Below are 57,671 nucleotides of genomic sequence, written 5' to 3'. Positions count from 1 at the left end.
CGCGAGTGCGCTCGTCCCGCTCGCCGGTGGCGGGCTCGCTTCGCTGCTCATGGCGCAGCGCGGCCACCGACTCGGTCTCGGCCTCGCCGCCGGCGCCGGAGTGGTCTCCCTCGCGCTGATGAGCTGGGCGAGCGGCTCCGTCCTCTCCGCCCCGGTCAGCGGCGTCCTGCTCGGCTGGGTCCTGATCGCCGTCATCGCCGTCTGGATCAGCCGGAGCATCCCCCGGGTCGCCCGCCGCATCTACAGCATCGGCACCGCCCACCGCGCCGAACGACAGGCCAGCGAGACCGAGGCGCAGCGACGCCAGGGCGCCCGGTTGCTCCACGACACCGTGCTCGCGACCCTCACCCTGCTCGCCCACTCCGGCGTCGGCGTCTCCGAGCACGCGATGCGCGAGCAGGCCGCCGAGGACGCCCGACTCCTCCGCCACCTCCGTCTCGGCGCCACCCCGCAGCCGCAGCAGTCCGGCGACTACTCGCTCACCCGCACCGAGGAGTCCCCGCTCGGCCAGACCCTCGAGTCCGTCAAGCAGCGCTTCGGTCGGATGGGCCTCGAGGTCGCCTGGCACGGCACCGGGCAGGTCCTGCTGCCGAAGCACGTCCTCGACGCGTTCCTGCTGGCGCTCGGCGAGTGCCTGGAGAACGTCCGACGCCACGCCGGCGTCCCGGAGGCGCACGTCACGATCGTCCACGACGAGGCGATGGTCCGTGCGATGGTCACCGACTCCGGCGTCGGCTTCGAACTCGACACCGTCAGCGCCGAACGGCTCGGCTTCAAGGAGAGCGTCGTGAACCGTCTCCGCGAGGTCGGCGGCGACGCCCGCCTGTTCTCGGCACCCGGTGCCGGCACCACCGTCGTCCTGGAGGCACCCCGATGAGCGGCGTCCCGGAGGACACCATCAGCCGCGGCCTCCCCGGCGAGCAGGGCGCACCCCGCACCCGCCGGGAGGCCCGTGAGCGGTACCGGGGCACCGAACGTCGACAGGCGCGCGGCCTCCCCTCCACCTCGACCGGCGCGCGCTCGCTCCGGCAGGCGGCCCAGCCCGGCGCCTCGCTCGGTGCCGGCCACCTCGGCCTCGGTGCGGCCGTGCTCACCGGACTCGAGGCGCTCGGCGGCATCGTCTTCTTCCTCGTGCACTGGGACGACTACACGAACCCGTGGATGACGGCCACCGCCTGGGCGCTGTTCGTCGTCGCCGCGAGTTGTGTCCTGGCCACCGTCCTCACCTACGGCGAGCGACTGACCGGCGTCGCGTTCGGGCTGATCTGCGTCGTGCTCGCCTGCATCGTGACGCTCGACTTCATCGGCATCTGGCCGGAGCACGACGTCGGCCACTTCGCCACCGCCTCGATGGCCGCCGGCTTCGCACTCCTGCCGATCACGACCCTCCGGCCTGCCCGGGAGGTCATCGCCGCGATCGTCGCCCTCGGCCTGGCGTTCGTCGTGTACGCCGCGGTGTCGACCCCGCTGACGACCGAGACCCTGCCCGGCATCGTCACCATGCTCGCGGTCACCGTCGTCCCGCCGTCCGTGGCGCTGTTCGTCGTGCACCGCTTCCGGCAGCTCGTCCAGCGCGAACTCGACCGGGTCCTGGTGCAGAGCAACGTCGGCGCCCCGCAGTTCGCCGTCGGGATGCTCGCCTCGGACGAACTCGCCCGCCTGGACCTGGCCGCCGAGAAGCTGCTCGACGCCGTCGCGAACGGCTCCGACCCGCTGCCGCTCTCCGACGCTTCGGCCTCGGTCGCCGCGTCCCTCGCCACCGAACTCCGCCTGCACCTCATCGAGGGCCGGCGTGAGACCTGGCTCTACCACGCGATCACCGAGTCCGACAACCTCGGACGCTCCGTCGCCGTGACCGACCCGAGCGCCCTGGCCGGACACCTCACCCCCGCCCAGCGCGACGGCCTGCTCCAGGCGCTCTGGCAGATGGTCGGCGACGGCCGCACCCAGCAGCCCGGTGTCCCCGTCGTCTCGGTCACCCTCGGCCCCGTCGGCAGCGACGGCCACCCGGTCACCGACGACACCATGGACGTCCCCGTCGTCATCGAGTCGCGCGGCGTCCCCCGCCGTCGCCTGGGCCCCGCCGCGTGGACGGCCCTGCAGCGCATCGGCCCGTACACCGACAGTGTCCGGGACGGCGTGCTGCACGTCACCGCGCACTGCGTCGTGAACCGGCACCCGCAGATGTGACGCACCACGAGCCTCCCGGCAGCGACGCCGACACGCACGCCGGTGCCGCTCCCGGACATCCTGGCCAGCCTCCCCGAACCGGACCGACGATCCTCCTAGGATCAGCAGGCCCGGGACGGACCCACCAGAAAGGACCCTCGCGCATGGCGACTCCAGCAGAACCGATCAGACTCGCTCTCGTCGACGACCACCGGATGCTGCTCAGCGCCCTGACCGAGTGGATCCGGGGCGCCGCGGACGACATCGCGATGGTCACCGCGGTCACCACCTGGCCGGAGCTGCTCACCAGCCCCGCCTTCCCCGTCGACGTCGTCCTGCTCGACCTGGACCTCAAGGACTCGATCCCGGTGTCGCTGAAGATCTCGACGCTGAAGACCGCGGGTGTGAAGACCGTCGTGATGAGCACCTACTCGGAGCCGAACGTGGTCCGTGAGGCCCTCGGTGCCGGCGCGCTCGGCTACCTCGTCAAGAGCGAGGACGCGGCCATGATCGTCGAGGCGATCCGGGCAGCGCAGCGCGGTGAGCAGTACGTGTCCGCCGAACTCGACCTGGCCATCAACAGCGGGGACGTCGGCGGCGTGCCGAAGCTCAGCGCGCAGGAGCGTCGCGTGATGGCGCTGTACGGCGGTGGCGAGCCCGTGAAGAGCGTCGCGTACCAGCTCGGCATCTCCGAGGAGACGGCGAAGAGCTACCTCAAGCGCATCCGCGAGAAGTACCGCGTCGCCGGGTTCGACGTCGGCACGAAGGTGGCGCTGCGGAAGCGGGCGATCACCGACGGGATCATCGTCCAGGACGGCTCCCCGCACGGGTTGTAGGGGCGTTCTGCGGGCGGGCTCCGCCGCGAGGTGCCGCAATTCGGGCATCTCGGGCGTCGAGATGCCGCGATTCGCGCATCGCAGCGAGGCGCGCACGGCGAGTCACGGCATCTCGCGGGGCGGTGCGACGCGACCACGGCCGGGTTCCGTCGCGGCCGGGTTCCGTCGCGGCCGGGTTCCGTCGCGGCCGGGTTCCGTCCCGGTCGGCCGGGAGGCTCGGGCTGCGTCCGGCGGGCGGGCCTCAGTGCGTCGACACCGGCTCGCGGATCGGGCCCGTGCTGGCCCCCGCGGTCCGAGCCGCCGCTGCGCGTCGGTTCGTCCGGTGCTCGACCGCGTAGCTGATCACCGCGACGACGACACCGAGCAGCGCCAGGCCGATGCCGAGCCAGCCGGGGGCGAGGAACCCGAAGCCGGCGGCGATGACCGCGCCGCCGAGTGCCGCGCCGAGCGAGTTGCCGAGGTTGAACGCGGAGTGGTTGAGCGCTGCGGCGATCGTCCGGGCGTCACCGGCGACGTCCATCAGGCGGGACTGCACGGCCGGCGGGATCGCGGACGAGGTCGCCCCGAGCAGGAACGCCCCGACGAACAGCCCGACGACGTACTGCGCCGTGAGGACGGTGACCAGGAGCGCCCCGACCAGGGCGAAGAGCCCGACGAAGATCGTGGCCTTCACGCTGTGGTCGGCCAGGAACCCGCCGAGCAGCCCACCGACGACCATGCCGAGCCCGACGACGACGAGGACCAGCGGCACCGAGGACTCCGACAGCCCGGTGACGTTCTGCACGAGCGGCGAGATGTACGAGTAGACGGCGAAGAACCCACCGAAGCCCACCGCGCCGAGGCTCATCACGATCCAGACCTGCGGCACCGTGAAGGCGCGCAGTTCACGTCCGATGGTCGCGTGCACGTCACGGCCGCTGCGCGGGACGAAGAACGAGACGGCGACCAGCGTCAGCGCGAACAGCGCGGCCACGACCGCGTAGGCGATCCGCCAGCTGGCGACCTGCCCGATCCAGGTCACGGCCGGGACGCCCACGACGTTCGCGACGGACAGGCCGAGGAGCACGAGGGCGATGCCCTTGCCGCGCTTGCCCGGGCCCATGATGTCGCCGGCGACGATGGAGGCGATCCCGAAGTAGGCGCCGTGCGGCAGACCGGCGACGAAGCGGGCGACCAGGACCAGGCCGAACGAGGGCAGCACCGCGCTGGCGACCGTCGCGACGACGAACCCGACGAGCAGCACCATGAGCAGGCCCTTGCGCGGGAACTTGGCGGACATCGCGGCGATCGTCGGTGCCCCCACGACGACGCCGAGCGCGTACGCGCTGACGAGCCAGCCGGCGTGGGCGACTCCGCCGTCCGGGTCGGCGGCGTACTGGCCGGGCAGGAGGGCCTCGGCGATGTTCGGCAGGAGGCCCATCGCGACGAACTCGGTGGTGCCGATGGCGAAGCCACCCAGCGCGAGGGCGAGGATGGCGAGCGTGCGGCGTGCCGGCGTAAGCTGGGACATGGGACCTGTTCTCGTGCCGGAGCACGGTGTGGGTACGAGCACGGTGGGTACGAGCACGGGCAGTACGGGTGCCGGATCAGTGTAGACCGCTCCAACACAGCGGTGGAAGGGGTTGAGCCGAATCGATTCGACACCGTTGTGGACCGCACAGCCGACAGGACCACGAACGCGGCCGTGCCGACCGGGATTCCCGATCGGCACGGCCGCGTCCATGGGGAGCAGGCGCTGGGTCACCCCACGCTCACGCTGCCTGCTGCTCCGTCATCTGCTCCGGACGCTGCACCGTCGTTCCGGGCGTGGTCCGCGCCTCCGGCAGTTCGTCGCGGTGCACCCACCCGGTGCCGCACTCGTCGCAGCTCGCCCAGGCGTGCTGCCCGTCGTCGGAGACGTCGATCACGACCGAGGGGAGGTCGCAGTCCGGGCACCAACCGTCGTGCATCATGAGCGGGCTCCTTCCGTCACGGGTGCCGGTGCTCGTGCACCGGCTGATGGACCCAGCACACACCCGACCGCCGACATCGCAGGAACGTCGGCGGCGTGTCGTGCCCGGACCCAGCAGTCGACCGGGAAGGCCGACCGGACCGGGGTCGGCTCAGTCCTCGAGCGCCGCTTCGAGCCGCTCGAGCTTGCCGTCGAGCTCCCCCGTGTGCCCCGGTCGGATGTCGGCCTTGAGCACGAGCGACACCCGCGTCCCGAACGGCGCGACGGCTTCGGTCGCGGCCTTGACCACGGCGAAGACCTCGTCCCACTCCCCCTCGAGCTCGGTGAACATCGACGAGGTGCGGTTCGGCAGGCCGGACTCACGGACGACCCGCACGGCTGCGGCGACGGCGTCGTGGACGGAGCCGTCCTCGGCTGCGGCAGGGCCGCCGGACGGGGCGATGGAGAAGGCGACGATCATGCCTCCATCCTGCCCCGCTGCACGTCACCGCGTGACGGGGTCCGCGTGCGTCGGGTCGGGGGTCCGACGGGAGGCCCGTGGTTCGATCCCCTGCCGCCACATCCGGACCAGCACGACGACGGCCCAGACGAGCACCGCGACCTCGAGGGCGTTCCGCAGCGACAGGACGACGAGGATCCACGGCTGCACGGCGAGCACCTGGTCGTAGTAGTCCGGGTAGACGAGCTGCGTGAGGAAGGCCGTCGGCAGCATCGCGGCGGCGACCGGCAGGAACCGCCAGGCACTCCCCCGTCCGGCGACGAGCCCCCAGACGACGGGCACGGCGAACCATCCGACGTACTGCGGTGACCCGACCTTGTTCGTCGCGATGAGCGCTGCGACGAACAGCAGCGCCAGGACCGGGGCGACCTGGGTGCGGCGGGTGCCAGTCCGGACGGCGAGCAGGGCGAGGACGACGCCGACGACCACGACGGCCGCCATCAGCGGGGTGGAGAGCGCGGCGGCGACGGTGGTGCCGGCGCCGGAGACCTCGAAGGTCAGGATCTCGGTGTCGTAGAAGACCGCTGCGCCGGGCACGTGCGCGGCGGCGGCCCAGAGGAACGGCGTGGCGAGCGGTGACTCGATCTGCAGCCCTCGGCCGGTCTGCTCGCCGATGAACGAGAGCAGGTGCGCGGCGCCGCCGAACAGCACGTCGACCAGGACGACGAGCCCGGTGACGGTGAGGGCTCCGGCGACGACCTCGACGCGGCGCCCGCGACGGAGGACGAACAGCACACCGACCAGAGCCGCCGGCCAGACCTTGACCCAGGCGGCGACGGTGAACACGGCCGAGGCGATGCCCGGCCGTGCGGCGACGAAGGCCACCCCGACCAGGGCGACCGCGGTGGCGACGGTGTCGATCCGGCCGAGGCCGATCGGTCCGAGGGCCAGCAGGAACACCAGCCACCACCAGACGACCCGGACGCCGAACGCGCGGAAGCGCCAGAGCACCGTGGCCGCGACGGCGTTGAGCACCACCATGAGCAGCAGCCATCCGGTGCCGATCGACGCGGTGCCACCGAGGGCTGCGGCGGCCATCGGGACGATCGCGAGGATCGGGTACACCCACGGCGAGTCGATGCCGACCCAGAAGTGCGACGACTGCCCGGATTCGATCCACCGTCGGTAGGTGATGGTGACGTCGCCGATCGGCTGGTTCGGCACGACGAGCGACAGGTACCAGAGCACCAGGTGCACCGCGACGAACGCCACCCCGAAGACGACGATCTCGGGCCACGGGTTCCTGCGCACCGGACGAGCGTACCGACCGGTCGCCGATCCTCAGCCGATCCCGAGAGTGACGTGTCACCGTCCTCGGGTGACCTCCACGCCGAACCGCCCGTCCCCCCGCCCTCGACGTCGCCTCGTCATCGTGCTCGTCGTCCTCGTGGTCGTCGCGGTGGTCGCGGTGGTCGCCGTCGCGATCGGCACGCGCGCGTACACGTCGAACGAGAACGCGAAGGCCTCGGCGACCCCCACGGTCGCCGCCAGCCGCGCCCCGTCGACGCTCGACGACACGGACCTCTCCGGCACCTGGGCGGTCGGCGACGGGTCCGAGGTCGGATACCGCGTCCACGAGGTCCTCAACGGCTCCGACGTCACGGTCACCGGCCGCACCTCCGAGGTCACCGGCTCCGCCACCGTCGACGGCACCACGATCAGCGCCGCGACCATCACCGTGCAGGTCGGGGACATCGCGACCGACTCCGCGCAGCGCGACTCGTACTTCCGCGACTCGGCGCTCGACACGCAGGCGTTCCCCACGGCGACGTTCACGCTGACGGAGCCGGTCACGGACGCCGTGCCGTCGGGCAGCGGCACGACGACGGTGCGGGCTCCCGGCACCCTCCAGTTGCACGGCGTCACGAAGCCGGTGACCGCGACGCTGCAGGTCGGTCTGAGCGGGAACGGTGTCGACGTGTCCGGCACGGTCCCGATCACGTTCTCGGACTACTCGGTGCAGGCCCCGAACCTGGGGTTCGTCAAGGTCGACGACGCCGGGTCGGTCGAGTTCCTCGTGCACGCCACGCCGTCGTCCTGACCGGCGTCCGGGCGGGTCGCGGCGCGACCGGCTGACGGACGGGAGGCACGGCACGGGCCCGCCCCGCGCCTCCCGTCCGACAGACGCCCGCTCCGTCAGTCCGCCGCCGCGTCCCCCCGGACCGCGAGGTCCCGCACCACACCGGGCAGCTGCTCGATGAGCGCCGTCATCGGGAACGGCCCGCCCTGCGAGGCCCGACGCGCCGCGACCCCGTGCACGACCGCCGCGGCCGCTGCCAGGTGGGCCAGGTCCTCCGGTCCGACCGCCGAGGTGCCGGCCCGGGCCGCGACGAGCGCTCCGAGCACCCCACCGAGGACGTCCCCGGCACCCGCTGCGGCGAGCCAGGGCGTGGCCGACGACGCGACCAGCCGCACGCCGCCGTCGGGCGTGACGACGTGCGTGTCGGCGCCCTTGAGCAGCACGACGCTCCCGGTCCGCTCGGCGGCGCGCAGGGCCGAACCGCGCGGGTCGCCCTCGACCTCGTCGCGCGACACACCGAGGAGCGACGCGAGTTCCCCGGCGTGCGGGGTGAGCACCGCGAGCGGCCCGAGGTCGACGAGCGGGATCGCCCCCGCGTCGACGACGACCGGCACCCCGTCATCGGAGGCGTGCGTGAAGCCCGCGCGGGTGGTCTCGTCGAGGTCGTCGAGGGACCCCGCGGAGATCCCCGACCCGACGAGCCACGCCTGCACACGGCCGACCCCGGCGACGATCTCGGGGCGCCTGGCGAGCACGAAGTCGGTCGCGCGGTCCGGCCCGACGTATCGGACCATGCCGAGTCCGGTGTGGACGGCGGCGTCGACACCCATCACCGCGGCGCCCGGGTACTGCGCGGACCCGGTCGCGATGCCGAGGACCCCGCGTCGGTACTTCGAGGTGTCGCCGGTCGGGACGGTGATCCAGCGGGCGGCGTCGGCGGGTCGGACGGAGACGAAGTCGTTCATCGTGCCCACGGTACGGTGACGGGCATGAGCCTGTCCCTGCCTGGTCGTGTCGTCGTCTTCGACTACGGCGAGGTGATCAGCCGGACGCCGTACGCCGCCCGGGCCGCACTGCTCGAAGCGACCGGGCTCGACGCCGACACGCTGTTCCCGGTGTACCAGGAGCTCCGACACGACCTGGACCGTGGCGACCTGACGGTGCTCGAGTACTGGCGTGCGATCGCCGAGCGGACCGGCCGGTCCTGGTCGGTGACCGAGATCCACCGCCTGTGGGCGCTCGACTTCACCGGCTGGTTCGAGGTCGACCCCGAGGTCCTGGCCCTCGTCGAGGAGCTCCACGACGGCGGCACCCGGCTGGCGCTGCTCTCGAACGCGGGCTTCGACTTCGGCGACCCGTACCGCCGCTCCCCCATGGGCTCGCTGTTCGAGACGGTCGTCGTGAGCGCGGAGGAGCACGTGCTCAAGCCCGACGCGTCGATCTACCACGAGACCTGCGCGCGGCTCGGCATCGATCCGAGCGCGATGGTGTTCGTCGACAACCGGGCGGAGAACGCGGTCGGTGCGGACGCCGTCGGTGCGGTGGGCGTGCACTTCACGTCGGCGGCCGGTCTCCGCCGGTCGCTCGAGGAGCTCGCGACCGCCGTCTGACGGGAGGCACGGGGCGGCTCCTGATGTCCTCTCGCTTCCTCCGAGGGAGCGCCCGGTACGATCGACGCATTGTGGACGACCCTCCTAGTGCTGACCATCACATGCCCGCCGCTCACACAGTGAGCTGCCCGACTCCGAGGTGCGCCTCGTGAGCCCCGTCGACATCGTCATGCTGATCGGCGGCATCCTGCTGACGCTCGGCACCGGCGTCTTCGTGGCCTCCGAGTTCGCGCTCGTCAACCTCGACCGCGCCGACGTCGAGGCCCGCCGAGACCGCGGTGAGACCGGCCTCGGCCCCGTCATCGGCGCGCTCAAGGTCACCTCGACGCACCTGTCCAGCGCCCAGCTCGGCATCACGCTGACGACGCTGCTCACCGGTTACCTGCTCGAGCCGTCGATCGCGAAGCTCCTCGAGGCGCCGTTCCTCGCGATGAACCTGGCCGAGGGCGTCGTCGAGACCGTCGGCTCGATCGTGGCGCTCGTCATCGCGACCCTGCTGTCGATGATCCTCGGTGAACTCGTGCCGAAGAACTTCGCGCTCGCGCTGCCGCTGCAGACCGCGCGTCTGGTGGTGCCGCTGCAGGTCGGGTTCACCACCGTGTTCAAGCCCGCCGTCGCCCTGCTCAACGGCACCGCGAACGCCGTCCTCCGCGCGATCGGCATCGAGCCGCAGGAGGAGCTCTCCGGTGCGCGCAGTGCCGAGGAGCTCACCTCGCTGCTCCGTCGGTCCGCGTCCGAGGGCTCCCTCGAACAGGACACCGCAACGCTGCTCGAACGCACGCTGTCCTTCTCCGAGCTGAACGCCAGCGACGTGATGACCCCGCGCCCGCGCCTGTCGACGATCCGCGTGTCCGACAGCGCCGAGGCGGTCATCGCCCTCGCCCGCCGGACCGGCTTCAGCCGCTTCCCCGTCATCGAGGAGGACGCGGACGACGTCGTCGGGATCGTCCACGTCAAGCAGGCCGTCTCGGTGCCGCGCGAGAAGCGCCCCGAGGTGCCGGTCGGCGCCCTGATGACCGACGCCGAGCGCGTCCCGGAGACCATGCCCGGCGACACCCTGCTCACCGAGGTCCGCGGTCGCGGCTACCAGATGGTCATCGTCGTCGACGAGTACGGCGGGACCGCCGGCGTCGTCACGCTCGAGGACCTGGTCGAGGAGATCGTCGGCGAGGTGTCCGACGAGCACGACCGGGCACGCATCGACGTCGTCCGCAGCCGCGGGTGGCTGACCTTCCCGGGGCTGCTGCGCCCCGACGAGCTGGAGGACCGCGCGAGCGTCACCGTCCCCGAGGACGGTCCCTACGAGACCGTCGGCGGGTTCCTCATGCAGGAGCTCGGCCGCCTGCCCGCGGTGGGTGACGAGGTCGCGATCGACTCCGGCGTCTTCCGCATCGAGCGGCTGGACGGCCGCCGCATCGACCGGATCCGGTACACGCCGAACCCGGTCGGCGAGGACACCCTCGGCAGCAGCGCCCGGAGCGGCAGCGGCAAGCGCACCGCCACGAGCACCACCGCGACGGACCAGGAGACCACCCGATGAGTTCCGACTGGTGGGGCATCTTCTGGCTCTTCGTGCTGCTCGGCGGCAACGCGTTCTTCGTCGCCGCGGAGTTCGCCGTCATCTCTGCCCGACGCTCGCAGATCGAACCGCGTGCCGAGGAGGGCTCCCGTGCCGCGCAGATGACGCTGTGGGCGATGGAGCACGCCACCCGGATGCTCGCGACCACGCAGCTCGGCATCACGGTCTGCTCGCTGCTCATCCTCAACGTCTCCGAGCCGGCGATCCACCACCTGCTCGAGGTCCCGCTGCACCTCACCGGCTGGAGCGCCGAGGTGATCGGCATCGTGGCGTTCGTCTTCACGCTGCTGCTCGTGTCGTTCCTGCACGTGGTGTTCGGCGAGATGGTCCCGAAGAACATCTCGTTCTCGATGCCGGACCGGGCAGCGCTGCTGCTCGTGCCGACGCTCTGGTACATCGGCCACGGCCTGCACTGGGTCGTCGTCGGGCTCAACGAGGTCGCGAACGCGGTGCTGCGCCTGTTCAAGGTGGAGCCGAAGGACGAGGCAGTCAGCGCGTACACCGTCGAGGAGGTCCAGACGATCGTCGAGCAGTCCCGACGCGAGGGCACCCTGGCCGACGACTCGGGCACGCTCCGGATGGCGTTCGAGTTCACCGAGAAGAAGGTGAAGGACGTCGCCGTCCCGATGTCCGGGCTCGTCACCCTGCACGAGGACGCGACACCCGCCGAGGTCGAGCGGGCCGTCGCCCAGCGCGGGTTCTCGCGCTACGTCCTGGTCGACGACGCGGGTGACCCGACCGGCTACGTGCACGTCAAGGACGTCATCGACCTGCGGCCGGACGAGTTCGACGACCCGGTGCCGCCGAAGCGCATCCGCCAGCTCATCTCGCTCTACACGGAGATGGACCTGGAGGACGCACTCGCGACGATGCGTGGGGCCGGACGCCACGTGGCGCGGGCCTTCGACGCGGATGGTCGCACGACGGGCGTCCTGTTCCTCGAGGACATCCTCGAGGAGCTCATCGGCACCGTCGAGGACGCCACCCGACGCCGGTAGACGCACCGGTCAGACAGACGGGAGGCGCGGTGCCAGCTGGCACGGAGCCTCCCGTCTACAGCCCGCAAAACGCAACCCCGGCGCCTTGCCGCAACGCTATAGCGCTGCGCGGTGACGCCGACGTTGCGTTTTGCGGGGGGTTGGGGGCTACCAGCTGACGGGGAGGGGCTTGCCCTCCTCGTAACCCGCGGCGGACTGGATGCCGACCAGGGCACGGTCGGCGAACTCGGTCAGCGACTGCGCACCGGCGTACGTGGCGGAGCTGCGGAGGCCCGTCGTGATCATGTCGAGCAGGTCCTCGACGCTCGGACGCTCCGGGTCCAGGTAGATCGTCGAGGACGAGATCCCCTCGGCGAAGAGCGCCTTGCGGGCCCGCTCGTACGGGTCGAGCCGCTCGAAGCGCTCCCGCACCGCCTTGGCGGACGCCATCCCCCAGCTCTCCTTGTAGGCGCGGCCGGCGTCGTCGCGGCGGAGGACTCCGGGAGCCTCGAGCGTGCCGGCGAACCACGAGCCGATCATCACGGCCGACGCACCCGCGGCCAGGGCGAGCGCGACGTCGCGCGGGTAGCGGACGCCGCCGTCGGCCCAGACGTGCGCACCCAGCGACCGTGCGGCCGCGGCGGTCTCGAGGACGGCGGAGAACTGCGGACGCCCGACGGCGGTCATCATGCGGGTCGTGCACATCGCGCCCGGCCCGACGCCGACCTTGATGATCGACGCCCCCGCGGCGACCAGGTGGGCGACGGCGTCGGCGGTGACGACGTTGCCGGCGACGAGCGGGATGCCGAGGTCGAGCGCGGACACCGCACGGAGCGCGCGGATCATGCCCTCCTGGTGGCCGTGTGCGGTGTCGAGGACCAGGACGTCGACCCCGGCGTCGGCGAGTGCGGCGGCCTTCGCGGCGACGTCGCCGTTGATGCCGACGGCGGCGGCGACCCGCAGGCGGCCCGAGGCGTCGACGGCGGGTCGGTAGATGTCGGAGCGGATGGCGCTGGTCGGGCTGACGGTGCCGACGACCTTGCCGTGCCGCATCACCGGAGCGAAGTCCACACCCGCCGCGGTGAGCACGTCGTACACGTGACGGGAGGACCCGGCTTCCTCGGCGTCGATCGCGGTCGTCGCGCCGTGCAGCAGGTCCCCGAGGACCGCATCGGCCCCGGCGGTCGCGAGCCGGGTCGCGGGGACGCAGCCCAGGTACTCCCCCGCCTCGTCACGGACGACGATGCCGCGACCCTCGACGGGCAGCAGCTGACCGAGCGCCTCGGCGACGGTGGCGTCGGCGCCCATGTCGATCGCCGAGTCGAAGTCGACGGGCTGCGCCTTCACCCAGCGGATCGCCGCGTCGAGGTCCTGCAGGTGCATGTCCTGCGGCAGCACCCCGAGACCGCCCCGTCGTGCGAGGGTCGCAGCGAGCCGCGGACCCGTCACCGAGTTCATGTTGGCGCTGACGATCGGGATCGTCGCACCGGTGCCGTCGTTCGTGGCCAGGTCCACGTCGAAGCGGCTCGTCACGCTCGACCGGCTGGGGACGAGGAAGACGTCGGAGTAGGTCAGGTCGTGGGTCGGCCGCGTCTCGTAGAACCTCATGACGGCCACTGTACGGCGGCGTGCGGAGGGCCGCCGGGGAGCGGCACGCGGACCCGGCCGGGAGGCTCGACTCACCCGCCGTCTCCCACCTCACGGCCACGGATGAGCGGCTAGGGTTGACGGCGTGCGGGACAGGGTTGCCCTGCACGACACACACGAGCATCAATCGACGGAGAGTGGGCGATCGGCTGTGTCGAGCCATCTGACCGGAACTGACGAGACCGCGGGCGAATTCGGCGCGAACGAGTGGCTGGTGGACGAGCTCTACGAGCAGTACCTCGCCGACAAGAGCAGCGTCGACGAGTCCTGGTGGCCGGTCCTCGAGAGCTACCACCGGACCCAGCCGAGCAGCACGGACGCCGCGGCCGGCACGGATGCCCCCGCCGACTCCACGACCCCCTCCCCCGCCCAGGCCGCCGCCGCCGAGGACGCCCCCGCGGAGCAGCCCGCCGCCGTCGCCGGCCCGTCGTCCACGCAGCAGCCCGCCACCGGAGAGACGAAGGCGCCGCTCCAGGCCCGCACCACCTCCCGGCAGCCGTCGCCGCAGCCGATCCCGGCCGAGGCCAACGACGCCGCCGACGAGCACGAAGAGACCCACGAGGACGTCGCCACCCCGCTCCGGGGCATGGCGAAGACCCTGGCGTCGAACATGGACGCCTCGCTCACCGTCCCGACCGCCACGAGCGTCCGGACGATCCCGGCGAAGCTGATGATCGACAACCGGATCGTCATCAACAACCACCTGCGCCGGGCCCGCGGCGGGAAGATCTCCTTCACGCACCTCATCGGCTGGGCCATGGTCCAGACGCTCAAGGACTTCCCGAGCCAGAACGTCTCCTACGAGGAGCGCGACGGCAAGCCCTTCGTCATCACCCCGGCGCACGTCAACCTCGGCATCGCGATCGACGTCCCGAAGAAGGACGGCACGCGCTCCCTGCTCGTCCCGAGCATCAAGCGCGCCGAGACCCTGACGTTCGGGCAGTTCCTCTCCGTCTACGAGGACGTCGTCAAGCGTGCCCGCGACGGCAAGCTGACCCCGTCGGACTTCCAGGGCACGACGATCTCCCTGACGAACCCGGGCGGCATCGGCACCGTGCACTCGGTCCCGCGCCTCACCAAGGGCCAGGGCTGCATCATCGGCGCGGGTGCCCTCGAGTACCCGGCGCAGTTCCAGGGCTCGGCGCCGAAGACCCTCGTCGAGCTCGGCGTCGGCAAGACCATCACGCTGACGAGCACCTACGACCACCGGGTCATCCAGGGCGCCGGGTCGGGCGAGTTCCTCAAGCAGGTGCACGAGCGGCTGATCGGCCAGCACGGCTTCTACGACGACATCTTCGCCGCGCTCCGGATCCCGTACAAGCCGATCCAGTGGGCGAACGACATCAACGTCGACCTGGCACACCGGGTCAACAAGACCGCACGCGTGCAGGAGCTCATCAACAGCTACCGCGTCCGCGGGCACCTGATGGCCGACATCGACCCGCTCGAGTACCGGCAGCGCACGCACCCCGACCTCGAGATCGAGCGCCACGGGCTGACGTTCTGGGACCTCGACCGGGAGTTCGTGACCGGCGGCCTCGCCGGGACGACGACCGCGCCGCTCCGTGACGTGCTCGGCATCCTCCGTGACGCCTACTGCCGCACCGTCGGCATCGAGTACATGCACATCCAGGACCCGGAGCAGCGCCGCTGGGTGCAGGAGCACATCGAGGTCCCCTACTCGAAGCCGTCGAAGGACGAGCAGCTGCGGGTCCTCGGCAAGCTCAACGAGGCCGAGGCGTTCGAGACCTTCCTGCAGACCAAGTACGTCGGGCAGAAGCGCTTCTCGCTCGAGGGCGGCGAGTCGACCATCGCGTTCCTCGACACGCTCATCCAGCACGCCTCGGTCGCCGGACTCGACGAGGTCGCGATCGGCATGGCCCACCGCGGTCGTCTCAACGTCCTGACGAACATCGCCGGCAAGACGTACGGCCAGATCTTCCGGGAGTTCGAGGGCACCCAGCTCCCCGGCACCGTGTCCGGGCAGGGCTCCGGCGACGTCAAGTACCACGTGGGCACCGAGGGCGTGTTCCGCGCCTCCGACGGTTCGCGCATCCCGGTGACGATCGCGGCGAACCCGTCGCACCTCGAAGCCGTCGACGGCGTGCTCGAGGGCATCGTCCGCGCCAAGCAGGACCGGAAGCCCGCCGGCACGTTCGGCACGCTGCCGGTGCTCGTGCACGGCGACGCCGCGATGGCGGGCCAGGGCGTCGTCGTCGAGACCCTGCAGATGTCGCAGCTGCGCGGCTACCGCACCGGTGGCACCGTGCACCTGGTCATCAACAACCAGGTCGGCTTCACCACGCCGCCGGAGTCCGCTCGGACGTCGGTGTACTCCACGGACGTCGCGAAGACGATCCAGGCGCCGGTCTTCCACGTCAACGGCGACGACCCGGAGGCCGTGGCCCGCGTGGCCGACCTGGCGTTCGCGTACCGCGAGGAGTTCCACCGCGACGTCGTCATCGACCTCGTCTGCTACCGCCGACGTGGGCACAACGAGGGCGACGACCCCTCGATGACGCAGCCGCTGATGTACAACCTCATCGAGGCGAAGCGCTCCGTCCGCACCCTGTACACCGAGGCCCTCGTCGGCCGCGGCGACATCACCCAGCAGGAGTACGACGACGCGCACCGCGACTTCCAGGACCGCCTGGAGCGCGCGTTCGCCGAGACGCACGAGGCGCAGACCGGCACGATGCCGACCGTCCCGGTGGACGACTCGGGTGCCGTGAACGGCCTCGAGCGTCCCACCGCCCAGCGCGACGACTCCGAGATCGAGGTGCACGACACCGCGATCTCGCAGGAGCTCGTCGAGCTCATCGGCGACGCGCACGGCAACCCACCGTCGGGCTTCTCGATCCACCCGAAGCTGCAGCAGCTCCTCACCAAGCGTCGCGAGATGACCCGCGCCGGTGGGGTCGACTGGGCGATGGCCGAACTCATGGCGATCGGCTCGGTCCTGGTCGAGGGCAAGCCCGTCCGCCTCGCCGGTCAGGACGCCCGTCGCGGGACGTTCGTGCAGCGCCAGGCGGTGTTCCACGACCGGACCAACGGCCAGGAGTGGCTGCCGCTCGCGAACCTCACCGAGGACCAGGCACGCTTCTTCATCTACGACTCGCTGCTCAGCGAGTACGCGGCGATGGCGTTCGAGTACGGCTACTCGGTCGAGCGTCCGGAAGCCCTCGTGCTCTGGGAAGCGCAGTTCGGCGACTTCGCCAACGGTGCCCAGACCGTGATCGACGAGTTCATCTCGGCGGCCGAGCAGAAGTGGGGCCAGCGCTCCGGCCTGGTGCTCCTGCTCCCCCACGGCTACGAGGGTCAGGGACCGGACCACTCCTCGGGCCGCATCGAGCGGTACCTGCAGCTCTGCGCGCAGGACAACATGGTGGTCGCCCGGCCGTCGACCCCCGCGTCGTACTTCCACCTGCTCCGCCGTCAGGCGTGGGCGAAGCCGCAGAAGCCGCTCATCGTGTTCTCGCCGAAGGCGATGCTCCGCCTGCGCCAGGCGACGAGCGCGGTCGACGACTTCACGACCGGCACCTTCCAGGAGGTCCTGGACGACGACCGTCTGGCCGCGCAGGGCGTCGACAAGGGGTCGGTGCGCCGGGTCGTGCTGCACTCGGGCAAGATCCACCACGACCTGCGGACCGAGGCGGACAAGCGCGGCATCTCCGACGTGGCCCTCGTCCGGCTCGAGCAGCTCGCCCCGCTGCCGCTCGACCGGATCCTCGAGGTCCTGGCGAGCTACCCGGAGGCCGAGGTCGTCTTCGCGCAGGAGGAACCGGAGAACCAGGGCGCCTGGCCGTTCGTCTGCATGAACCTCTCGCCCCACCTGGACGGTCGACCGCTGTCCGTCTCGTCACGGTCGGCGAGTGCGGCACCGGCGACCGGTTCCTCGAAGCGCAGTGCGCAGGAGGCCGCCGACGTCATCGACCGGGCGTTGCGGTAGCAGCAAAACACCGGTGTTCGTCGGTCACACCGCACTCTGCGTGTGTGTTTCCGACGAACACCGGTGTTTTTCGTTGCGGGCGACTGCTCGCTAGACCAACCTGGTGTAGCGGACGCCGGCCTCGTGGTAGCCGCGTCGCTGGTAGAACCGGTGTGCGTTGTCGGTCGCCGCAGCGCTGACCGCGGACAGACGCCGGGCGCCCTGTTCAGCCGCCCATGTCTCGAAGGTGTCGAGCAGCGCGGATCCGGTGCCGTGCCTCCTGACCGTCGGGTCGACGACGAGCAGCAGCAGCTGCGCGGTCGGCTCGTCCCCGGCGTAGGTCCACGTGACCTGCGCGCCGGCGACGGCGATCGGTCGACCGTCGTCCCCGCGGACCACCCAGGTGCGGTGTCCGGCCTCGGCGGTGAGCCGGTCGAGTCGGGCCTGCATCGCGGCTGGTTCCACCTGGTGGCCGAGGAGGCGCACCAGGTCGGTCACCGCGGCGACGTCGGGTTCGGTCCAGGTGCTGATCGGCTCGGCGTCGGTCATGTCCGCACCCTACCCGCTCAGCGTCCCGTCACCGCTGGTGTGACGAGACGGGGTCGGGACCGGACGGCGTCGGGACCGGACGGCGTCAGTGGGTCGACTGCACCGCGCGGAGTCGGGCGAGGACCTCGTCGCGGAGCTGCTCCGGCGCGGACTCGCGGCAGGCGCGCTTGACCGTCTCCATGAGCACCACGCCGACACGGTGCTCGGTGAGGCAGTCCTCGCAGCCGTCCATGTGCTCGCGGATGTCCGCGGCGTCCTCGTGTCGCAGCTCGTCGTGGAGGAACTCCTCGAGTTCCGCCTTCGCCTTCGAGCAGTCGCACCCGCTCATCGTGCGTCCTTCCGGGTCGTGCGGGTGCCGGCCGTCGTGGCCGCCCGCGTGCTTGCACCTCGGCCTCGTCCGCGCATCGTCGCCGTCGACGCTGCGTCCGGGACGACGCCGGTCTCTCGTGCGTGGTCAGCCAGCAGTCCGCGGAGGAGCCGGCGTCCACGGTGGAGGCGGCTCATGACCGTCCCCACGGGGGTCTTCATGATGTCGGCGATCTCCTGGTAGGAGAACCCTTCGACATCGGCGAAGTAGACGGCCATCCGGAAGTCCTCCGGGATGGCCTGCAGCGCGTCCTTCACGGCGGAGGACGGCAGGTGGTCGATGGCGTCGGCCTCGGCGGATCGCGCCGAGATCGACTGCGTCACGCTCTCCGCGCCGCCCAGCTGCCAGTCCTCGAGCTCGTCGATCGTGCCCTGGTACGGGTTCCGCTGGTTCTTGCGGTACGTGTTGATGAACGTGTTCGTGAGGATCCGGTACAGCCACGCCTTGAGGTTCGTGCCCTGCCGGAACTGTCGGAAGGCGGCGAACGCCTTCACGAAGGTCTCCTGCACCAGGTCGGACGCGTCGGCCGGGTTCCGGGTCATCCGCATGGCGGCGCCGTACAGCTGGTCCATGAACGGCAGCGCCTGGTCCTCGAACAGGCGTCGCAGCTCGTGTTCGGACACGGTCTTCGCGTCGACGGGCTCGGGCTCTGCGTCGGAGTCGAGTCCGGCGAGGTCCTCGTCCTCGACGGCGTCGAGCTGCGCCTCGGTCTCGTCGACCAGGTCGTCCGGTGCGTGCTGCGGTTCGTCGGTCGTCATCGCCCGCCAGTCTAGGCGGACGGTGGTGTCCGGGCTCTGTGGCTCGACGAGCGTGGTGACGGCCCGAGGCAGCAGCGCTGTGTCGGCCGTTCGTGACGGTGCGAGTGCGATCACCGTGCTCCTCCCGATGGGTTCAGTAGTGTGGTGAACCGATGGCAGCCACGACGCATTCCCACCCCTGGACCGCTCCGGTCGCGCGCGGCCCGCTGCACGGCGACGTCGCCCTGCCGGGCTCGAAGTCGCTGACGAACCGGGAGCTCGTGCTCGCTGCCCTGGCCGACGGCCCGTCGACGATCCACCTGCCGCTGCACTCGCGCGACTCGGCGCTGATGACGACGGCGCTCCGGCAGCTCGGGGTCGGGATCGACGAGGTCGAGCCGGCCGCCGGTGCCCCCGGGAACCCGTACGGTCCGGACCTCCGCGTCACGCCCGGGCCGATGCACGGCGACGTCCGGGTCGACTGCGGTCTCGCCGGCACCGTGATGCGCTTCCTGCCCCCGCTCGCCGCACTGGCCGAGGGGCCGGTCACCATCGACGGCGACCCGTACGCCCGGAAGCGCCCGATGGCCGCGATCGTGCAGGCGCTCGTCGACCTGGGCGTGCAGGTCACCGACGACGGCGGCGGCGCGATGCCCTTCCGCTTCGTCGGCACGGGCTCGGTCCGCGGCGGCACGCTGGACATCGACGCGTCGGCATCGTCCCAGTTCGTCTCCGGCCTGCTGCTCTCCGCGCCGCGGTTCACCGAGGGGCTGCACCTCCGACACACCGGCGAGCGTCTGCCGAGCCTGCCGCACATCGCGATGACGGTCGAGGTCCTCCGCGCCCGCGGCGTGCAGGTCGACGAGCTGTCGGTCGGCGAGTGGGTCGTGCACCCCGGGCCGATCGGCGGGCGCGACGTCACGATCGAGCCGGACCTGTCGAACGCGGCACCCTTCGCGGTCGCCGCCCTCGTCGCCGGGGGCACGGTGCGGATCCGGACCTGGCCGACCGAGACGACACAGGTGGGCGCCGACCTCGAGACGCTCCTGCCGCTGTGGGGCGCGACCGTGACGCGGGACGGTGACGACCTGGTGTTCGACGGCGGCGTCGGGATCCGGGGTGGGGCCTCCGTCCCGGGGGTGGACCTGGACCTGACGCGCGGCGGCGAACTCGCCCCGGCGCTCGTCGCGCTCGCAGCCCTGGCGGACGGTCCGAGCGAGGTGTCCGGCATCGGCCACCTGCGGGGCCACGAGACGGACCGGCTGGCGGCGCTGGCGGCGGACGTCACCGGTCTCGGAGGCGCGGTGACCGAACGAGCCGAGGGGCTGCGGATCGAGCCGGCGCGGCTGCACGGCGGCGGATGGGCCGCGTACGAGGACCACCGGATGGCCACCGCCGGAGCCGTCATCGGCCTGGTGACGGCAGGCGTCGAGGTCGACGACATCGGTTCGACCGCGAAGACGTTGCCGCAGTTCCCGGAACTGTGGGCCGACCTGCTGGCGACCAGCACGGACGGGGCGACCGGCACGGCGGCCCGTGCGGAGAGCACCGACGCCGTGACGACCGAGGGGGACCCGGCATGAGCTGGTGGGACGACACCGACGGCGGGGCCGACGAGGACGAGCCGTACGGCCAGTACGACGAGTCCAGCGTCCGCGTCCGCCCGAACCCGAAGGGCAACCGGCCGCGCACCAAGACCCGTCCGTCGTACGACGACGCCCCGACCGGCTGGGTGACGAACGTCGACCGCGGTCGCTTCGGCGTCCTGGTGACCGACGAGGACGGTGAGCACGTCGTCACCGCCACGAAGGCCCGTGAGCTGGGCCGGAAGTCCGTCGTGACCGGGGACCACGTGTCGCTCGCAGGCGACGTCTCCGGTGACGAGGGCTCCCTGGCCCGCATCGTCCGGGTCGCCGAGCGTACCTCGCTGCTCCGCCGAAGCGCCGACGACTCGGACGAGGTCGAGCGCGTCATCGTCGCGAACGCCGACCAGATGCTGATCGTCGTCGCCGCGGCCGACCCGGAGCCGCGCACGCGCCTCATCGACCGCTACCTGGTGGCGGCGTTCGACGCGGGGCTCGACCCGATCCTCTGCATCACGAAGACGGACCTGGCCGACCCGGCCGCGTTCCTGGCGCACTTCGCCTGTCTGGACCTGCGCATCGTGACGAGCCGGGCGGACGACGTGCCGTTCGCGGCGCTGCACGAGCTGCTGGACGACAAGGTCACGGTCACCGTCGGGCACTCGGGTGTCGGCAAGTCGACGCTCGTGAACGCCCTGACCGGATCGACGCGGGCGATCGGCGTCGTGAACTCGGTGACGGGTCGCGGGCGGCACACCTCGTCGTCCTCGATCGCGCTGCGGGTGCGGGACGGCGGCTGGATCATCGACACCCCGGGTGTGCGGTCGTTCGGCCTGGGGCACGTGCAGCCGGAGAACGTGTTCCGGGCGTTCGCCTCGCACGCGGTCACCGTGCAGGACTCCCCCGACGGCATCCCGCTCGACCAGGCGCACGACTGGGAGATCGTCGACCGGGTGCAGAACGGCGAGCTCGGGGCGACCGGCGTGGAGCGGCTGGACTCGTTCCGCGCACTGCTCACCGGCATGGGCGCCGAGGACCCGGGTACGGCGTAGGCCCGGAAGGGTGCCCGCTCGACTTCGTGTGCGAGCGGGCGTACGCTGTCCCCTCGTGTCCGAAGTTGCAAAGTACAACTACACGCCGAGCGCGTCGTCCTCCTCCACCCCCGGCCCCACTGCCCACGGCCACGCCGCACCGCGCCCGCCACACCGCGCCCCCGGGGTGCTGCGTCCGCAGGGGCTCGGCCAGGTGCTCCGCTCGTTCGGCTCGCACATCCTGGTCCCGCTCTTCCTGGCCGTCGGCATGACGCTGGCGTACCTCGGCGCCTTCCACGCCCCGACCCCGCACGACCTGCCGGTGGGCATCGTCGGCACCACCCCGGCCACCCAGGTGTTCGCGCAGACCGTGACCGACCAGTCCGACGGCGCGCTCGTCGCGCACGTCGTCGACAGCACGCGAACGGCCGAGCGACAGGTCCGTGACCGCGAGCTCGCGGCCGTCTACGCCCCGGGCGACACCGCCGCCACGCTCTACGTCTCGACGGCCGCCAGCGAGACCACCGCCTCGGCCGCGCAGAAGGTCTTCGTGCCGATCGCGTTCGAGCAGCACCTGCCGTTCCACGTCGTCGACGTCGTCCCGACCGGCGACCAGGACACCACCGGTCAGGGCCTCTTCTTCCTGCTGGTCGGTCTGAGCGTCGGCGGGTACTCGTCCGCGATCGCCGTCGCGGCGTTCGCCACGCGCCTCCGTCCGGTGTGGACCGCGGTCGTCGGACTCGTCACCGCGGGCGTCGTCGCGGGCATCGGCATCGTCGTCGCCGGTCCGGTGTACGGCGTCCTGACCACGCACCAGTGGCAGGTGTTCCTGTTCGCCTGGCTGTACGACGCGGTCATCATCGCCCTCGGCGTCGGCCTGCACCCGCTCATCGGCCGGTGGACCACTCCGGTGCTGACGATGCTGTTCGTGATGCTCAACTTCACGTCCTCGGGCGGGATCTTCCAGCCGGCGTTCCAGCCCGGCTTCTTCGCGGGCCTCAACACGTTCTGGAGCGGTGCCGCCTGGCTGCAGGCCGCCCAGGACCTGCAGTACTTCCCCGGCGCCTCGCTCGGCCGGAGCGGTCTGGTGCTGGCGCTCTGGCTCGTCGCCGCCGTGCTGCTCTGTGTCGTCGTGCACGGGCTCGTCGCCCGACGCACCCGGATCGCCCGTGAGCGCGCCGTGACCCGGCTCGAAGAGGAAGAGGTCGTGGCGGCCTGACCGCCGCGCGACCCGGTCCGAGCCGAGTCACCCCCGCTACGCTGACGCTCGTGGACCTCAGCGCCGACCTGGACTTCGCCCGTTCCCTCGCCGACACCGCCGACGCGATCAGCCTCGACCGCTTCCGCGCCGCCGACCTGCACGTGTCGGAGAAGGCCGACCACACCGCGGTCACCGACGCCGACCAGGCCGTCGAGCGTGCGCTCCGGGACCGGCTCGCGGCCGGACGTCCGGACGACGCCTTCCTCGGTGAGGAGACCACGGCCGACAGCGGCGACGAGGCGGTCAGCGCGGGCCACCGTCAGTGGGTCGTCGACCCGATCGACGGCACCGCGAACTACCTGCGCGGCGTCCCGGTCTGGGCGACGCTCATCGCGCTGGCGGTCGACGGCCGTCCGGTGCTCGGCGTGGTGAGCGCACCGGCGCTCGGCAGACGCTGGTGGGCGGCGGAGGGTCTGGGCGCGCACTCCCTCGAGGGCCCCCTGCACGTCTCCGGCGTCAGCAGGCTCGAGGACGCCAGCCTCAGCTACAACTCCCTGCAGCAGTGGGACGACGACGACCGGCTCGACACCCTGGTCGCGCTGTCCCGGACGGTGTGGCGCACCCGCGCCTACGGCGACATGTGGTCGTACATGATGGTCGCCGAAGGGGTGCTCGACGTCGCCGGGGAGCCGGACCTCAAGCCGTGGGACATGGCCGCCCTCGTGCCGATCGTCGAGGAAGCGGGCGGCCGCTTCACCTCGCTCGACGGCGACCCGGGCCCGTGGCACGGCAGCGCGTTGGCGACGAACGGTCTGGTCCACGACGCGGTCGTGGAGGTCGTCCGCCGCGCCTGACGGACCGCTCGGCGGACCGCGGGAGGCACGCCCGCCACGCGCACGCCGGTCCGGCTCCGCCCCGCCTGCAGACGCTCCGGAGGCGCTTGTCCCCCTGTGCCGGACACCCCGGCCCGGCGATGACGCGTCACATCCCACTGGCCGGAGCGGGGTCGTCCGGGGCAGACCAACGGTTCTGTACCCCGTCGCCTACCACGGCGTCCTGGAGGGGGGGCCGCATGTCCCCCCGGACTGGGGGCACGCGGATCGAGACCTTTCCCTGACGGACGGCTCGGGACGACCGAAGAGGGGTTACCGTTCTCCTGACGGAAGTTCAGGTGAACAACGGGATCCCTAGTCCCGGTGTGCGCCGTGCCGCCGTCATTCGTCCGAAGACCCTAACCCGAGGGGTGATCAAGACGATGACATCATCGTTCCCGAGCGGAACCGAGCCCACCCAGGCTCGTCATCCGCGATCTGTCCACACGTCGACCCTGCCAGCGAACCGGGCCACCCACCCGTCGTCCGCCGACACCACCCTCCGCGGAGCCACCCACTCCGCTGCGGGCCCCCACGTCGTCGGCTCCCCCGCCGACGCGTCATGCTCCCCTGTCCCTGGCGCCGGAGGCCGGTGAGTCCTGATGGAACTCACCGGTCGACGCACTGAGGTCGACCGGATCACGACCCTCGCCGTACTCCCCCGGGAGTCCGCGCTGGTCGTCGTCGGCGATCCCGGCTCCGGACGCACGAGCGTCCTCGACGCGGCCAGCAGCCGCGTCTCCCTCCCCGTCGTCCGCATCGGCGTGAACGGCAGCGAATCCCGCTGGCCGCTCGGTGGTGTGACGACGCTCTTCAGCGCACTCGACGACCCCCGGGCCGCCGCACACGTCACCCGGATCCTCGGGACCGTGCGCGACGCGGACCCCGCACAGGTCATCGTGGTGGCACACGAACTCCTCGACACGCTGCGCACCCTCCAGATGGCGCCGACGCTGGTCCTCATCGACGACCTCGACCGGATGGACGAGGCGAGCCAGACGCTCATCGCGTTCCTCGCCGGACGGCTCGTCGGGACGTCCCTGCGGATCGTCGCCACGGTGACGAGCGTGCCGTCCGACGGGCCGCTCGCGGCACTGCCGTCGCTGCGCCTGGCACCCCTGCACCCGGACGAGGCACTGTTGCTCGCCCGGGAGACGGCCGCGGACGACGCGAACGACGGTGTCCTCGCGGTGATCGCGGAGCAGACCGCCGGCAACCCCGGCGTGCTCCGGGAACAGCTCGGCATGCTCCGCCGTGAGCAGCTCCTCGGCACGGAACCCCTCGTGCTCCCGCTGCGCCCCACCCCCACGACGGACCGTCTCGCGGCCCCCGTGGTCGCGGCGGTCGCAGGACGCGATCTGGACGTCCTCGCCCGCCTCGCCCTGGTGCCCGTCACGAAGGCCGCCGGCCCGGAGTGGGACCGCGACGTCGTCGAGGACCTCGCGTCCGTCGGCCTCGTCACGGTCCGCGGGCAGTCGATCTCGGTCCGCTCCCCGCTCGTGCGCTCGTACCTGCACTGGCGGATGACGGCCCGTGACCGGCGCGCGGCACACGCCGAGCTCGCCGCCTCCGCCGCGGCCCACGACCCGCGTGCGGCGTCGTGGCACCGCAGCTTCACCGACGACGTCCCGGACGCCGTCGGCCTGCTGCACGCCGCCCTGGCGTACGCGGCGGACGGCGACTCCGGTGCCGCCGTGACGCTCACCGAGCGCGCCCTGCACGTCGGCACCCGGTCCGAGAGCGAGCACCTCGCGCTCCTCGCGGTCGCCGAGGTCCTGCTCGCGCACCGCCTGCTCGGCTACGCGGCGCGCTACCTGGCCGCGATCGCGCCGTTCCGGTCCCGCCTCGACGACGTGCGCCGCCTGCGGCTGCACTACTCGGTGCAGTACCTGAGCGGCGAAGCGGTCGAGGCCGACGAACTGCTCGTCCCCGCCGACGCGACCGACGCCGAGGAGGCGGAGGCCGTCACGGGCCTCCTGGCCATGGTCGCCAGCTTCCGGGCCGAGGCCTGGGAACTGGAGCACGCCCGCGACCTGCTGCACCGCGCCGAACCGTTCGAGTCGGCGCTGCCGGCCGGCACGGCGCAGATCCTGCAGGCCGCACGCCAGATGGTCGCCGCGGTCGACGGGCACCTGCCGCCGGACCGGGACCTGCACGACGGACTCGCGACGACCAGCCTGCTGGCCCTCGCGGACCCGACGCTGCTGCTCCTCGCCCACGCGCTGAGCCTGTCCGAGCGCCACCGCAGCGCCCGCCGGGTGTTCGCGCTGGTCCTCGCCCGCTCCTCGCACACCGCACCGGTGTGGGTCGAGGCGGCGCGGTACCTGACCGCGGAGAACGAGGTGCGCTCGGGCAACTTCCGGCTCGCCCTCCGTGCGATCGACGCCTGGGAGACCGGCTCGAGCGTCGTCGAGCGACTGCGGGAGCCCTCGCGGGCGATCGCGATCGCCTGGCGGCACTTCCTCGAGGGGCGCCCGCAGGCCTCCCTGGAGGTCCTCGACCGCTGCCTCGCGCTCCGGTCGACGAGCGGACTCTGGGGAGCGACGGCGAAGCTGCACGCGTTCCGCGGCCGGGTCCTGCTGTTCGAGGGCCGTGCCGAGGAAGCCGCCGTGGCGCTCGAGACGGCCGACGCGATCGGTCGGACGGTCCGGAACCCGACGGTGCTCCGGCACCTCGGCGACCTCATCGAGACGTACGTCCGACTCGGACGGACCGACGATGCCCGGGCCATGACGGCCCGCCTCGCCGCCGACCACCGGGCCCACCCGTCACGCTGGGGCGCCCTCGTCCTGGCACGCGGTCTGGCGCTCGTCAGCGACGACACCACCCGGGACGCCGCGCGGCACCGTGCGCTCGAGCTGTTCGAGCCCACGGACTCGCAGTTCGAACGGGCGAGGACCCTCGCCGCACTCGCGACGACGGGCACCGGCCCGGACCGTGCCCGACTCGGGGCGGCTGCCGCAGCGGCCTACGAGGCTGCCGGTCTGCGTCGTCCGCTCGTCGCCCCGCAGGGCGTCGCCGCGATGCCGCCGGCGGCCGGTTCGTCCGCGCTCCGGCAGCCGCAGGTCGGCTCGATGCCGTCGCCGGCGACCCCGCGGAGCGCGCCGGACGGCACGCCGGTGCTGACCCTGCTCACCGCTGAGGAGCAGGCCGTGGTCCAGAAGGTCACGGAGGGTTACCGGAACCGCGAGATCGCGTCGTCGCTGTACATGTCGCAGCGGACCGTCGAGCTCCGGCTCACGCAGATCTACCGGAAGGTGGGAGCGCGCTCGCGCTCGCACCTGGTGGCGCTGCTGGGGTAGCCGCGACGGCACGCACGACGGGAGGCCCGGTACCAGCTGGTACCGGGCCTCCCGTCACGTCGTGGTGGCGCCTCGGGCGCTCGCTCAGACCGTCGCCGCGCGACGTGTGGGGCTGTGCCACACCCCGCTCGAGCCGCCGCGGAACGCGAGGAACAGCGCGCGGAGGCACAGGTACGAGTCGAGGACCCGGAGGAGCGGGAACGTCAGCCCGTACAGGACGTAGACGCCGCGGCGGGACACCACGGCGACGACGACGGTGAGCAGGTAGTCGGGCAGCAGGACGCCCACCACGATCCCGGTGACCGGGTCGACGGCGAGCACCGCCTCCGGGAAGCCCGCACCCATCCCGAGCGCGACGAGGACCGCAGCGGTCCCGGCGAGCGCCACCGCGGGCAGCAGCAGGAGCATCATCAGGCTCGAGGTGAGGAGCTCGAGGACGAACAGCCCCGTGGCGAGCCCGAAGCGGCGGAGACCGAAGCGGTGACGGCGGAGTGTCTGCCAGAAGCCGAGGTTCCAGCGACGGACCTGCTTGGCGTAGTCGCGGAGCGTGTCGGGGTCCTGCGTGTACGCGACCGCGGCGCCGGGGCGGAAGGCGACGCGGCCGAGCTCCTTGGCGTGCACCTCGAACGTCATGTTGAAGTCCTCGATGGCGAGGCCCTCGGCGGTGATGTCGATGTCGCGGAGGATCCGGGTGCGGTACATCGAGGCGAAGCCGGGGACGATGGCGACGACGTTGGCGGCGGGGGCGGCCTGGCCGAACTTCTGCAGGTACTGGACGGCGACGTAGACGCGTTCGCGGTAGGCCACCAGCAGGCGACCGAGGAAGGTGGGGGCGCGTGGGTCCAGGATCGTGGTGGCACGGCCGGCGACGGCGACGACGTCGGGTGCGGAGAACTCGGGCAGCCCGGTGGTGAAGTAGTCGGTGGACAGGTGCGTGTCCGCGTCGAGCAGCATCATCACCTCGAAGCGTTCCGGGATGGCGAAGTGTTCGATGGCGGCGGCGATGGCGCCCGCCTTGCCGCGGTTCGGCTGCAGGTCGTACACCTGGGCGCCGGCGGCCCGGGCGATCTCGACGGTCCGGTCCGAGGACCCGTCGGAGACGACGAGGATCTGCTCGGGCGGCAGGTGTTCGGCGGCGGAGCGGATCGTCCGTTCGATGACGAGTTCCTCGTCGTGTGCGGCGACGAGGACGGCGACGTCCGCGGTCGTCGGGGGGCGGTAGCCGCCCGGGACGGGGACCGGCACGCCGCGGCGGAGCGCCCGTCGACCGCGACCGTCGGCGCCGATCCGGTGGATGCGGGCGGTGACCACACGGGTCGCGCCGACCGTGGTCCAGAGGATCGTGTTGACGCCGAGGACGAGCACGAGGGCGACGACGAACGTGAGCATGGGGCGACGCTAAGCGGGGCCGTGTGGCCGCCGCACCGTAATCCCGCACCCGGCACCGCATCCGGTTGCGGGAGTCCGCATGCGGTCCGGCAGTCGCCGCCACGGTGCTGCGGGGCACCGCAAGACCGGTCGCCGGGCGTTGCCGGAGGGCTGCCCGAACCGTGATGGTGGCAACGCACCGACCGCCGGCCCCGTCATCGGGGCAGGACCGCGTACCCGAGATCGGTACCCGACCGGCCGCACCCGGACCGCCATCGTCCGTCCCCGCCTGATCCGGGGACGGACGGTGGCCCCGACACGGCCCACCCGATCCCGCGGTCCACCCGACGGCGGTCGGTGCCGACCGGGACCACGTCCCGGTCGTGTCCCGACCCGAGGGGAACCCGCATGTCCATCGCACCATCGCCGTCCGACGCCCTGTCGGTCCGCACGTCGCCGGTCGCTCCGACGACGTCGGCCGTCCCGACGTCCCCGGACGTCGCCGTGCCGCACACCCGCGGCACCACCGTCTCCGGCGGAACCCGTGGCTTCGAGTTCGACGTGGCGATCGTGGGCCTCGGGTACGTCGGGCTCCCGACGGCCCTGGCGTACCACCACTCGGGCACCTCGGTGATCGGCCTCGACGTGTCGCAGCGTCGTCTGGACACCATCCGGTCCCGCGGGGCCGACCTGCTCGACGACGACCGGGTGCGCCTGGAGTCGGCGTTCCTGGCGGACGACTTCGTGCTCACCGACGACCCGTCGATGCTCGCGCGTGCGGCCGCCGTGATCGTCTGCGTGCCGACCCCGGTCGACGAGTACCTGGTGCCGGACCTCGCGATCCTCCGCGGTGCCGCGGCGACGGTCGTCGAGCACGCCGTCCCCGGGCAGCTCCTCATGCTGACGAGCACCACCTACGTCGGGTGCACCGACGACCTGCTCGTGCAGCCCCTCACCGAGCGCGGGCTGCTGCCGGGCCGGGACGTGTTCGTCGCGTTCAGCCCGGAGCGCATCGACCCGGGCAACGCCTCGGTCGCGCACGAGGACGTGCCCCGCGTCCTCGGTGGCGCGACGCCGGCGTGTGCGGCGATCGCCGACGAGATGCTCGGTCGCTACGCCCGGGTGCACCACGTGCCCTCGCTCGCCGCGGCCGAGATGACGAAGCTCCTCGAGAACACGTTCCGCGCCGTGAACATCGCGCTGGCGAACGAGTTCTCCGACATCTGCCGCACGATGGGCATCGACGTGGCGGACGTGGTCGACGCCGCCGCGACGAAGCCGTACGGGTTCATGGCGTTCATGCCGGGGCCGGGCGTCGGTGGACACTGCATCCCCTGCGACCCGCACTACCTGCTCTGGCAGCTCAAGGCCGACCGGCAGGCCGCGCCGATGATCACCCAGGCGATGACCGAGATCGCGGCCCGCCCGGGTCGGGTCGTCGACCGCACCCGCGAGGTCCTCTCCGACGCCGGCCGTGGCCTCCGCGGCGCCCGGGTGCTCGTCGTCGGCATCGCGTACAAGCGCGACGTCGCCGACCTCCGGGAGTCCCCCGCGCTCGAGATCCTCGAGGGTCTGATCGCCGCGGGCGCCGACGTGGGGTTCGCGGACCACCGCTTCGACTCGGTCCGCCTGCACGACGGCACGGTCCTCGACGACGTGGTCGACGAAGCCGCCTTCGGCGCGGACCTCGTGCTCCTGCACACCCGTCACAGCGACGCCGACCTGTCCTGGATCACCGGCGAGCAGCTCGTGATCGACACCACCTACCGGGCTGCGGACCTCACCGGCCGCATCCTCCTCTGAAAGGGAACGCCATGAAGTCCATCGTCACCGGAGGCGCCGGGTTCATCGGCAGCCACCTCGTCGAACGCCTGCTCGCCGACGGCGACGACGTCGTCGTCCTCGACGACTTCTCCACCGGCCGTGCCGACAACCTGGCCGCCGTCGCCGGACACGAGCGCCTGCGCGTCGTCGAGGGCAGCATCCTCGACCGCGACCTCGTCACCGAGCTGGTCGCCGGGTCGGACCGGGTCTTCCACCTGGCCGCCGCGGTCGGTGTGAAGCTCATCGTGGACCACCCCCTGCAGGGGCTCCGCACGAACATCCACGGCAGCGAGAACGTCCTCGACGCGTGTGTCGCCGCCGGCGCGAAGCTGCTCCTCGTCTCGACGAGCGAGATCTACGGCAAGAACACCGCCGACGCGCTGCACGAGACCGCCGACCGGGTGCTCGGCTCGCCGCTCGTGGCCCGCTGGACGTACGCCGCGGCGAAGGGCATCGACGAGGCCTTCGCCCACGCCTACTTCAAGGAGTACGGCCTGCGCGTCGCCATCGCCCGTCCGTTCAACACGGTGGGCCCCCGCCAGACCGGCCGCTACGGCATGGTCGTCCCGAACCTCGTCGGCCAGGCCGTCCGCGGTGAACCGCTGACGGTCTACGGCGACGGCGTCCAGTCGCGCTGCTTCTCCTTCGTCGGTGACGTCGTCCCCGCGATGGTCGCACTCATCGAGCACGAGGAGGCCTACGGCGAGGCGTTCAACCTCGGCGGCGAGCGCGAGATCAGCATCGCCGAACTCGCGGAGCTCGTCATCGACATCACCGGCTCGGACAGCCGGATCACGTACGTCCCCTACGACGAGGCGTACGGCGAGGGCTACGAGGACATGCGTCGCCGGGTCCCGGACAACACGCGCGCCAAGGCCGCCGTCGGGTTCGCCCCGGTGACCCCCCTGGAGGCCGTGGTCCGGTTGGTCGCGGAGGACGTGCGCGTCCGTGCGGCAGCGGACGAGGCCGCGGCGGACGACGCTGCGGCGAGCGCCCCGGCGGTGGTCTAGCCGTGTGCGGCATCATCGCGGCACGGGTGGCGGACGACGCGACCCCGTACCTCCTGGACGGCCTGGAGCGTCTGGAGTACCGCGGCTACGACTCGGCCGGCATCGCCGTCCGGACCAGCACCGGCGGCACCGAGACGATCCGTTCGGTGTCGCGGGTCGGTGACCTGCGCACCCTGGTCGCCGCCCGCTCGGGCGACCCGTTCACCGGCGTCGGCATCGGCCACACCCGGTGGGCGACGCACGGTGCCGTCCGCGAGTCCAACGCGCACCCGCACGCCGACTGCTCGGGTCGGATCAGCGTCGTGCACAACGGCATCATCGAGAACGCGGACCTGCTCCGCGACCAGCTGAGCGCCCAGGGCCACGTCTTCGTGTCCGAGGTCGACTCCGAGGTCATCACGCACCTGGTCGAGCGTGCCCTGGCGGTGGACCCGGACCTGATGCTCGCGGTGCAGATCGCGACCGCGCAGCTCGAGGGTTCCTGGGCCATCGTGGTGCTCGACGCACGGGACGGCCGGATGGTCGTCGCGGCCGACCGGTCGCCGCTCGTGGTGGCCCGTGCGGCCCGTGGTGACTTCGTGGCCAGCGACATCGGTGCGATCGCCACGTGGGCGGAGACGTTCGTCGCGCTCCGTGACGGCGACGTGGTCGAGCTCGGTGAGAGCTGGACCTGGTCGTCCCGTGGCGAGGTCGTGCCGGTGCCGTTCGCGACGCCGTCGCCGTTCGCCGCCGAGGCGCTCGAGCTCGGTGACCACACCGACCACATGGCGAAGGAGATCGAGGAGCAGCCGGCCGTCGTGGCGGAGATCCTCGACCGGATCGCCGGTCGCGCCGTCGACGGGAGCATGTGGCGCAGCCTCGGGCTCCTGCCGTTCGAGCGGGTCGCGGTCATCGCCTGTGGCACGTCCCTGAACGCCGGGCAGGTGATCGCGACCGCGCTCCGCGGGCTCGGTGGTGTCCCCACCGACACGGTCGTCGCCAGCGAGGCCGACCAGGCCGTCCTCACACCCGGCACCCTGGTCGTCGCGATCAGCCAGTCCGGTGAGACCGCGGACGTGCTCCGTGCGCTCGACCGGTTCGCGGACCGGTACCAGGTGCTCGCCCTGACGAACAACCTGCACTCCTCGCTCGCCCGTCGAGCCGACGCGGTGCTCGACTGCCACGCCGGTCCGGAGATCGGTGTCGCCGCGACCAAGACCTTCACGGCGCAGGTCGTCGTCGGGGTGTCCGCGATGATCTCGGCCCTGGTGTCGTCCGGCCGGATCGACCGGTCCCGTGCCCTCGCGCTCGTCGGTGACATGCAGCGTCTGCCCGGCCTCCTGGCCGGCGCGGCGGAGGCGTCGCTCGACCGGATCCCGCTCCTCGTCTCGAGCGTGCGGGACGCCTCCGGGTTCCTGTTCCTGGGACGTGGGGCGGGCCTCCCGTTCGCCGCCGAGGGTGCGCTGAAGCTCAAGGAGCTCTCCTACCGGTGGGCCGAGGCCTACCCGGCCGGCGAGCTCAAGCACGGCCCGCTCGCACTCGTGACCGACGGCACCCCCGTGGTCGTCGTCGACAACGGTGAGCACAAGATCCAGGCGAACGTCGCCGAGGTCCGTGCCCGCGGCGGCTTCGTCATCACCATCGGTGGCGTCGGTGCCGACGTCCCCGCGCTCGGCCGCGACGCCGGCCGCGTCCTCTCCCGTCGGACCGACGGGACCGACCAGGGCATGTCGCTCTGGGGGCCGCTCGAGTCGGTCGTCCCCCTCCAGATGCTCGCCCGCGAGCTCGCGCTGCAGCTGGGCTGCGACGTGGACAAACCCCGCAACCTCGCGAAGTCGGTGACGGTCGAATGACCAAGGACAACTCCGTCAACCGCCTGACGGTGATCCTCGCCGTCCTCGCCGCCCTGGCGATCGTCGTCACGGGCCTGCTCGGAGCGGCACCGGCACGCGCCGCGACCGTCACGAAACCGGTCACCGTCAGCCTGACGTTCGACGACGGCAACGCGGACCAGATGCAGGCCGCGCAGGCACTGCAGCAGAACGGCCTGACCGGCACGTTCTACATCATCACCGGGTACCTGAACGCCCCCGGCTACATGCAGCAGTCGGACCTCGCGACCCTCGCGGCGGCCGGCAACGAGATCGGGGGGCACAGTGTCACCCACCCGGACATGTCGGCGCTGTCCCAGCCCGAGGCGCAGCGGCAGGCCTGCCAGTCGCGTGCCACGCTGTCGTCATGGGGCTACACCGTCCGGAGCTTCGCCTACCCCTTCGCGGAGTCGACCACGAAGACGCGTGACGCCGTCCGCGCCTGCGGGTACACCAGTGCCCGCGGCCTCGGCGACGTCCGGACCCCGTACGACTGCACCGGCTGTGTGACCGCGGAGACCCTGCCGCCGCGCAACGCCATGCTGACCCGCGCGCCCAGCCAGGTCGAGGCGAACTGGACCCTGGCCGACCTGCAGCAGCAGGTCACCCAGGCGAAGACCGACCGGGGCGGATGGGTGCAGCTCACCTTCCACCACATCAGCGACGACGCCACGCTCGACCCGACGACCTCGCCGGCGCTGTTCGCCCAGTTCGCCCAGTGGCTCGCCGCCTACTCCGCGGACCCCGCGAACGCCACCACGGTGAAGACGGTCGGCGACGCGGTCGGCACCCCGGTGCAGCCGGTCGTGCAGTCCCCGGTGCCCGGACCGGCAGCGCCCGGCGTCAACGCGGTGCAGAACCCCTCGTTCCAGACGACCTCCACCACCAGCCCGAGCGGGCAGAAGTGCTGGCAGTACGGCGGGTACGGCTCGAACACCGCGGCGTTCAGCACCGTCACGCCGGGTCGGACCGGCACCACGACCAAGGCGACCTCGCTCACCGTGAGCGACTACGTCGACGGTGACGCCAAGTGGTTGCCGACGTTCGACCTCGGCGACTGCGCCCCGACCGTGGTCCCCGGCCACACGTACTCGCTCCGTGAGTACTACAAGGCGAACACGGTGACGCAGTTCACGGTCTACCTGCGTGACTCGTCGACCGGGTCCTGGCACTACTGGACGTCGAGCCCCTGGTACGCCTCGGCCGCGACGTGGACGCAGGCGGTGTGGACGACGGACCAGATCCCGGCCGGGTTCGACGGCCTGGCCTTCGGCCTGAACCTGTTCTCGAACGGCACGCTGACCACCGACGACGTCGCCGCGTACGACACGGCCGGTGCGCCGCCGCTCGCGACCACCACGACGACGACGAACAGCGCGACGACGCCGGCGAAGACGAGCAGCAGCGTCAGCCGGATCGCACCGGCCGTCGACGCCCTCACCGTCCGCTCCCGCGCGGTCCTCGGGCAGCTCGACACCTCGGGGATGCCCGGTCAGCTCGACGCCCCGTCGACCCCGGGTCAACCCGGGGCACCGACGCAGCCCGGCCAGATCGCCCGGTGACGTGAGGACGACACCCCAGCCCCGACCCCGGGAGCGCCGCGACCGCGGCTCCCGGGGTCGGGGCGCTCGTCTCGGCACCGCCCTCGCCCTCACCGGCGCGATCGCCCTCACCGCCGTCCTCGCCGGCTGCGGCGGTCCGGTCGGCGGTGGTGCGGTGGCCCGCACCTACCCGTGGCACACGAAGATCGTCTCGACGACGTTCTGGGTCGGCGAGGTCTTCGACCCGGACGCCGACGACGGCAGCCAGGTCTACTCCACCTACGACGACGACTGGCAGGGCAGCTACGGCGGCTGCGACGGCGTGATCCGCAAGCGGGTCTGCCAGACCGAACGGCGCTCGGCGGCGAACGGGTGGTTCCCGGTGCACATGCGGCCGAAGGAGAACCCGTTCTACCTCGACGTCCCCTACGACGACATCAACGACCGCGCGGGCTTCCGCGACCGTGACCGGGTCGTCCCCTGGGCGGGCGACGCCGCGTACCGCCGGCACCACGGCGACGACGGCTTCAGCTACCTCAAGAACCGGTGGGTGCAGCTCAGCAAGGACGGACACACCTGCTACGGCCAGGTCCAGGACGCCGGCCCGGGCACCTACCACGACAGCGCCTACGTCTTCGGCTCCGGCAACCGGCGGCCCGCGAACAAGCGGTACAACGGCGCCGGGGTCGACGTCTCCCCCGCGTTGAACGGCTGCCTGCACTACGCCGAGCTCGACGGCGAGGACGACCGGATCAGCTGGCGCTTCGTCGAGGCCGGCAAGGTCCCGAACGGTCCGTGGCGTCGGGTCGTGACGACGAGCCAGGTCTCCCAGTGAACCGCTGAGCCGGGTCTGCGACGATGTCGGCTTGACCTCCCTGCCTGCATCCGCCGTGTTCGGTGCCCTGCTCATCGGTGCCGTGCTCCCCCTCGTGCCGTTCCTCGGACGGGTCGCCCGTCTGGCGGCGACCATCGTGCACGAGGTCGGGCACTGCATCGTCGTCGTCCCGTTCGGCGGTCGCATCCGGCGCATCGACCTGCACCCGGACGGCTCCGGCGAGGCGTGGGTGCAGCTCGGCCGGGTCCCCGGCGCGGTGCGCTGGCTGGTCCGGGTGCTCAACCTGTTCGCCGGGTACAGCGCACCGGTCTGGGCCGGTGCGCTGCTGGTCACCGGAGCGGTCGTGGGGTCGCCGTGGCTGCCGGTCGCCGTGCTCGGGGTCGTCGGCGTCATCGCGCTGCTGTTCGTCCGGAACTGGTTCGGGCTGCTCGTCGTGGTCGGCTTCGACGCGCTCGCCGTCTGGGTGGCCGTCCGCCCGTCCGACCTCACCCTGCTCGTCGTCGCCGCCCTCGGGGCAGCGCTCCTCGTCGACGGCCTCCGGTCACTCGTCCAGGTCGCACGCTGGCTGCTGACCGGGGCACGGGTGCAGACCGACTTCCAGATCGCGGCCGCCGAGATGCGCCTGCCCGCCGTCGTCTGGTTCGTGCTGTTCCTGCTCGTCAACGGCGTCGCGGTCTGGGCGGCCCGGGCGCCGCTCTCCGCCGTGGGCGAGACCGTCGTCGTCGGCATCCGGTCCCTCGTCGGCGCCTGACGGGCGACCGCGACACGCTGGGCTGCCGTCCCGTAACGCGACGCCGCAATCGGGCCACGACGAGCCCGGGCCTGCGAGAGTACGGACCAGCCGATCGCGGCACGACGAGCGACCGGACGACCCGGCACGGAGGTGGACGCATGACGGACGAACCCGGTTTCGCGACCGAACAGGTGCACGGCGGCTTCATGCCCGACACCGCCCACGGTGCCCGGGTGCCGGCGATCCACATGTCCTCCGGGTTCCTGTTCGACGACTTCGAGCAGGCCCGCGACCGCTTCGCCGGCACGGACGACGGCTACACCTACACGCGCCTCGGCAACCCGACGAACGCGGACGTCGAACGCCGCATCGCCCTGCTCGAGCGCGGCGCCGAGGCGATCCTCGTCAGCAGCGGCCAGGCAGCGGCGACCGTGGCGTTCCTCGGGCTGCTGCAGGCCGGCGACCACGTGGTGAGCGCCCGGAGCATCTACGAGGGCACCCGGGGGCTCCTCACCCAGAACCTCGGACGGCTCGGCATCGAGGTCGACTTCGTCGGCGACGCCCGCGACCTCGACGCCTGGGCTGCCGCAGTCCGCCCGAACACGAAGGCGTTCTTCGCCGAGACGATCCCGAACCCGAAGAACGACGTGCTCGACATCACCGGCGTCGCGGACACCGCGCACCGGGCCGGGGTCCCGCTCATCGTCGACAACACCCTGGCGACGCCCTACCTCGTCCGACCGATCGAGCACGGCGCCGACATCGTGGTGCACTCCGCGTCGAAGTTCCTCAGCGGCCACGGCTCGGGCCTCGGCGGCGTCGTCGTCGACGGCGGGACGTTCGACTGGTCCGCCTCCCCCGAGCGCTGGACCCACCTGACCACCCCGGAGCGTTCCCTCGGCGGCCAGAGCCACGTCGACCGGTACGGCAACCGTGCCTTCGTCGCCTACGCGCGCGACGTCATCAGCTCCCGGATCGGCCCGACGCCCTCACCCTTCAACGCCTTCCTGCTCCGACAGGGCATCGAGACGCTGAGCCTGCGGATCGAGCGGCACAGCGCGAACGCGCTGGCGATCGCCGAGTGGCTGGACCAGCAGCCGGAGGTGACGAGCGTCGACCACGCGGGCCTGGCCTCCAGTCCGTACCACGACCTGGCGGAGCGGTACCTGCCCCGGGGAGCCGGCTCCGTGTTCGCCTTCACGCTCGCCGGTGGCGAGCCGGCCGCCCGCGCCTTCATCGACGCGGTGCAGCTGTTCAGCCGGATGACCCACCTGGGCGACGTGCGGTCGCTGATCCTGCACCCGGCCACGACGACGCACGCCGGACGGACACCGGAGGAACGTGCCGAACAGGGCATCGGCGACGGGCTGATCCGGCTGTCCGTCGGCATCGAGGACGTCGCAGACCTGCTCCGCGACCTCGGCCGCGGACTCGCCGCCGTCCGCACCCACGCCACCGCCGGTCGGGAGGCACGACTCGCCCCCGCCGCGGACGTCGCCGCCCCGGCACCCGCGGCCCCGGCGCCGCACGTGATCGCCGAGGAGCTCTGACGGTGGCCGACCTGCAGCACTTCGGGTACTTCTTCTCGCGCGGCTTCGGCCCGCAGGCGTGGGGGCGGTCCGACTGGGACTGGGGCCACGACTGGACGAAGCCGGACCTGTACCAGCAGTCCGTGCGCGCGCTGGAGCAGGCGGGGATGGACCTGGTCATCGCCGAGGACGCGATCTCGCTCGGCAACCCCTCGACCCTCGACCTGCGGATCCGGCAGGCGTACGGCGGCCCGAAGCACGACCCGCTCCTGCTCGCGCCGTACCTGTTCGCCGCCACCTCGCACATCGGCATCACACCGACCGTGAACGCGGGGATCACGCCGCCGTACCTCGCCGCACGGCAGTTCGCCACGCTGGCGCACCTGTCGTCGGAGCGCTTCGGCATCAACGTCGTGACGGACGTCGGCAGCGCCCGGCACGCCGGCCTGCCGCCGCTGCCCCACGACCAGGCGTACGACCGGGCCGAGGAGTGGATCACGCTGGTGCGGCGCCTCTGGCACTCGTGGGGGCCGGACGGGTACGTCGGCGACGGCTCGGACTGGCGCTTCGCCGACGGTGACGCGCTCGACGCGTTCCATCACGAGGGCACCTACTTCACCGCCGACGGCCCGCTCAACGCGCTGCCGCTCGACGCCGACCCGGTCGTGGTCTCCCCCGGCGGGTCCGGACGGGGCCTCGGGTTCGCCGGCACCCACTCGGACGTGCAGCTCGCGCTGGCGCCGTTGTCGGCCTCGGCGGTGCGGGACTACCGCGCCCGGGTGCTCGCCGCGGCGGCCGACGCCGGTCGTGCCGCGTCGGACCTGCGCATCCTGTTCGTGCTCAAGCCCGAGATCACCGTCTCCGCGGACGAGGCGGACCGGATCGTCTCGGCGTCGACGCACCCCTCCGACGACGACCTGCGCACCGCGGCGATCGCGTGGTCGAGCGACTCCGAGACCGACCTGCTCGCGCTCGACCTCGACGCTCCCGTGCCGGCGGGCACCTTCGGGGACCACGTCTCCGCCGGCACGATCCGCGGGCTGCTCGGCGACACGCCGGACGCACCGCTCCGGGAGCTCCTGACCCGGAAGGCCCGCAAGGGTCGGGTGTCCGATCGCTCCGGGTTCGTGGGCACCGCCGGCGAGTTCGCGGACTTCATCGAGGAGCTCGGCGCGGACGCGGACAACGACGGGATCATCTTCTCCGGTGACCTGCACCCGGCGCAGGTGTACCGGATGTTCGGCGACCTGGTGCCGGTGCTCCGGCAGCGCGGGCTGCTCCGGCGCGAGTACGGTGCGGGCGGACTGCGGGCGAACCTGTTCGACTTCTGACGCGGAGACGGACGTGCGCTCGGGCGCGTCCGTCCCCGCGTCGCACGTCAGTGCCGGACGGGCTCGACGACCGCTGACTCCTCGACCTCGCGGACGTCGTCGGCCGTGCGCAGGATCTCCTCCCGCGGGGACGCCGAGTTCACCGCCCAGTAGTAGACGATGACCGAGAACACGGCGACCACGACGATGTCGACCCAGAGCGGGAAGACCGGGTGCGTGAGCGGTCCGAAGTCGCTCAGGAACACGATGAGCCCCATGCCGACCAGGTAGGGCAGCAGCCACTGCGCCGCCTTCCAGTCCCACCGCGGCTGGACGCTGGTCTTCCCGCGGAAGGCGTTGTTCGCGATGATCACGACCGCGCCGATGAGGATCGCGACGCCCAGCTTCCAGTCGGTGTCCCACCCCGTCCACAGGATGATGAGGTTCGCGACGACGAACGCGAGCGGGGAGAGCACCGCGGCCGCGGGCATCCGGTAGGGGCGCTCGACCTCGGGGATGCGCTTGCGGAACGCGCCCAGGGCGAGCGGTGCGCCGGCGTACATGAGCACCGACGCACTCGTGATGAGGCTGACGAGGCCCTGCCACGACGGGAACGGGGCGAAGCACGCGCACCCGACGACGAACGCCGTGATGAGGCCGACCCACGGCACGCCCGCCTTCGTCGTCCACTCGAACGCCTTCGGGAAGTACCCGTTCCGGCTGAGGCCGTAGGAGATGCGCGAGGTCGCCGTGACGTAGATGAGCCCGGTGCCCGCCGGGGAGATGATCGCGTCGATGAAGATGACGACCGCCAGCCAGGTCAGCCCGGCCGCCATCGCGATGTCGGCGAACGGCCCCGTGTACTTCGTGAAGTCCGCCGTCGCCCACGAGCCCTGGATCGCGTCGGAGCGCAGGACGCCGAGGAACACGACCTGCAGCAGGAGGTAGATGACCAGGCCGATCAGGACGGAGCCGATGACGGCGCGGGGGATGTCGCGCTTGGGGTTCTTCGCCTCGCCGGCCAGCTGGTCCGCCTGCTCGAAGCCGAGGAACGCGAAGATGATGCCCGATGTCGACACCGCCGCGAGGACGCCCTTCGCACCCTCGGGCATGAAACCGTCGGCCGCGGTGAAGTTCGAGCCGTGGAAGCCGCTGAACGCCAGCACGATGATGACCAGCAGGGGGATCGCGACCTTCCACCAGGTCGCCGCCGAGTTCGTGTTCGCGAGGATCTTCACGCTCAGCAGGTTGATCACCGTGACGACCGCCATGAGCACCACCGCGACGGCGATGCCCGCTCCGGTCAGGAGCTGCTGGGTCTCGCCGTCCACCGTCGTCGTGTGCAACCAGGGGTGCGCGAACTGCCAGTGCTGCGCGTACTTGATCATCGCCTCGACCTCGATCGGGGCGACCGTGACCGACTGCAGCCAGGAGAACCAGCCGAACGAAGCCCCGGCGACGCCACCGAACGCGATGTGCGGGAACCGGGCCGTGCCTCCGGCGATGGGGAACATGCCTCCGAGCTCGGCGTGCACCAGGGCCAGCACGAGGATCGCGACGCCGCCGATCAGCCACGAGATGATCGCGGCGGGCCCGGCGGTCTTCAGGGCCTCCTGCGACCCGAACAGCCATCCCGACCCGATGATCGAGCCGGTCGACGCCCAGATGAGTCCGATGAAGCCGACGTTCCGCTTGAGTCCGGAATCCGGAAGCGTCGGTGCGCTCGTCGTTGCCACGGGTTGCTCCTGTCGTGACCGACTCTGGCACTGTGCGGCGACTTCGGAAGGATTGTTCACACGACTGAAACATCAGTCCTGTAGAACCCTTCAGACTACTTCTTGGACTTCTTCTTCTTGCCGTCGTCCTGCTTCTTCGACGACTTCTTCTTCTTGTCGTCCTTCTTCTTGGACTTCTTCTTCGGCTCTTTCTCGTCGTCCTGCTTCTTGTCGTCGTCCTGCTTCTTCGACTTCTTCGTCTCCTTGCCGTCCTGGTCCTCGGGCGCCTCGGGCACGGGCGGCACGGCGGGCTCGCTCGGCTCGAGTCCGTCGACCGGCTCGACCACCACGGCGGACCCGGTGTCGGCGAGCACGTCCACGGGCTGCTCGGTCAGCTCGGAGGCGAGCGCGTCCTCGACCCGCTCCACGGTGAGCTCGGCGGCGTCCTCGGCGAGGCGCACGAGGGCCTGCGCGGCACGGAGGCGCGTGGTGCTCTTCCGGGCCAGCACGTCGGCACGGGCCCCCTCGAGGAACGTGCGCAGCGACCGCTCGACGGCGGAACGGCCGCGGGGTGCCGCGCGGTCCAGGCGGTCGAGTTCGCCGGCGACCCCGGCGACGTCGTCCTCGACGTGCTGGTGCCGGACCGACTCGATGAGCGCGGCCACGGCAGCGGCGGCGCGCTCGACGCCCGCGCTGCGCTGGTCGAGCACGACGAGCATCTCGAAGGTCGATCCGTAGGACACGGTCTCGAGGCGGACGGGTTCCGCGCCGCGACCGCGGACGACCAGTCGGGCGTCCGGCGTCGGGAGCCACGCGACGACCGCGGCGACGGTGGCGACCGACGCGACGATGCGCTCGTACTCGGCCAGGCCGACTCGTTCCTGCTCTCGCAGCCGGACTCGGATCGCGATCTCCTGCACAGGGGGGCCTTCCACTCGGGTGTGGCGCGGGCGTTTTCCCGCGCCTGTCCCCGGAGCGTAGTCCTGCGGTGTGCGGGAACCACGAACGCCCCGTCGGTGTCCTATGACACCGGCGGGGCGTTCGGTCCTGATCGCTCAGGCCACGTGTGACAGCAGCTGCGCCGCTCGGCGATGGTGGAGATGGGGGGAATCGAACCCCCGTCCATCGCTGCAATTCGACGTCTTCTACGGGCGTATCCGGATGTGCGTTCTGCTCGGCCCCGTCCGTTGCTACCGGCTTCTCGGACGACAGGCCCAGTCTCAGTGCAAGTCCCGCACGGCCCTGAGGCGCAACCATGCAGCAAGTCCTCTGGATGACGCCGGAACTCAGGTTAGAAGACGATCACCTGGCCGACGGACTTCATGTGCTGGGCTGCTTACGCAGCGAGAGCGAAGTCAGTGCGCTTGGAATTGGCACTTGTTGTTTTCCACGGATCGTTGACGAGATGACCGTGGGTCCTCGGCCCGCTTCCCGTCGGCACACAGGCGATGTCGAAACCGATCATCCCCGTACGGGCCGAGCAGCGAGCCGCTGTCACACTGTGGAGTTGTTGCGCCTGATCTCCCAGGCAACTGTTGAGTCTACCGGAGAACAGGTCCGTCCGCTACTCGCCGAGACGGTTGCGGGAGCGCATGGCCCGTTCGGCCTCGCGCTTGTCGGTCTTCTCGCGGAGGGCCTGGCGTTTGTCGAACTCGCGCTTGCCCTTCGCGACGGCGATCTCGACCTTGGCGCGACCGTCGTGGAAGTAGATCTTCATCGGCACGAGGGTGTAGCCACCCTGTGACGTCTTGTGCGAGATCTTCACGATCTCCTGCTTGTGGAGGAGCAGCTTCCGCTTGCGCCGCGGTGCGTGGTTGTTCCACGTGCCCTCGGTGTACTCGGGGATGTGCACGGCATCGAGCCAGGCTTCACCGGCGTCGACGAACGCGTACCCGTCGACGAGCGACGCGCGGCCTTCCCGCAGCGACTTCACCTCGGTGCCGTTGAGGACCATGCCGGCCTCGTACGTCTCCTCGATGAGGTAGTCGTGGCGCGCACGTCGGTTCGTCGCGACGACCTTCTCCCCGCGTTCCTTCGCCATGACCGGCTCCTCTTCGTTCGGTGTGTGCTCGCTTGCGCGCGAGCCGCCCAGCATATCGAACGCCGGGAGGCCCGCACACCTTCCCGGGACGGCCCCGGTTCTCGGCGTGCGGGCCTCCCGGAGGAACGACCTGCGGTCGCGCTCAGACCTTGAGGTACCGCCGGATCGCGATGGAGGCGGAGATGGCCGCCAGGACGACACCGATGACGATGACCGCCGGGACGACGATCGCCGCGTCGTCCATGCCGATGAACGCGGTGCCCGAGAACCGCTTCGTCAGGTAGTTGCGGACGAAGAACCAGACCACGGCCGTGATCGCTCCGCCGGCCAGGACGGCCCCGACCGCGGCGGCGATCACCCCCTCGAGCACGAAGGGTGTCTGGATGAACCGGTTCGAGGCTCCCACCAACCGCATGATGCCGAGCTCCCGTCGTCTCGAGAACGCCGACAACCGGATCGTGGTGGCGATGAGGAGCACCGCCGCGACGAGCATCAGCGCCGCGATGCCGATCGCCGTGTACGACGAGGCGTTCAACAGGTTGAAGATCGGCTGCAGGTACCCGCGCTGGTCGACGACGCTCTGCACGCCGGCGACCTTCGACAGGCTCTCGACGAGGACGTCGGCCTGCGAGGGGTTCTTCAGGTTCACCCAGAAGGTCTCGTTGAGGTACTCGGGCTTCACGAACTCCGTGGCGGGCGAGTCCTTGAACTGCTGCTTGAACCGCGTGTAGGCGTCCTGCTGGTCCTCGAAGTACGCCTTCTCGATGTACGGCTTCAGCGTGGACGACTCGAGCTGCTGCTTGATCTGGGCGCGCTGGTCGTCCGTCGCCTTCGCCCCGGTGCAGTTGCCCGTGGTGTCGGTGTCGGTGCACAGGTAGACGGCGACCTGCGCCCGGTCGTACCAGTACCCCTTCATCTGGTTGATCTGCATCTGCAGCAGGATCGCGGTGCCGACGAAGGTCAGCGAGATGAAGGTCACCAGGACGACGGAGACCACCATCGAGGCGTTGCGACGGAGGCCGGAACCGACCTCGGCCATGACGAGTCCGAGCCTCATCGGATGAGCCCCGGGATGGTCTGGATGCCGGTCGTGTTCGAAACGCCGCCGCGCTGGATCGGCAGGGCCTGGGTCTGGTAGCCGCCGGCCTGCTCGTCACGGAGGACCGTGCCGCCGGAGAGCTCGATGACCCGGCGCTGCATCTGGTTCACGATGCTCGCGTCGTGCGTCGCCATCAGGATCGTCGTGCCTCCCTGGTTGATGCGTTCGAGGAGCGCCATGATGCCCGCCGAGGTCGTCGGGTCGAGGTTGCCGGTCGGCTCGTCGGCCAGCAGGACCGCTGGCTTGTTGACGACGGCTCGGGCGATCGCGACGCGCTGCTGCTCACCACCGGAGAGCTCGTGCGGCATCCGCGTCGCCTTGCCGGAGAGCCCGACGAGCTTGAGCACGTCGGTGACGGACTCGCTGATGAAGCCCTTGCTCTTGCCGATCACCTGCAGCGAGAACGCGACGTTGTCGAAGACGTTCTTGTTCGGCAGCAGTCGGAAGTCCTGGAACACGACGCCGAGGTTGCGGCGGAAGTACGGGACCTTGCGGGACGAGAGTGCGCCGAGGCGCTGCCCGAGGACGTGGATCTGCCCGCGGGAGGGCTTCTCCTCCTTGAGGACGAGCCGGAGGAAGCTCGACTTCCCGGAGCCGGACGCACCGACGAGGAAGACGAACTCACCCTTGAGGATCTCGAGGGTGACGTTGTCGAGAGCGGGACTCGGGTTGCCCGAGTACACCTTGGTGACCTGGTCGAATTTGATCATGACCGGATCAGGGTAGGTCGCGAACCGGTGATCCTGCTCCAGGCGCGCGGCTCAGGAACCTGCGGGACCACCCAGATCGGCACCGGGTCCGGCACTCAGTCCTGGTCGGGACGCTTGCGCCAGCGGATGCCGGCGTTGATGAAGCCGTCGAGGTCCCCGTCGAAGACCGCCGACGGGTTGTTGACCTCGTACTCGGTGCGCAGGTCCTTGACCATCTGGTACGGCGCCAGCACGTAGTTGCGGATCTGGTCGCCCCAGCTCGCCGTGATCGTGCCGGCCAGTTCCTTCTTCTTCGCGTTCTCCTCTTCCTTCTTGAGGAGCAGGAGGCGCGACTGCAGCACACGCATGGCGGCGGCGCGGTTCTGGATCTGCGACTTCTCGTTCTGCATCGAGACGACGGTGCCGGTCGGCAGGTGGGTCAGGCGGACCGCGGAGTCGGTCGTGTTGACGGACTGTCCGCCGGGGCCGGAGGACCGGAAGACGTCGACGCGGATGTCGTTCTCCGGGATGTCGATGACCATGGTCTCCGGCATGAGCGGGATGACCTCGACCGCGGCGAAGGACGTCTGGCGCTTGCCCGCGGCACCGAACGGCGACATGCGGACGAGTCGGTGCGTGCCGGCCTCGACCGACAGGGTGCCGAACGCGTGGGGGCCGTCGACCTCGAAGGTGGCGGACTTGATGCCCGCTTCCTCCGCGTAGGACGTGTCCATCACGGTGACCTTCTGGTCGTGCTGCTCGGCGTACCGCAGGTACATGCGCATGAGCATCTCGGCGAAGTCTGCGGCGTCGACCCCGCCAGCACCGGCACGGATCGTGATGACGGCCGGGCGGTCGTCGTACTCGCCGTCCAGGAGCGTCTGGACTTCGAGCTCGCCCATCGTCTTCGTGATGGCCTTGAGTTCCTCGGCCGCCTCGTCGGCGGACTCCTGGTCCTCGGCCTCGTTCGCCATCTCGACCAGGACCTCGAGGTCGTCGAGGCGCTGCTCGGTCGCGGTGATCTTCTTCAGCTCGGCCTGCCGGTGGGCCAGGGCGCTGGTGACCTGCTGCGCGTGGTCGGTGTCGTCCCAGAGGTCGGGAGCGCCGGCCTGCTCGCTGAGTTCGGCGATCTCCCGCTCGAGCCGGTCGACGTCGACCACGGAGCGGATGTTCCCGAAGGTCACTCGGAGGGCGTTGACCTGCTCGCTGATGTCCAGTTCGACCATGGTCCCCGATCCTACCGGCCGGGCGTCGGACTCAGCGCCCGAGCGAGGGCTCCCGCCGCGCCATGCCCGCCGCACCGGCACGCGCGACCGCGACCGGCAGCGCGTCGAGGAAGGCGTCGACGTCCTGCTCGGTCGAGGTGTGTCCGAGGGTGATCCTGAGCGCACCGCGGGCGTCGTCCTCGCTGAGCCCCATCGCGAGCAGCACGTGCGAGGCCTCGGGCACCCCGGCCTGGCACGCCGACCCGGTGGACACGGCCACCCCGGCGGCGTCGAGCAGGAACAGCAGCGAGTCGCCCTCGCAGCCGGGGAACGTGAAGTGCGCGTTGTTCGGCAGCCGGTCGACCGGGTCACCCATCAGCACCGCGGACGGCACGGCAGCCCGGACGCCGGCGACGAGGCGGTCCCGGAGGTGCCGGACGTCGGCGTGCGGCACCGAGGCCGCGACCCCGAACGCCGCGGCGGCGGGGGCGTCCTGCGTGCCGCTCCGGACCTGGCGCTGCTGTCCCCCGCCGTGGATGAGCGGCTCGACGACCGCGCGTCGGCCGAGCACGAGCGCGCCGACCCCGACCGGGCCGCCGATCTTGTGCGCCGACACGCTCAACGCGTCGAGCCCGGAGGCCGCGAAGTCCACCGGCACCTGGCCGTACGCGGCGACCGCGTCGCTGTGCACCGGGACGCCGGCGGCGTGCGCGAGCGCGACGATCCGGTCGACGGGCTGCATCGTGCCGACCTCGTTGTTCGCCCACAGGAACGTGACCAGGGCGACGTCGTCGGCGGAGGCGAGTCGTGCCTCCAGTCCGGCGAGGTCGATCCGGCCCTGCGCGTCGAGCGGGACGACGTCGACGACGGCGCCCTCGTGGCGCTCCAGCCAGTCGACCGTGTCGACGGTGGCGTGGTGCTCCCCCGCCGGCACCACGATGCGCGGACGCCGCCGGTCGCGCTGACGGGCCCAGAACAGGCCCTTCACGGCGAGGTTGATGCTCTCGGTCCCACCGGAGGTGAAGACGACCTCGACCGGCTCGGCACCGAGCGACGCGGCGACCCGGGCACGGCCGTCCTCGAGCAGCATCTTCGCGTGCTGGCCGGCGCTGTGGATCGAGGACGGGTTGCCGACGGTCGTCAGTGCGTCCGTGAACGTGGCGAGCGCTTCGGGCAGGATCGGCGTCGTCGCAGCGTGGTCGAGGTAGACGGGCACGGGGTACCCCTTTCTGGAGCGTTTTCAGGATACCCGGCTGGCCTCGTACCCTGGTCGCGTGTACGAGACCGCGACCGAGACCACGCCCGGCTTCCGGGTCGACGACGGCGACGCCCGGATGACGGTGCGGTCCGCCTCGGCGACCGCGGTGTCGGTGGTCGTCGACGGCCGGGGCACCTTCCCCCTGGCACGCCAGGGCGAGACCGACGAGTGGAGCGCCGTCACGCCCGGCGTCCGGGTCGGGGACACCTACCACCTGCTCGTCGACGGACCGTCGGGGCCGCGCCACGGGTTCGACCCCCGGCGGCCGCTCCTCGACCCGTACGCCCGCGGGATCGTCCCGGTCGCCCGCGGGGTCGCTGCAACCGACGACACCGGGATCGTCGCGACCGGCGACACCGGCGACGAGGGCACCCGCTGGACCAGCGTCGTCGTCGACGGTGACTTCGACTGGGGCGGCGTGACGAAGCCCGTCGTCCCCCTCGACCGGGCCGTCGTGTACGAGGCGAACGTCCGGACGTTCACGAGCGCGAACCCGGCGGTCCCCGCGGAGCTCCGCGGCACGTACGCGGGCATCGCCCACGAGAGCACGATCGCGCACCTGCGGCGCATCGGCGTGACGACGCTCGAGCTCCTGCCCGTGCAGGCGTTCGACACCGAACGGTGGCTCCGCGAAGCCGGCCGGGAGAACGCCTGGGGCTACAACACGCTCGGCTTCTTCGCCCCGCACGCCGGTCACGCCTCGGCCGGGGCCCGGGCCGCCGGCGCCGACGGGGTGCTCCGGGAGTTCAAGGGCATGGTCCGGCTGCTGCACGAGGCCGGCATCCAGGTCGTCCTCGACGTCGTCTACAACCACACCGCGGAAGAGGGGCTCGGCGGCCCCACCACCTCGCTCCGTGGCATCGACGGAGCCGGCCGCTACCGCTGGTCGGACACGGACACCTACTTCGACACCACCGGCTGCGGCAACACGCTCGACACCTCGGTGACCGCGACCGCCGACCTCATCCTCGACAGCCTCCGCTACTGGGCGCGCGAGGTCCAGGTCGACGGGTTCCGCTTCGACCTGATGGCGTCGCTGGCCCGCGACGCCGACCACGTGTTCGACCCCGAGCACCCCCTGCTCGAGCGGATCCGGAACCACCCCGACCTGCAGGACACGCTCGTCATCGCCGAACCGTGGGACGTCGGCCCGGACGGCTGGCGGACCGGCTCGTTCGGCGCAGGGACACTCGAGTGGAACGACGGGTTCCGCGACACGGTCCGCAAGTTCTGGCTCGAGGACCTCGCCGACGAACGACGCCGCGGCGCCCCGGACGCCGGGATCGGGGCGCTCGCCGGCGCGCTCACCGGCTCCCGCCACCTGTTCGGCCCGGAGCGCGGTCCGCTGTCCGGCGTCAACTTCGTCACCGCCCACGACGGCTTCACCCTGCACGACCTGGTGTCGTACGACGCGAAGCACAACGAGGCGAACGGCGAGGGGAACCGCGACGGGTCGAACGACAACCGCTCGTTCAACCACGGCATCGAGGGCGACACGGCCGACCGCGGCGTCCGCGCAGCCCGCGGCCGATCGATGCGGAACCTGATGGCGACCGTGCTGCTCTCCGCCGGCGTGCCGATGGTCACCGCGGGCGACGAGCGCAGTCGGACCCAGCACGGCAACAACAACGCCTACGTCGTCTCCGACGACCTGACGCCGGTGGACTGGTCGGACGACGAGGACGCCGAGTCGATGACCGAGACGATGGCCGCCCTGACCCGCCTGCGGGCCGCGCACCCGGCGCTCCGGCCGTCGCGCTTCGGCGTATCCGGACAGACCACCCCCTCGGCGTCGCGGATGACCTGGTACGGACCCGACGGGCAGGCGATGACGGCCGAGGGCTGGGACCAGCCCATCCACCGTGCCCTGCAGTACTTCGTCGAGTCGACGCCGGAGCACGAGCCGTACGACCGCGTCCTGGTCGTCGTGCACGGCAGCGGACGCACCCGTGACCTGATCCTGCCGACCCGTGAGGACGTCTTCGCGTACCGGCTGGCGTGGTCGAGCGAGAAGCACCGCGACCTCGACCGGCACCGCCCGGCCGGCACGGTGTTCAGCGCCTACGGCCCCGGCATCCACGTGTTCGAGGTCATCTGAGCGGTCGCCGACGCGACACACCGCCGCGTCGCGCAGGCTCGCCGCCCGCATCGCGCAGGCCCGCCGCCGCCGTCGCGCGGGCCCGCAGCCACGTCGCGCGGGCACGCCGGCCGGGAGGCGCGACACGCTTCCCGGGGAACACGGACGGCCCAGCCGGGTAGCGTCTGCTCCGTGGCCTCCGCAGACCGACCCCGGCGTCCGAAGATCGGGCGCATCCCGATCACCGAACTCGCCCCGACGACGCCGAACGGCTTCCCGGGCAAGGGCTTCGACGGGGAGGTGATCACGTTCGGTGCGACCGTCTTCCGCGAGGGGCACGGCATCATCGGCGCGGACCTCGTCCTCGTCCGCCCGACGGGCCCGGCCCCCGAGACATCGCAGGCCGTCGCCCAGCAGACCCCCGCCCCGGCGGCGCTGCAGGACGACGAGCGGACCCTCCGGGTCCCGCTCACCTTGGTCGCCGCCGGCACCGACCGGTACGAGGCGACCGTGCAGGTCGAGGGCACCGGCGTCTGGGAGTGGCACGTCGAGGCCTACTCCGACGACTGGGCGACCTGGGTGCACGGCGCCCGGCTGAAGATCGCCGCGGGCGTCGACACCGAGGCGACGCTGCTCGACGGTGCCGCACTGCTCGAGCGGCAGGGTTCCGCCGTGGCCGCCCGTGCCGCTGCACGTCTGCGCGACGCCGACCTCGACCCCGCCGAACGCCTGGCCGCGGTGGACGACCCCCGTGTCGTCGCCGAGGTCGCCGAGACCCCGATCAACTCCCTGCGGACGAGTTCCGCCGTGCAGCTGCTCGACGTCGAGCGCACCCGCGCCGGTGTCGGCGCCTGGTACGAGTTCTTCCCCCGCAGCGAGGGCGCCAAGCGCAACCCGGACGGTTCCTGGAAGAGCGGCGACTTCCGCACCGCGGCCCGTCGCCTGCCCGCCGTGGCCCGGATGGGCTTCGAGATCGTCTACCTGCCGCCGATCCACCCGATCGGGCGCACCGCCCGCAAGGGACCGAACAACACGCTCGAGGCCGGCCCGAACGACCCGGGCAGCCCCTGGGCGATCGGCGGTCCGGAGGGCGGCCACGACGCCATCCACCCGGACCTCGGCACCGAGGACGACTTCCGCGCCTTCGTCGAGACGGCGAAGAACACCGGGATGGAGGTCGCACTCGACTTCGCGCTGCAGTGCTCCCCCGACCACCCCTGGGTCACCGAGCACCCGGAGTGGTTCACCGTCCGCGCCGACGGCTCCATCGCCACCGCGGAGAACCCGCCGAAGCGCTACCAGGACATCTACCCGATCCAGTTCGACACCGACCCCGAGGGCCTGGTCGCCGAGGTGCTCCGCGTCCTCCGCCACTGGATCGCGTTCGGCATCAAGGTGTTCCGCGTCGACAACCCGCACACGAAGCCGCTGTGGTTCTGGGAGCGCGTCATCCGCGAGGTCCGCGACGAGCACCCGGACGTCGTCTTCCTCGCCGAGGCGTTCACCCGCCCGGCGATGATGCGCGCCCTGGCCGAGACCGGGTTCCAGCAGTCGTACTCGTACTTCACCTGGCGCAACACGAAGGAGGAGATCGAGACGTACTTCGACGAGCTCTCCCACGAGACGAGCGCCTACCTGCGCCCGAACCTCTTCGTGAACACGCCGGACATCCTCACCGAGTTCCTGCAGTACGGCGGCCGCGCGGGCTACAAGGTGCGCGCAGCCCTCGCCGCGACGGGAGCCCCCACGTGGGGCATGTACTCCGGGTACGAGCTCTTCGAGGACGTCGCCCGCCCGGGCTCCGAGGAGAACATCGACAACGAGAAGTACGAGTACAAGCCGCGTGACTTCGCGCTCGCCGAGGCGGAGGGCGCGAGCCTCGCGCCGTACGTGACGATGCTCAACCGCCTCCGGTCGGCGCACCCGGCCCTCCGGCAGCTGCGGAACACCACCGTGCACAGCGCCGAGGACGACGCCATCGTCGTCTACTCGAAGCACCTGCCCGGCCGCTTCACCCGGTCCGGTCGCGACGACACGGTGATCGTGGTCGCGAACGTCGACCCGCACTCCGCTCGTGAGACGACCGTGCACCTCGACCTCACCGCTCTCGGCCTCGAGCCCGGTACCGAGTTCGACGTCCGTGACGTCGTGACCGGTGCCCGCTGGACCTGGGGCTCCTCGAACTACGTGCGCCTGGATGCCTTCCAGGAGCCCGTGCACCTGCTCGTCGTGGAAGGACCGCACCGATGACCGATCCCACCAACACCGGGCAGGACGGCGCGCCCCAGCAGGGTGCGTCCCAGCAACGTGCCGCCCAGCCGCCGCGCGGACCGGGCCTGCCGCCGGTCCCGCCGCCGCTCCCCGCGATCCCCCGCCAGGCGGTCCGCACCGAGCCGAACACCTCGGCCCCGGGTGAGGACCTCCCCGGCGCCCCGGTCGCGGCGCCCGAGTCGCCGTCCCGCGACGTGCCCGAGTCGGCCACGCTCGCGGGTGGGTTGACGTCCGACGCACCCGTCGAGGCGGAGGCGACCAGCGCCTCCCGGACGGAGGTCGCGGCCGCCACGTCCACCGCAGCCGCCTCGACGGAGCCGGTCCCCGGCCCCGTCGACGAGTGGGTCCGCCAGCAGGTGGCCGAGGGCCGCTGGTCCCAGCCGCACGACGTGCTCGGTCCGCACCCCGTCGACGGCGGCACGAGTGTCCGCGTGGTCCGCCACCTGGCGACCGCGGTCCGCATCGTCCGCCCCGACGGCGACGACGTCGAACTCCGTCACGAGGGCGAGGGTGTCTGGGCCGGCGCCACCCGCGGCGAACTCGGACGCTACCGTGTCGAGGCCGACTACGAGGACGACGAGACCTGGACCACCGACGACGCGTACCGGTTCCCGCCGACGCTCGGCGAGCTGGACCTGCACCTGTTCGGTGAGGGCCGCGACGAGCAGCTCTGGCACCACCTCGGTGCACACGTCCAGACGGTCGACGGCGTCGACGGTGTGGCGTTCGCGGTGTGGGCTCCGCGTGCCACCGCCGTCCGCGTGATCGGCGACTTCGAGGGGTGGGAGGGCCGCACCACCGCGATGCGCCGTCTCAACGGACTCGGCGTGTGGGAGCTGTTCTGGCCGGGTGCCCTCGAGGGCCAGCGGTACAAGTTCCAGATCCTCACCGACAGCGGCTGGGTGGAGCGGGCCGACCCGTTCGCCCGACGCACCGAGGTCCCGCCGCTGACCGCGTCCGTGATCACGAGCGCGCACCACACCTGGTCCGAGGGTGACGCCCGGTGGATGGCCGAACGCGCCACCGCGACCACCCACGACGCCCCGATGAGCGTGTACGAGGTGCACCTCGGTTCGTGGCGCCCCGGCTTGAGCTACCGCGAGGTCGCCGACGACCTCATCGGGCACATGCAGTACACGGGCTTCACGCACGTGCAGTTCCTGCCGCTCGCCGAGCACCCGTTCGGCGGCTCCTGGGGCTACCAGGTCACCGGCTACTACTCGCCGACGGCCCGCTTCGGCTCCCCCGACGACCTGCGGTACCTCATCGACCGGCTGCACTCGGCCGGCATCGGCGTCATCATGGACTGGGTCCCCGGGCACTTCCCGAAGGACGAGTGGGCGCTGGCGAAGTTCGACGGCTACGCGCTGTTCGAGCACCCGGACCCCCGCCGCGGCGAGCAGCTCGACTGGGGCACCTACGTGTTCGACTTCGGGCAGCCGCAGGTGCGCAACTTCCTCGTCGCGAACGCGCTGTACTGGCTCGAGGAGTTCCACATCGACGGCCTCCGCGTCGACGCGGTCGCCTCGATGCTGTACCTCGACTACTCGCGGACCGAGTGGCTGCCGAACATCCACGGCGGCCGCGAGAACCTCGAGGCGATCTCGCTCCTGCAGGAGACCAACGCGACCGCCTACAAGCGCTACCCGGGCATCGTGATGATCGCCGAGGAGTCGACCTCGTGGCCCGGCGTCACGCAGCCGACGAGCGCCGGTGGGCTCGGGTTCGGCCAGAAGTGGAACATGGGCTGGATGCACGACACGCTCCAGTACGTCGAGCGCGATCCGGCCTACCGCTCGTACCACCACGACGAGATCACGTTCTCGTTCGTCTACGCGTTCAGCGAGCAGTTCACCCTGCCGATCAGCCACGACGAGGTCGTGCACGGCAAGGGTTCGCTCTACGGCAAGATGCCCGGCGACGAGTGGCAGAAGCTCGCCAACGTGCGGGCCTACCTGGCGTTCATGTGGGCGCACCCCGGCAAGCAGCTGCTCTTCATGGGCCAGGAGTTCGCCCAGCCCTCCGAGTGGAGCGAGGCGAACGGCCTGGACTGGTGGCTCCTCGACGACCCGGGCCACCGCGGGGTCCAGGACCTGGTGGCCGAGCTGAACCGTGTGTACAAGGAGAACCCGGCGCTCTGGACCTTCGACGCCAGCGCCGAGGGCTTCGAGTGGCTCGAGAGCGGCGACGCGCCGCACGCCACGCTCGGGTTCCTCCGCAAGGCGGGCGACGAGAAGCTGGCGGTCTTCGTCAACTTCTCCGGCGTCCCGGTCGAGCACCGTTTCGGCCTGCCGACCGCGGGCACCTGGAACGAGGTGCTCAACACCGACGCGTCGGCGTACGGCGGATCGGGTGTCGGCAACCTCGGGTCGGTCCAGGCGGAGGACGTCCCGTGGGCGGGCCGCCCTGCCTCGGCGAACCTCGTGGTGCCCCCGCTGGGTGCCGTCTGGTTGCGCTTGGCCGACTAGCACCCCCGCGAAACGCAACCTCGGCGTCGACTCGCAACGGTGTTCCGTTGCGGGACGGCGCCGAGGTTGCGTCTTGCGAGGGCAGACAGACGGGAGGCCCGGTACCAGCTGGTACCGGGCCTCCCGTCCGCGGCGCGGCTCAGTAGAGCGCGTTGGCGAGTCGCCGCCGGGCGGCGACCACCCGGGGGTCCTCGGCGCCGATCAGCTCGAAGTACTCGACGAGACGGACCCGGAGTGCCTCGCGGTCGTCGCCGAACACCGTCGGCACGAGGTCGAGGAGTCGCCCGAAGGCGTCCTCGACGTGCCCACCGCTGATGTCGAGGTCGGCGACCGCGAGCTGTGCCGCGACGTCCGACGGACCGGCACCGGCTGCCGCCCGGATCTCGTCCGCCGTCTTGCCGGCCAGGCGGTCGAGCAGCGAGACCTGCGCCAGCCCGGCGACGGCCATCTGGTCGTGCGGGTCCTGCAGGATGGCGGTCCGGTACTCGGTGATCGCGGTGGCGTAGTCGCCGGCCTCGATCGCGTCGTACGCGGCCTGGTGGTGCGGCGGCAGCGGCTCCGGCTCCGGCTCGCCCTGCTCGGCGCCGTCGGCCTCGGCGATGCCGTCGACCTGGACCCGGCCGGCGATGCCGTTCTGCTCGGCGGCCTGGAGGACCTGCTCGAAGACGTCGCGGACCTCGGCCTCGGGCAGCGCCCCGACGAACAACCCGAGCGGGCGCCCACCGATCACGGCGGCGACGGTCGGGATCGACTGCGCCTGGAAGGCCTGGACGAGCTGCGGGTTGGTGTCGGCGTCGACCTTGGCGAGGACGATGCGGCCCGCGTACTCCTCGGTCAGTCGCTCGAGCACCGGCGAGAGCTGCTTGCACGGCCCGCACCACTCGGCCCAGATGTCCACGATGACCGGGACCACGGTCGAGAGCTGGACGATGTCCTGGAAGCTCTGGTCCGTGACGTCCATCACGAGGGACGGGACGCTCAGGACGCCGTCGGCCGCGGGAGCGCCACCGGCGGAGTCGGCCGGAGCACCGGGAACGGGGGCGTTCGCCACGCCGCCGGCCGGGCCACCGGCACCCTGCGGCGGACGCTGCGCCCGGTCGACGAGGGACGAGAGGTCGACCGCTCCACGCAAGCTGGACGGGGTCGGGGGGACGTTGGTCATTGCACCTCACTCGCTGCGATCAGGCCCTGAGTGAACCCGAGGAGTTCTATCTTGTCTTCCGAGCCCACCGGGGGCACGGAGAAGAGCAACTGGACGCCGTACGTGGCCGTCACGCCCTTGGTGCTCGAGTCGACGCCCGACAGCGCCTTCACGGCACCCTCGGTGTTGACCCGGGCTCCGGTGGCCGTCGGCGTCACCTTCTCGACCTCGTTGAGGTCGACGGACACGAGCGCGCCCGCGGTGTTCGTCGCGAGGGCCAGCGCGGTGTCCTCGGGCACCTCGGACGAGTACTCGATCTCCGCGGTGTCCGGCAGTGCCTTCGCCTTCTCGTCCTTGTAGGACTTGCCGATGCGCGAGCGCAGGTCGTCGCCGTCGCTGGCGAACAGGTCGGCGGACTCGCTCGCGGCGTCCTTCGACAGGATGTCGCCGTAGGCCGCTGCCACCGCGTTCGGCGCGAGGGCGAGGAGCTTGGTGTCGGGCGCGAGCTGCGCGGCACCCACCGAGGTCGGGGCGAGCGACGGCAGCTGGGCGTCGGCCTCCAGCGAGACGGCGTACTCGACCTTGTAGTCGGAGCGGGCGTCCTGCTGCACGAGCGTCAGCGCCTGCGGGGCGGTCTTCTTGTCGGTGCAGTCCGCGGCGACGACCGCGAACACCGTCCGCGGCCACGTGTCGGTCTGCTGCGGCAGTGCCACGCAGACGTCGTCCGCAGCCACGGCGGGCAGGGCCTGCGCGTCGGCGTCACTGTCACGGATCGTGTAGTTCGCCGTGCGGATCTCGAGGGCAGGACCGGTGAACCGGGTCGCGGCGAGGTCGGCGTCCTTGTCCGCGTCCGCCTTCTGCGCGACCTCGGCGACACGGGACACGATGCGGGCGATCTGCTGCTTCGTCGCGGCCGTCGAGGCGTCGGCGGCAGCGGCTCCGGTCGCCGTGGCGGTCGGCGTCGGGGTGACGTCCGCTCCGCTACCGGTCGGCCAGTACTCCGATGAGCAGCCGCTCAGCACCAATGCGCCGGCGACGAGGACCGGGACGGCGATGATGGCGCGTCGGCCACGGCGACTGCGAGCGGGCACCTGTGCGCCTGCGGCAGCGGCACGACGCGAGGCGCGCACGCGCGGCGGCCGGCCGCCACCACTCCGACGACGCGGACCACGGGACCGGCGCTGGTGCAGGAACGCCCAGACGAGCAGCACCAGGCCGCCGAGCACGAAGACGCCCCCGGCGGTCAGCAGCGGACCGACCGACGGGGTCGCGGTGTCACGGGGCCACGTCACGGAGATGTCGGACGGTGCGGCGTCCGATCCGTCGCCCATCACCACGAGCGAGACGTCGGCGGGCAGGCGGACGGTGAACTGACGGGCATCGTCGTACTCCTGGTACCAGAGGTCGCTGCCCTTCGGGTCGGGCAGGTCGGAGCCCGATCCGGTGGTGCGCGACTTCAGCGAGGCGTCCTCGGCGTCGTAACGGAGCGTCGTGTGCGCCGTGTCACCGATCCAGGCGTCGACGTCGGAGGTCTTGCCGTAGGCGGCAAAGACCGTACCGGAGCCCGACACCCTCACGCGCTGGTAGCCGGGGTTCGCGTTGAGGACGGTGCCGGGCACGACCGTCACCGGAGCGGCGTTCGTCCCGCTCGTCGCCGCGACGATCGAGGTGGGTGGCGCGAACACGGTCCGCTGACCGACTCCCAGGCCGACGAGGAGCACCCCGATGACGAAGCTGACGATCGCCAGGACGAATCGCACGGATCTCTCTCCCTCCGCGCCGGGGTGAGGGTGGATCGGCGCAGAACAACGGCCAAGGTTACCCAGGACAGCTGGGAGGCGCATCCTCCGGGCCGCTGTCGACCTCAGGAGGCGTCGTGGCCGCACCACTACAATCGGGGTCCGGACTGCACGGGGTGGTCCGGGACGACCACAGGGAGCGACACGTGGCGAACGACGAGGCAGAGTTCGGGACCGAACTGCGGGGCTACCGCAAGGACGAGGTCGAACGGGCTCTGAACGACCTCCGCCGCGAACTCATCAAGTCGAACACCGACCGGGCCGAAGCGGCGAAGGAGATCCGCCTGCTGCAGTCCCGCGTCTCGGACCTGCAGGGCGAGCTCGACGAGGCTGGCACCCCGACGTACAGTGGACTCGGCACCCGACTCGAGTCGACCCTCCGTGTCGCCGAGGAGCAGTCCACACGGCTCATCAGCCAGGCCGACATCGACGCCCAGCGACTCCGCGCCACCAGCCGGACCGAGGCCGAACGCACCCTCCGTGAGGCGCGCGACGAAGCGCACGACACGCTCGAGGACGCCCGTACCCGTGCTGCGAACGAGCTCTCCCGTGCCCGAGCCGAGTCCGCCGACACCGTCGAGCGTGCCCGCTCTGAGGCCGGCATCCTCGTGCAGGACGCCCGCAACGAAGCCGCCGCCGTCCGCGGTGCCGCCGTCACCGAGGCGGCCGAGGTCCGCTCGGTCGCCATCCGTGAGACCAACGCCCTCCGGGCCCAGGTCCAGCACGAGGTCGCCGAACTGCGGGAGCTCGCCCAGCGCGAGTCCGCCGAGACCCGTCGGGCCGCCGCCGACCTCGACCGCGAGACCGAACACCGTCGGAGCGTCTTCGAAGCCGATCAGGTCCGGCGTCTCGAGGACCTCGACCGCGAGGAGACCACGCGCCGCGAGGAGCTCGACCGCGCGCTGACCGAGGCCCGCACGGCGTGGGAGCGTGAGCACGGCGAAGCCCGTCGCGCACTCGACCTCGAGGTCGAGACCGTTCGCGCCGAGCTGGCGACCGAGGTCGACCGTCGCCAGGCCGACCTGACCGCCGAGGTCGAGGACCGCCGCA

The 57,671-nt window shown here is 71.6% G+C and carries 44 protein-coding genes and 1 other RNA gene (2 of these 45 cut by a window edge); 25 read left to right on the top strand and 20 right to left on the bottom strand.

The annotated features are described in order from the left end of the window. The 3 genes from E9228_RS00835 to E9228_RS00825 all read left to right on the top strand — a co-directional run. On the top strand, nucleotides 1-877 hold the 3' portion of the coding sequence (locus E9228_RS00835; protein ID WP_166778744.1) for a sensor histidine kinase. It extends 281 nt beyond the left edge of the window; the window shows 877 of its 1,158 coding nt (coding positions 282-1,158); its start codon lies beyond the left edge, outside the window; the stop codon is at nucleotides 875-877. Continuing rightward, nucleotides 874-2,190, top strand: coding sequence for a cytochrome d ubiquinol oxidase subunit II (locus E9228_RS00830; protein ID WP_166778743.1), 1,317 nt, complete (start codon nucleotides 874-876; stop codon nucleotides 2,188-2,190). Before E9228_RS00835 ends, E9228_RS00830 begins: the two co-directional genes overlap by 4 nt. A gap of 143 nt (nucleotides 2,191-2,333) precedes the next feature. Further along, entirely contained in the window at nucleotides 2,334-3,005 is a 672-nt protein-coding gene (locus E9228_RS00825) for a response regulator transcription factor (protein ID WP_166778742.1), read from the top strand. Nucleotides 3,006-3,246: 241 nt separating this feature from the next. Here E9228_RS00825 and E9228_RS00820 read toward each other — a convergent pair whose 3' ends face one another. The 4 genes from E9228_RS00820 to E9228_RS00805 form a co-directional block, all read right to left on the bottom strand. Beyond that, the gene (locus tag E9228_RS00820; RefSeq protein WP_166778741.1) at nucleotides 3,247-4,515 is read right to left on the bottom strand and encodes an MFS transporter; all 1,269 of its coding nucleotides are present in this window, start codon (nucleotides 4,513-4,515) and stop codon (nucleotides 3,247-3,249) included. Between the two features lie 241 nt (nucleotides 4,516-4,756). After that, nucleotides 4,757-4,957, bottom strand: a complete 201-nt coding sequence (locus tag E9228_RS00815; protein WP_166778740.1) for a hypothetical protein — start codon at nucleotides 4,955-4,957, stop codon at nucleotides 4,757-4,759. Nucleotides 4,958-5,107: 150 nt separating this feature from the next. Beyond that, nucleotides 5,108-5,416, bottom strand: a complete 309-nt coding sequence (locus tag E9228_RS00810) for a thiamine-binding protein (protein WP_166778739.1) — start codon at nucleotides 5,414-5,416, stop codon at nucleotides 5,108-5,110. Between the two features lie 24 nt (nucleotides 5,417-5,440). Then, a complete protein-coding gene (locus E9228_RS00805) occupies nucleotides 5,441-6,706 on the bottom strand; it encodes a glycosyltransferase family 87 protein (RefSeq protein ID WP_252727769.1) in 1,266 nt (421 codons plus the stop codon). 67 nt (nucleotides 6,707-6,773) lie between these two features. On the opposite strand from E9228_RS00805, the gene E9228_RS00800 reads away from it, so the two are divergent. After that, on the top strand, nucleotides 6,774-7,496 hold the full coding sequence (locus tag E9228_RS00800; RefSeq protein ID WP_341849717.1) for a YceI family protein: 723 nt from the start codon (nucleotides 6,774-6,776) through the stop codon (nucleotides 7,494-7,496). A gap of 95 nt (nucleotides 7,497-7,591) precedes the next feature. On the opposite strand, the gene E9228_RS00795 is transcribed toward E9228_RS00800, so the two are convergent. Continuing rightward, nucleotides 7,592-8,440, bottom strand: a complete 849-nt coding sequence (locus E9228_RS00795) for an ADP-dependent NAD(P)H-hydrate dehydratase (protein ID WP_166778737.1) — start codon at nucleotides 8,438-8,440, stop codon at nucleotides 7,592-7,594. A 24-nt stretch (nucleotides 8,441-8,464) separates the two neighbouring features. On the opposite strand from E9228_RS00795, the gene E9228_RS00790 reads away from it, so the two are divergent. From E9228_RS00790 to E9228_RS00780, 3 genes are all read left to right on the top strand, one after another. Further along, on the top strand, nucleotides 8,465-9,085 hold the full coding sequence (locus E9228_RS00790; protein WP_166778736.1) for an HAD family hydrolase: 621 nt from the start codon (nucleotides 8,465-8,467) through the stop codon (nucleotides 9,083-9,085). A 169-nt stretch (nucleotides 9,086-9,254) separates the two neighbouring features. Then, complete coding sequence (locus E9228_RS00785) at nucleotides 9,255-10,625, top strand: hemolysin family protein (RefSeq protein WP_166779332.1); 1,371 nt, start codon at nucleotides 9,255-9,257, stop codon at nucleotides 10,623-10,625. After that, nucleotides 10,622-11,662 (top strand): hemolysin family protein, encoded by a 1,041-nt coding sequence (locus E9228_RS00780; protein WP_166778735.1) that lies wholly within the window; start codon nucleotides 10,622-10,624, stop codon nucleotides 11,660-11,662. The genes E9228_RS00785 and E9228_RS00780 overlap by 4 nt, the downstream gene beginning before the upstream one ends. Before the next feature lie 147 nt (nucleotides 11,663-11,809). Here the strand turns inward: E9228_RS00780 and guaB1 are convergent, their stop codons facing one another. Beyond that, the gene (gene guaB1, locus E9228_RS00775; RefSeq protein ID WP_166778734.1) at nucleotides 11,810-13,249 is read right to left on the bottom strand and encodes a GMP reductase; all 1,440 of its coding nucleotides are present in this window, start codon (nucleotides 13,247-13,249) and stop codon (nucleotides 11,810-11,812) included. 190 nt (nucleotides 13,250-13,439) lie between these two features. Here guaB1 and E9228_RS00770 point away from each other — a divergent pair, with 190 nt between their 5' ends. After that, nucleotides 13,440-17,237: a multifunctional oxoglutarate decarboxylase/oxoglutarate dehydrogenase thiamine pyrophosphate-binding subunit/dihydrolipoyllysine-residue succinyltransferase subunit gene (locus E9228_RS00770; RefSeq protein ID WP_341849716.1), complete on the top strand. Its 3,798-nt coding sequence runs from the start codon at nucleotides 13,440-13,442 to the stop codon at nucleotides 17,235-17,237. Nucleotides 17,238-17,327: 90 nt separating this feature from the next. On the opposite strand, the gene E9228_RS00765 is transcribed toward E9228_RS00770, so the two are convergent. The 3 genes from E9228_RS00765 to E9228_RS00755 form a co-directional block, all read right to left on the bottom strand. Beyond that, nucleotides 17,328-17,765 carry a GNAT family N-acetyltransferase gene (locus E9228_RS00765; protein ID WP_166778733.1) on the bottom strand — a complete coding sequence of 146 codons (438 nt, stop codon included), beginning with the start codon at nucleotides 17,763-17,765 and terminating at the stop codon, nucleotides 17,328-17,330. A gap of 85 nt (nucleotides 17,766-17,850) precedes the next feature. Continuing rightward, complete coding sequence (locus E9228_RS00760; RefSeq protein WP_111077311.1) at nucleotides 17,851-18,093, bottom strand: zf-HC2 domain-containing protein; 243 nt, start codon at nucleotides 18,091-18,093, stop codon at nucleotides 17,851-17,853. Beyond that, a complete protein-coding gene (locus tag E9228_RS00755; protein ID WP_166778732.1) occupies nucleotides 18,090-18,890 on the bottom strand; it encodes a sigma-70 family RNA polymerase sigma factor in 801 nt (266 codons plus the stop codon). The genes E9228_RS00760 and E9228_RS00755 overlap by 4 nt, the downstream gene beginning before the upstream one ends. 152 nt (nucleotides 18,891-19,042) lie before the next feature. Between E9228_RS00755 and aroA the strand changes: the two genes are divergently transcribed. The 5 genes from aroA to E9228_RS00730 all read left to right on the top strand — a co-directional run bounded on the left by aroA (nucleotide 19,043) and on the right by E9228_RS00730 (nucleotide 26,858). Beyond that, nucleotides 19,043-20,452 carry a 3-phosphoshikimate 1-carboxyvinyltransferase gene (aroA, locus tag E9228_RS00750; protein ID WP_166778731.1) on the top strand — a complete coding sequence of 470 codons (1,410 nt, stop codon included), beginning with the start codon at nucleotides 19,043-19,045 and terminating at the stop codon, nucleotides 20,450-20,452. Further along, the gene (gene rsgA, locus E9228_RS00745; protein ID WP_166778730.1) at nucleotides 20,449-21,504 is read left to right on the top strand and encodes a ribosome small subunit-dependent GTPase A; all 1,056 of its coding nucleotides are present in this window, start codon (nucleotides 20,449-20,451) and stop codon (nucleotides 21,502-21,504) included. Before aroA ends, rsgA begins: the two co-directional genes overlap by 4 nt. Before the next feature lie 55 nt (nucleotides 21,505-21,559). Further along, nucleotides 21,560-22,702, top strand: a complete 1,143-nt coding sequence (locus E9228_RS00740; RefSeq protein ID WP_166778729.1) for an ABC-2 transporter permease — start codon at nucleotides 21,560-21,562, stop codon at nucleotides 22,700-22,702. Nucleotides 22,703-22,752: 50 nt separating this feature from the next. Beyond that, nucleotides 22,753-23,538, top strand: a complete 786-nt coding sequence (locus E9228_RS00735) for an inositol monophosphatase family protein (RefSeq protein ID WP_341849715.1) — start codon at nucleotides 22,753-22,755, stop codon at nucleotides 23,536-23,538. Nucleotides 23,539-24,158: 620 nt separating this feature from the next. After that, nucleotides 24,159-26,858 carry a LuxR family transcriptional regulator gene (locus E9228_RS00730; RefSeq protein ID WP_166778728.1) on the top strand — a complete coding sequence of 900 codons (2,700 nt, stop codon included), beginning with the start codon at nucleotides 24,159-24,161 and terminating at the stop codon, nucleotides 26,856-26,858. Nucleotides 26,859-26,942: 84 nt separating this feature from the next. Here the strand turns inward: E9228_RS00730 and E9228_RS00725 are convergent, their stop codons facing one another. After that, nucleotides 26,943-28,247, bottom strand: coding sequence for a glycosyltransferase family 2 protein (locus E9228_RS00725; protein WP_166778727.1), 1,305 nt, complete (start codon nucleotides 28,245-28,247; stop codon nucleotides 26,943-26,945). 387 nt (nucleotides 28,248-28,634) lie between these two features. Here E9228_RS00725 and E9228_RS00720 point away from each other — a divergent pair, with 387 nt between their 5' ends. From E9228_RS00720 to E9228_RS00685, 8 genes are all read left to right on the top strand, one after another. Continuing rightward, entirely contained in the window at nucleotides 28,635-30,029 is a 1,395-nt protein-coding gene (locus E9228_RS00720) for a nucleotide sugar dehydrogenase (RefSeq protein WP_166778726.1), read from the top strand. Between the two features lie 11 nt (nucleotides 30,030-30,040). Then, on the top strand, nucleotides 30,041-31,060 hold the full coding sequence (locus E9228_RS00715; RefSeq protein ID WP_166778725.1) for an NAD-dependent epimerase/dehydratase family protein: 1,020 nt from the start codon (nucleotides 30,041-30,043) through the stop codon (nucleotides 31,058-31,060). 2 nt (nucleotides 31,061-31,062) lie between these two features. Further along, nucleotides 31,063-32,892 carry a glutamine--fructose-6-phosphate transaminase (isomerizing) gene (gene glmS, locus E9228_RS00710; RefSeq protein ID WP_166778724.1) on the top strand — a complete coding sequence of 610 codons (1,830 nt, stop codon included), beginning with the start codon at nucleotides 31,063-31,065 and terminating at the stop codon, nucleotides 32,890-32,892. Beyond that, entirely contained in the window at nucleotides 32,889-34,472 is a 1,584-nt protein-coding gene (locus E9228_RS00705) for a polysaccharide deacetylase family protein (RefSeq protein WP_166778723.1), read from the top strand. Before glmS ends, E9228_RS00705 begins: the two co-directional genes overlap by 4 nt. 1 nt (nucleotide 34,473) lies before the next feature. After that, nucleotides 34,474-35,286 carry a hypothetical protein gene (locus tag E9228_RS00700; protein WP_166778722.1) on the top strand — a complete coding sequence of 271 codons (813 nt, stop codon included), beginning with the start codon at nucleotides 34,474-34,476 and terminating at the stop codon, nucleotides 35,284-35,286. A 31-nt stretch (nucleotides 35,287-35,317) separates the two neighbouring features. Further along, on the top strand, nucleotides 35,318-36,037 hold the full coding sequence (locus tag E9228_RS00695; protein WP_166778721.1) for a M50 family metallopeptidase: 720 nt from the start codon (nucleotides 35,318-35,320) through the stop codon (nucleotides 36,035-36,037). Between the two features lie 140 nt (nucleotides 36,038-36,177). After that, nucleotides 36,178-37,569 carry an O-acetylhomoserine aminocarboxypropyltransferase/cysteine synthase family protein gene (locus tag E9228_RS00690; protein WP_166778720.1) on the top strand — a complete coding sequence of 464 codons (1,392 nt, stop codon included), beginning with the start codon at nucleotides 36,178-36,180 and terminating at the stop codon, nucleotides 37,567-37,569. 2 nt (nucleotides 37,570-37,571) lie between these two features. After that, complete coding sequence (locus E9228_RS00685; protein ID WP_166778719.1) at nucleotides 37,572-38,879, top strand: LLM class flavin-dependent oxidoreductase; 1,308 nt, start codon at nucleotides 37,572-37,574, stop codon at nucleotides 38,877-38,879. A gap of 47 nt (nucleotides 38,880-38,926) precedes the next feature. Here E9228_RS00685 and E9228_RS00680 read toward each other — a convergent pair whose 3' ends face one another. The 8 genes from E9228_RS00680 to E9228_RS00645 all read right to left on the bottom strand — a co-directional run bounded on the left by E9228_RS00680 (nucleotide 38,927) and on the right by E9228_RS00645 (nucleotide 46,823). Further along, nucleotides 38,927-40,594 (bottom strand): amino acid permease, encoded by a 1,668-nt coding sequence (locus E9228_RS00680; RefSeq protein ID WP_208385430.1) that lies wholly within the window; start codon nucleotides 40,592-40,594, stop codon nucleotides 38,927-38,929. Between the two features lie 95 nt (nucleotides 40,595-40,689). After that, nucleotides 40,690-41,493: a hypothetical protein gene (locus E9228_RS00675; RefSeq protein ID WP_166778718.1), complete on the bottom strand. Its 804-nt coding sequence runs from the start codon at nucleotides 41,491-41,493 to the stop codon at nucleotides 40,690-40,692. Between the two features lie 172 nt (nucleotides 41,494-41,665). Then, nucleotides 41,666-42,042, bottom strand: a transfer-messenger RNA (tmRNA) gene (gene ssrA, locus E9228_RS00670). Between the two features lie 95 nt (nucleotides 42,043-42,137). Then, complete coding sequence (gene smpB, locus E9228_RS00665; RefSeq protein WP_166778717.1) at nucleotides 42,138-42,614, bottom strand: SsrA-binding protein SmpB; 477 nt, start codon at nucleotides 42,612-42,614, stop codon at nucleotides 42,138-42,140. 142 nt (nucleotides 42,615-42,756) lie between these two features. Then, on the bottom strand, nucleotides 42,757-43,671 hold the full coding sequence (gene ftsX, locus E9228_RS00660) for a permease-like cell division protein FtsX (protein ID WP_166778716.1): 915 nt from the start codon (nucleotides 43,669-43,671) through the stop codon (nucleotides 42,757-42,759). Next, a complete protein-coding gene (gene ftsE / locus E9228_RS00655; RefSeq protein ID WP_110825177.1) occupies nucleotides 43,668-44,423 on the bottom strand; it encodes a cell division ATP-binding protein FtsE in 756 nt (251 codons plus the stop codon). The genes ftsX and ftsE overlap by 4 nt, the downstream gene beginning before the upstream one ends. Nucleotides 44,424-44,518: 95 nt before the next feature. Beyond that, nucleotides 44,519-45,628 carry a peptide chain release factor 2 gene (gene prfB / locus E9228_RS00650; protein WP_166778715.1) on the bottom strand — a complete coding sequence of 370 codons (1,110 nt, stop codon included), beginning with the start codon at nucleotides 45,626-45,628 and terminating at the stop codon, nucleotides 44,519-44,521. A gap of 31 nt (nucleotides 45,629-45,659) precedes the next feature. Further along, nucleotides 45,660-46,823: an aminotransferase class V-fold PLP-dependent enzyme gene (locus E9228_RS00645; protein ID WP_166778714.1), complete on the bottom strand. Its 1,164-nt coding sequence runs from the start codon at nucleotides 46,821-46,823 to the stop codon at nucleotides 45,660-45,662. Between the two features lie 58 nt (nucleotides 46,824-46,881). On the opposite strand from E9228_RS00645, the gene E9228_RS00640 reads away from it, so the two are divergent. The 3 genes from E9228_RS00640 to glgB all read left to right on the top strand — a co-directional run bounded on the left by E9228_RS00640 (nucleotide 46,882) and on the right by glgB (nucleotide 53,681). Continuing rightward, a complete protein-coding gene (locus E9228_RS00640) occupies nucleotides 46,882-48,963 on the top strand; it encodes a glycogen debranching enzyme (protein WP_166778713.1) in 2,082 nt (693 codons plus the stop codon). 171 nt (nucleotides 48,964-49,134) lie between these two features. Further along, nucleotides 49,135-51,192 (top strand): maltotransferase domain-containing protein, encoded by a 2,058-nt coding sequence (locus E9228_RS00635; RefSeq protein WP_341849714.1) that lies wholly within the window; start codon nucleotides 49,135-49,137, stop codon nucleotides 51,190-51,192. Beyond that, nucleotides 51,189-53,681, top strand: a complete 2,493-nt coding sequence (gene glgB / locus E9228_RS00630) for a 1,4-alpha-glucan branching protein GlgB (RefSeq protein WP_252727487.1) — start codon at nucleotides 51,189-51,191, stop codon at nucleotides 53,679-53,681. The genes E9228_RS00635 and glgB overlap by 4 nt, the downstream gene beginning before the upstream one ends. A gap of 139 nt (nucleotides 53,682-53,820) precedes the next feature. Here glgB and E9228_RS00625 read toward each other — a convergent pair whose 3' ends face one another. Together E9228_RS00625 and E9228_RS00620 are read right to left on the bottom strand one after the other, a co-directional pair. Then, a complete protein-coding gene (locus E9228_RS00625; RefSeq protein WP_166778712.1) occupies nucleotides 53,821-54,843 on the bottom strand; it encodes a tetratricopeptide repeat protein in 1,023 nt (340 codons plus the stop codon). Next, complete coding sequence (locus tag E9228_RS00620; RefSeq protein WP_166778711.1) at nucleotides 54,840-56,582, bottom strand: DUF8094 domain-containing protein; 1,743 nt, start codon at nucleotides 56,580-56,582, stop codon at nucleotides 54,840-54,842. The genes E9228_RS00625 and E9228_RS00620 overlap by 4 nt, the downstream gene beginning before the upstream one ends. Before the next feature lie 185 nt (nucleotides 56,583-56,767). On the opposite strand from E9228_RS00620, the gene E9228_RS00615 reads away from it, so the two are divergent. Further along, on the top strand, nucleotides 56,768-57,671 hold the 5' end (the start) of the coding sequence (locus E9228_RS00615) for a coiled-coil domain-containing protein (RefSeq protein ID WP_166778710.1). 938 nt of this gene lie beyond the right edge of the window; only the first 904 of its 1,842 coding nucleotides appear in the window; it begins with the start codon at nucleotides 56,768-56,770; its stop codon lies beyond the right edge, outside the window.

This window comes from Curtobacterium salicis, from assembly GCF_011759505.1.
In the GTDB taxonomy this organism is placed as follows: Bacteria; Actinomycetota; Actinomycetes; order Actinomycetales; family Microbacteriaceae; genus Curtobacterium; species Curtobacterium salicis.
The sequence above is the reverse complement of the archived record's forward strand: the minus strand, read 5'-3'. Positions and strand labels throughout refer to the sequence as shown.

Coding starts and splice junctions, on each gene's coding strand:
- E9228_RS00730 (WP_166778728.1), top strand. CDS start 24,159: ATGGAACTCACCGGTCGACGCACTGAGGTCGACCGGATCACGACCCTC.
- E9228_RS00795 (WP_166778737.1), bottom strand. CDS start 8,440: ATGAACGACTTCGTCTCCGTCCGACCCGCCGACGCCGCCCGCTGGATC.
- E9228_RS00820 (WP_166778741.1), bottom strand. CDS start 4,515: ATGTCCCAGCTTACGCCGGCACGCCGCACGCTCGCCATCCTCGCCCTC.
- E9228_RS00815 (WP_166778740.1), bottom strand. CDS start 4,957: ATGATGCACGACGGTTGGTGCCCGGACTGCGACCTCCCCTCGGTCGTG.
- E9228_RS00810 (WP_166778739.1), bottom strand. CDS start 5,416: ATGATCGTCGCCTTCTCCATCGCCCCGTCCGGCGGCCCTGCCGCAGCC.
- E9228_RS00755 (WP_166778732.1), bottom strand. CDS start 18,890: ATGACGACCGACGAACCGCAGCACGCACCGGACGACCTGGTCGACGAG.
- E9228_RS00705 (WP_166778723.1), top strand. CDS start 32,889: ATGACCAAGGACAACTCCGTCAACCGCCTGACGGTGATCCTCGCCGTC.
- rsgA (WP_166778730.1), top strand. CDS start 20,449: ATGAGCTGGTGGGACGACACCGACGGCGGGGCCGACGAGGACGAGCCG.
- E9228_RS00765 (WP_166778733.1), bottom strand. CDS start 17,765: ATGACCGACGCCGAGCCGATCAGCACCTGGACCGAACCCGACGTCGCC.
- aroA (WP_166778731.1), top strand. CDS start 19,043: ATGGCAGCCACGACGCATTCCCACCCCTGGACCGCTCCGGTCGCGCGC.
- E9228_RS00790 (WP_166778736.1), top strand. CDS start 8,465: ATGAGCCTGTCCCTGCCTGGTCGTGTCGTCGTCTTCGACTACGGCGAG.
- E9228_RS00825 (WP_166778742.1), top strand. CDS start 2,334: ATGGCGACTCCAGCAGAACCGATCAGACTCGCTCTCGTCGACGACCAC.
- E9228_RS00720 (WP_166778726.1), top strand. CDS start 28,635: ATGTCCATCGCACCATCGCCGTCCGACGCCCTGTCGGTCCGCACGTCG.
- ftsX (WP_166778716.1), bottom strand. CDS start 43,671: ATGAGGCTCGGACTCGTCATGGCCGAGGTCGGTTCCGGCCTCCGTCGC.
- E9228_RS00690 (WP_166778720.1), top strand. CDS start 36,178: ATGACGGACGAACCCGGTTTCGCGACCGAACAGGTGCACGGCGGCTTC.
- E9228_RS00625 (WP_166778712.1), bottom strand. CDS start 54,843: ATGACCAACGTCCCCCCGACCCCGTCCAGCTTGCGTGGAGCGGTCGAC.
- E9228_RS00760 (WP_111077311.1), bottom strand. CDS start 18,093: ATGAGCGGGTGCGACTGCTCGAAGGCGAAGGCGGAACTCGAGGAGTTC.
- prfB (WP_166778715.1), bottom strand. CDS start 45,628: ATGGTCGAACTGGACATCAGCGAGCAGGTCAACGCCCTCCGAGTGACC.
- smpB (WP_166778717.1), bottom strand. CDS start 42,614: ATGGCGAAGGAACGCGGGGAGAAGGTCGTCGCGACGAACCGACGTGCG.
- glgB (WP_252727487.1), top strand. CDS start 51,189: ATGACCGATCCCACCAACACCGGGCAGGACGGCGCGCCCCAGCAGGGT.
- ftsE (WP_110825177.1), bottom strand. CDS start 44,423: ATGATCAAATTCGACCAGGTCACCAAGGTGTACTCGGGCAACCCGAGT.
- guaB1 (WP_166778734.1), bottom strand. CDS start 13,249: ATGAGGTTCTACGAGACGCGGCCGACCCACGACCTGACCTACTCCGAC.
- E9228_RS00725 (WP_166778727.1), bottom strand. CDS start 28,247: ATGCTCACGTTCGTCGTCGCCCTCGTGCTCGTCCTCGGCGTCAACACG.
- E9228_RS00830 (WP_166778743.1), top strand. CDS start 874: ATGAGCGGCGTCCCGGAGGACACCATCAGCCGCGGCCTCCCCGGCGAG.
- E9228_RS00715 (WP_166778725.1), top strand. CDS start 30,041: ATGAAGTCCATCGTCACCGGAGGCGCCGGGTTCATCGGCAGCCACCTC.
- E9228_RS00785 (WP_166779332.1), top strand. CDS start 9,255: ATGCTGATCGGCGGCATCCTGCTGACGCTCGGCACCGGCGTCTTCGTG.
- E9228_RS00780 (WP_166778735.1), top strand. CDS start 10,622: ATGAGTTCCGACTGGTGGGGCATCTTCTGGCTCTTCGTGCTGCTCGGC.